Origin of the sequence: Rothia sp. HMSC069C10 (assembly GCF_001812205.1) — a bacterium.
Lineage (GTDB): Bacteria > Actinomycetota > Actinomycetes > Actinomycetales > Micrococcaceae > Rothia > Rothia mucilaginosa.
This window is the reverse complement of the sequence record NZ_KV808297.1, coordinates 275,487-333,157: the sequence shown is the minus strand read 5'-3', so window position 1 is coordinate 333,157 and position 57,671 is coordinate 275,487. Positions and strand designations below refer to the sequence as shown.

The following is a 57,671-nucleotide window of genomic DNA, read 5'->3' as shown; positions in this document are numbered from 1 at the left end:
AGCTGCGCGGAACTCATCAGCCTTGTTAGAAGCTGCCAGAGCCTTGGTGCCCCACTCCTGAGCGGCCTTGACGTCCTCAGCGTGGTCCTTTTCGAGCAGTCGCAGGTTGCCGATGGTCTGTGCTACTGCAGCCTCCGCCTCGCGGATGTTGTTGGTGTAGTCACGAACCATCTGGTCCAGCATCTTCTCCGGGTCCTCAGCTGCATCAATCAGAGCGTTGATGTTTGCCTTAGTGAGCTGTGCAATACGGCCGAAGATGGTCTGCTTAGCCATAATCTCCTACTTTCTGTTCACGGGCTGCGGGGGAGCACTACGCTCCTCGTGAGCCGTGCCCGTATAACTAATTATGTGGCAGATTTCTGGGTGCATGCTGTGAAAATGATGCACGCCTGATTTCTGCAACCTAAACTTTTGGTAAATTACCTCAGGTGTTTTCCGACTGGGGAAGAAAGCGGTGAGGTAAGCTATGCACCCCGCCGGTCAGACTGTAGAAAAACCTACAGAAACCGACCGGCAGGATTTGTAGCGTGGAGGCGGTTAGAAGCTGCCGCCGTCACCGCCGCCGCTACCCCAATCGCCGCCACCGCCGCTGAAGCCGCCGCCCCAGCTACCGCCGCTACTACCGCCACTGCTGTGGCCGCCGCTGCTACCCCAGCTACTGGTGCCGGAGTTAATAGCGGTCATCAGGGCGCCCAGCAGCAGGCCCTTCGCCAGGTCACCACCGAAGCCGCTACCGCCTCGGTCGTTCTGGTTGTTGTAGTAGTTGCCGACCTCGCTCTGCGCGCGGTTCTGTGCGTCAGTAGCCTTCTGGATAGCCATGTTGGCTTCCTTCATGGCGTTCAGCGGATCCGAAGGAGCCAGGCGCTGAGCCTGACCCAGGTGACGCTCCGCCTCAGAGACAGCGGTCAGGGTCATCGGACCCACCGCCGCACGGCGGTTATTGATGTAGCTACGCGCACCGTTCACCGCAGCGTAGGCAGAACGCATCGTACGATCCAGGTTCTGCTCCGCCGCGCGAGAACGCTCGCGGGTAGCACGCATATTGGTCATCGCCTTATCCAGTTCGGCGGAGAGCTGACGTAGCTGGTTCGCCAAAGTCAGCGGGTCATTCGGACGAGCCGAAGCGCTCTGGTTGACCTGGTTGAGCACCGCCTCCATACCGGCGGCGACCGCACCCAAATCATCGCGGCGCTGAGACGCCGCGAGGCTCTTAGCCTCCGCCACGTCACGCTGAATGCTCAGCAGGTCGGTGCTCAGACCCAGCTGAGCCTGCTCCAGCTCCTGCGCGCGGGTATTGACCGCAGCGCCCAGCGCCTGAATCTGCGAGGCGGCTTCCTCAGCGGTACGCAGGTGAGCAACCGCCTCCGAACGGGCGGTAGCAACGGTCGCCTGAGCCTTCTCAAGCTCCGCAGCGCACAGCACCATGTTCGAGTCCAACAGGGTGGGGGTCTTCGAAATGGGCTCCAGCGCGCTGGGCAGGTAACGTTCCTTCAACGCGCGGTACTGGGCGGCAATCTCCTCCACCGAGGCGCGCAGCTGCGGCAGACGCTGAGCCAGAGCCTCAATAGCCTGAGGCGCCTCCTGCTCCAGGTTGCGCAGCTGAGCCAGCTTAGCGTCCTGCTCCTGAGCAATACGGGTGACTTCCTGAGAGTTATCAATAATCTCAGTCAACCAGGCACGCTGCTCTGCTTCGGTATCGGGAATGCTGTCGGTCAGAAGCTGCTGACGCTGGAAGGACTTACGCATCAGATCCTCAGCACGCGCAATCTCCTGAGCAAACTCGGCGACCTGCTGGTCGCTGTACTGTGCACGCGCAAAATCCAGTTCCTGCTTCGCATGGCTCATCGTCGTATCAGCCTGCAACAGGGCGCTACCGGCGCGAGTGCGCAGCTCCTCCAGCGGAACCTCCGGGATGGGGGAGTAGTTACGAGGCGCACCGTAGGAACGCTGAGGCTGCTGCTGAGCGTTCTTCTTCTTGCGGCGACGGTACATCGCGTAACCACCAGCACCAACAGCTGCCGCCGCACCCACACCGAGCACACCGGTCACCACACCAGAAGAGCTACCGCCCTTCTGAGCCTCAATACCCTCAACCGCAGCAAGAGCTGCACCCGCATAGTCGCTGTTCTGCAGCTTCGGCTTAATGTAGTTCTGGTACACCTTCGTCTGCTGATCGCTCGAAAGAGTCTTGGTGCTACCTGCCAAGAAATACGCCTGGCGGGACTCGGTCGCAATTACCAGCACCACATCGGCAGAACCCCAATTGTTCTTCGTGGCAAGCGCCTTCGTCCAGCTCGAAGAAGTAGACGGGTTCTCGAACTTATCAATGGTCACCACGTGCAAATCCACGTTGTACTTCTTCGACAGATTCGAAATCTTAGATTTCAGGGTAGCGGTATCACCCAAAGAGTTCGTGGAATCGTACACGGTGGTGCCCGTAATCTGCATCGGGTCAGCAGCCTGTGCCGACGTGCTCAAAAATGCAGAACCAGCCGGCAGAACCGCCGGGGCACAAGAAAGACCTGCCGCCAGCACTGTGGCACCCAGAATAGTGCGCAGGCGAGGGCGTGCGGGACGAATCTGACGCGCAAAGGCGTGCTCGGTCATGGTCTTTCCTCCGTTGTCGTGAAGTATGAACGGACCTGTACTTCACGGCGTGCTTGAACATCGCACGCCTTAGTGCTGGTCACATTATTAGTGTAGCGGTGGCTCAGCCACGCAAACACACAGATACGAGAATGTTGCGCCGCTGTTTGCCACCCGTTTACCGACTTCCCAGGCTTTATACAGGAAAGCCGGAATATAGGAGAGCCGGGGTCTAGCCTCACGCCAGACCCCGGCCCACCGGCTATTCAGTTAGTTAGCGCCGACGGGCAATCTTCAGATTGCTCATCAGGTGCTCCACTACCTCCGCGGCATCAACATCGTGGATACTCTGCGCCACGCCGTTCACCACCTGAACCCGCGAAGACGAGGCGAACATCCAACCCAAGAACTGCACAGTATTCAGCAGCCTAGAACTGCGTTCTGCCTGCTTTCGCATCTGTGACCACAAAAAGGGCGTAGTCGGCACACCACGGCCCTTATACACCTGGGAATTAGAATGGGCATCCAGAAGCTCAGCGAGCGCCTCAATATTTTCGGTCAGCTCCTTCAAATCCTCATCCCCGGCAGAAGGGCCGACGTAATACCGATCAACCAGGCTCAAAGGCATGTAACCGCTACAGCTACTCACCCACGCCAGCTTCAACCGTAGATTCTGCAGACGAAGCACCTGCCGTAGAAGCCGCGAATGGGTGCGCAGCACTGACAACGGCATGGAAGATAACCTTTTCTCCTCCGAAAGCAGACCCTCGGCACTCTCCCCGGAAAACGCCTTATACGGATCCGAGACGCCCACCAGAAGCACCGGTCCCTCGTAGTGCACGAACGCTAGAACCTCGGGAACACTCGAGAGGGAACGGATGCGCTCGCCAATGGTCGGCAGATCCTCCCCATCCGGGGCGTACTGTTCGCGGCTGAACATCAACGTCTGGATAGGCTGCTCGGTAAGGTCGGGCGAGTCATGAGCAAGCGCCCGCAAATCGGTCACAACCTCCGCCAGAACGCCGTCCTGCTCGACCTGCAGAAGCTCCTGGAGAAGCTCAATGACAGAGCGCGCCTGCAGGGTCAAAACAGCGGCGCAGAACTCCGCATCCTGAAGCTCAAGACGCACCTTCTCCAGGCGCTCTTCCAGCGTGGACTGCACGCCCTTGAGCTCAAACTCGCTCAGCTGTTCCGGACGGAGCATACGGTGCGTACCATCCTCGCCGGGACGGTAGAAAAGCTCGCTAAACTCCAACGTAGACTGCACACCCTTCAACGCCCGCTCTCGCAACTCGGGCAGAACGTCAAAGGCAACTTCCGCCATCTCATTCCAGACCTTGACCTCATCGATCTTCGAATCCTTACGAACAGTCTTCTTCCAAGTCTCGGCAAGCTGCATAGCGCGATCAAATTCGCTCAGCTCTACAAAAGCCGCCAGTTTCTGGGCACTCTCACGCAGATAACGCACCGCGTACAGGCGGTCGCTCAAAGAATCCGGGAGGGTATCCTCCAACAGACGCCAACGGAAGGTACGCTCAAAGCACTCCTCGGTCAGGCTAATGACGGCGGCGCTCAAAGAGAGCGCGTGATCACGGGCAAAAGCGAAAGAGCCCGGGGTATCCGCCAGACGAGGCAGGGACGTATAAAACTCCAGCGCCCCGCTTAGCTTCAGCCGAGATACCCGGATGGTTTCTTCCAGCTCGGCGGCAAGTACCGTGCGGTCAGCCTGGGCAGTCTCCTTGAAACTGTGCAGCGGAGACACCTGTGCACGCTCGAGCGTCTGCAGGTTCATGACCGCACGCATGAGGTAGTTCTCAAGAATATTGATCTGCTGTAGGCGCGGACGTTGATTCAGCGGAACATGATTCTCCTGCGTGCCGACCAGCAGATGCTGCGGAACACCGCTAATCGACGGCAGCGCAAAGACCTCATCCTCTGATGTACTGACAGAAAGCACCATGGGGTAGCGGCTGCGCTGTGCGTTCTCTAGAGGGGGAATGAGCTTGAAGTTGGTGCTCAAAGAGAAATGGTCGGAGGGCGCCGGGTTACTCTGTGCCGGGTTACTCTTGGGAGCCTGCTGGGCGGCCTCCTGCTGCGGGCGCTCTTCAGGCTGCGCCGGGGTGTTCTGGGTCATGCTCTGCTGCACCTGGCTTTCTGCTGAATGGCTTTCTGCTGAATGGTTTTGCGTCGAATGGGTCTGTATCGAAGAACCGGAGATACCACCGGCCTGCATCGGCTCCAACGGCGAAGGTGCAGCCACCGGCTGAGGAGGCTGAGGTGAGGCAGTGTGAGGCGAAGGCGCCTGAGCCTGCTGACTCTGCTGAGTACTATGACCCGGCTGAGCACTATTACCCGGCTGCGCCTGTTGAGCACCATTACCCGGCTGTGCCGGCTTCGGCTGGTAGTGCATCGGGTAGCTCACCGCGCCCTGTACTTGCTGATTGGGTGCCTGGTGAGGGGGAACCTGCTGATTCATCGCCTGGTTCTGCTGTTGCTGCTGCTGTTGCAATACCTGCCGTCTAATCTCACGCGCACGACGGCGCGACGGGCTCAACGACGCAAACAACGCCACCACCGCGCAGATCAGTACAAACAAAAGTAGCGCGTACAGGCGGGTTGCGCCGTCCAGCGAAGATGCCACCGCCGGTAGGGTCGGCAGCGTGCCAAGAAGAGCGAAAACAGCAGAAATAATCCTCATGACTTCACCATAACCCAGCTAAATCCCGGGTGCTCGCAACGCCGTTGCCTTACCGCATACTAAAAGGGAAGTAGCCGGGGTGCCGGGTGCTCTCCGCCAGTGCTTCCCGCATCCGCCTCACAATTAAAGGACGATGCGGCGTGCGCCCTCATGTAGGGGCTCACGCCGCATCGATCATCACTCAACTCATTATCACACCCGGGCCGGTCCTCACACCGACCCTTCGGGACATACTGGGGATTCTCGCCCCTCCCGGTGCAGGGCTCTCATCTCCCGCCCCGGAAAACTATCAAACTCTATACGCTACCTACCGGCAGTCAGTGCGTGGGTAGCCATCTGCTGAGCCAGCTCGGAGGCCTTCTCCGCACGATGACGGCGGTACACCATTCCCGAGCAACACGCCACAATACCCGCACCGATACCGATGGAGCTTGCCAAGACCGCACAGAAAATCAGGGTTCCGATCATCATGGGTTTCTCCTTTACCTTTGTCCTTTGCCTTTGTTCTCGGCTCTATGTGCCTTCAACATTACGGACTGACCCTGTGTTCAAGCTGTGTACCAAGAAGCATCATGCTGTGTAAACCGTGGAGAAAAACTGGGCGCTTTAAAAGAGAAACATGAGAGCGAGTAGCGAACAAAGCCCCAAAACAAACTAGCCGTCGGGCAAATCTCCGGGTATCTCAGACCCGCGAATCAGCTGCCGATGAAAGGGTGTGAGGAAAATTCCCAGGGAACTCCCCGATAACCAACAGCAAAAAAATATAGAACGCCATAAAACACCCTCTACAGTAGAAAGATAGCGTGCGCCCAGGGTGAGGCACACGCGCGACTCTAGGAGAACTTATGACTCAGAACAACGGATGGTCTTACGGCGGCAATGACGGCGTCACGGATGCAACCCGTCCCCTGCAGAACGTGAACGGACAGGCAGGCTACCAGCCCGCAAACCAGCAGCAGGGTCAGAACGCATACCCGCAGGCATACGCCTCTCCCGGATACACCTACCCCCAGGCGGCGGCTGCTCAGGTCGCTTCGGCACAGTCTGCACCTCAGAACACCGATAACAACAAGCGTTACGGTGCCGGTGTTGTGCTCACCGCAGCTCTGCTCGCAGCCCTCGTTGGCGGCGGCGTTGGCGCGGGCGTCGGAGGCGGCATCGCAGCATCGAACAACAGCTCCTCCAGCGCTTCCTCGCGCGGCTCCGTCAGCTCCAATATCAGCAACTCCTCCACCGTGGCAGGCGTAGCAGAAACCGCGAAGAAGGTCCTGCCCTCTACCGTGACCATCGTTGCTTCGAACGGCTCCTCCTCCGGCGGCGGTAGTGGCGTTATCCTCGACAAGGAAGGCCACATCCTCACCAACCACCACGTGGTTACCCTCGAATCTTCCAGAGAAGCATCCACCATTGAGGTGCGCCTGAGCGACGGCACCGTACGCACCGCAACCGTGATGGGCCTGGACTCTGCCGCTGACCTGGCGGTCCTGAAGATTAACCCCTCCGGCCTGGACCTGCAGCCCATCACCTGGGGTGACTCCTCCAAGCTGGTCTCCGGCGAGGTAGTGGTTGCCCTCGGCGCGCCGTATCGTCGTAGCGAATCGGTAACCTCCGGCGTGGTCTCGAACGCAAACCGCGTGCAGCCTGCCGATGCGAAGGGCCAGAACTACATCCCCATGGTTCAGGTTGACGCTCCCATCAACCACGGTAACTCCGGTGGCCCGCTGGTGAACCTCAAGGGCGAACTGGTCGGCATTAACGCGCAGGGCCAGGCAAGCCAGGATGGCGGCACCGCCGACGGTATGGCGTTCTCCATTACCTCCAACTACGCCAAGCGCATCTCCTCCGAGATCATCGCCAAGGGTAAGGCAACCCACGGCTACCTGGGCGCGAGCGTGAAGAACAGCCCCGCGGACACCGGCTCGGGCTCGTCCAAGCTCATCCCCGGTGGCGTTGAAATTGCCTCGGTAGAATCTAACAGCCCCGCCGCGAAAGCAGGCCTGCGATCCGGCGACGTCGTGATTGAAGCCGACGGTCACGCCGTGACCAAGAGCGACGAGCTTAACGGTACCGTGCGTGCCGCGGCAGCAGGCTCTGATCTGAAGCTGAAGATTAAGCGCGGCTCCTCCACCCATGACATCACCGTGACCCTGGGCGACGCCGACAGCCAGAAGTAAAACGCACTCTGCCTCTGAACAGGTAGAAACGCGGTTGGGAAACACCCGCTCAGCCGGCTCTACCGTTCAGTAACTCTAACTTCAAAAGAGTGCCACATGGTGTAACGAAAGAAAGCTCCCACCCCATACGCGGGGTGGGAGCTTCTTTCGTTAGTACAGCAAACTGTATTGGTGTTGCAGATAGGGGCAGGTTAGAGGCCCTCGAGAACCTCGCCCACGCGCTTCTGCAAAGCCGGGACAACCTCCTGCTCGAACCACGGGTTCTTCGCCTGCCACCTAAAATTCAGCGGCGAAGGATGCACCAGCGGCAGAAACTTAGGAAGATAAGACTCCCACGCACGAACCGTCTCCGTCAGGTTCTTCTGCGCCTTTGGGGCGTGCACACCATCCAGGTAGTGCTTCTGAGAGTAAGCCCCCACCAGCAGAATCAGCTGAACGTTCGGCATGAGATCCAGAAGCTGCGGATGCCACTTCGGCGCGAAATCCTTACGCGGCGGGTTATCGCCGTGCGCGCCCTTACCGGGGTAATAGAAATCCATCGGCAACAGCGAAATCAGGTCGGGGTCGTAGAACTGCTCAGCCGTCACGCCCATCCACTCGCGCAGCTTCACGCCGCTCGGGTCATTCCACGGGATACGGCTCTCCTGCGCGGCACGCCCAGGTGCCTGACCAATCACCACAATACGAGCATGAGGGGAGGCTGAAAAGACCGGCGCCCAGCCCTGTTCCGTAAACTCCCTATTCTGCGGATCCAAACGAATCTGCTCAGCCAGGGGAGGGTCTGTCTCCAGAATCTGCTGAAGCAGATGCTCCGGCAGATTATGGTGTGTTGCAGCCATGCTAGATGGCGCCTCCCTCAAAACCGTTCTGACGCCACGCCTCAAAAATTGCAATGGACGCAGAATTAGCCAGGTTCAGCGAACGGCGACCCGGCTTCATCGGAATCTTCACCCGCTTAGTCACGTGCGGGTCCTGCTGAACCTCAGCGGGCAGACCCACCGACTCCGGACCGAACATGAACACATCACCGGGACGGTACTCAATATCCGCATACGAGGTCGAAGCAGTCGTCGTGAACGCAAAAACACGCTCCGGAGCCAGAGCCTCCCACGCATCCTCAAGGGTCTCATGCACCGTCACCACCGCCAGGTCGTGATAGTCCAGACCCGCGCGGCGCAGATGCGCATCATCAAAGTTAAAGCCCAGCGGTTTCACCAGGTGCAACTCAGCGCCAGTAATCGCCGCCAAACGGATAGCATTGCCGGTATTGCCCGGAATCTCAGGGGTATAGAAAAGAATCTTGAACACGTTCCTAAGTGTACCGCGCAGCCCCCGACCAGCCCGGAACAGCCCCCGACCAGCATTGAGCATCCCGGGGCAGCAGCGCTCGCCGACCCAGCCGCAGATGAACACACCTAGAAGAGTGCGGATAGAGCGCGATAAAATAAGTGAGGCGAAAAACTGCCGACAACCCAGCAGGAGGAACCATGAGCGCAGAAACCAACCGTCAGAACGGCCGCGTCTACCTCGACCATGCCGCCACCACCGACGTACTGCCCGCCGCCATCGACGCTATGGTCGAACAGATGCGCAACGGTGGCAACCCCTCCTCCCTGCACGCCGTAGGCCGCGACGCCCGCGCCACCGTCGAATACGCCCGCGAACGCATCGCCCGCGCCGTCGGAGCCGACCCCGCCGAAGTTATTTTCACCTCCGGCGGCACCGAGGCGGACAACCTCGCGGTCAAGGGCATCTACTGGAAGCGCCGCGAAGAAGACCCGCAGCGCACCCGAATTCTCGTCTCCTCCATCGAGCACCACGCCGTGGAAGAAACCTGCGAATGGCTCGAAAAGGCAGAGGGCGCGCAGCTCGAATGGATCCCCGTAGACAAGCACGGTAGCGTCAACCCGCAAACCGTCCGCGAACTCATCGAAAAGAACCCCGAAGACGTCGCGCTCGTGACCGTCATGTGGGCGAACAATGAGGTCGGTACCGTACAACCCATCCCCGAGATCGCCGCTATCGCCGCCGAATACGGTATTCCCGTGCACTCGGACGCGGTGCAGGCATTCGGCGCAATCCCCATTGACTTCCACGCCAGCGGGGTAGCGACCCTCGCAATCTCCGGCCACAAAATCGGTGGTCCCATGGGCATCGGCGCGCTGGTTGCAACCCGTGCCGTGCAGATGACCCCCATCCTACACGGAGGCGGCCAGGAACGCTCCGTACGATCCGGCACCATCGACGCACCCGCCATTGCAGGTTTTGCAGAGGCCGCCGTGCACTCGGTTCAGCACCTTGACAAAGAATCCGCCCGCATCGCCGCGCTACGCAACGAACTCGTTGCGGCAATTAGCGCGCTCATCCCGCAGGCGCACCTGAGCGGCGAAAACCCGCTCACCGAAGAGTACCCCGGCCAGAAGCGACTGCCCGGCAACGCCCACTTCACCTTCGAAAACGCAGAAGGCGACACCCTGCTCTTCCTGCTGGACATGCAAGGCATCAGTAGCTCCACCGGCTCCGCCTGCAACGCCGGGGTGACCCGCCCCTCCCACGTGCTCATGGCAATGGGAATGGACGAAGACACCGCCCGCAGCGCCCAGCGCTTCACCCTCGGTCACTCCACCACCGGAGCCGATATTGCGCGCCTCATCGCGGCACTACCCGCTGCCTACGAACAGGCAGCAAAGGCGGGGCTGTCCTCGCAGCTGCCGGACGCCTCCCGCTGGCACTAAAAGACAGAAAAAAGGTACCGAACCGCCCTCAGCTTGCAATATCAGCGTTCGCTGAGGGCGGGCTGAGGGTGCACTGCCCAATATCCCGCCGAGCCCCTGCGTACAATGGGTAGCTACAGTAACGAAAAGTCCGCCCACACAAATAAGGCGTACCTTTCTAAAGGCTCAACACAACAGAAGGATAGGCAGTGAAAATTCTTGCAGCTATGAGTGGCGGCGTTGACTCCGCAGTCGCCGCAGCCCGCGCCGTAGAAGCAGGACACGAAGTAGTCGGCGTTCACCTCGCACTATCCCGCATGCCCGGCACCCTGCGCACCGGCTCCCGCGGCTGCTGCACCCTCGAAGACTCCATGGACGCCCGCCGCGTCTGCTCCCAGCTGGGCATCCCCTTCTTCGTCTGGGACTTCTCCGAACGCTTCAAGGAAGACGTCGTCGACGACTTCATCTCCGAATACGAAGCCGGACGAACCCCCAACCCCTGCATGCGCTGCAACGAAAAGATCAAGTTCGCCGCGCTCCTCGAACGCGCCCTCGCACTCGGCTTCGACGCCGTGGTGACCGGCCACTACGCCCGCGTCATCACCACCGAAGACGGCAACCGCGAACTGCACCGCGCCGCCGACTGGGCCAAGGACCAGTCCTACGTGCTCGGTGTGCTCACCCACGAACAGCTCAAGCACGCCTGGTTCCCCCTGGCGGACACCCCCTCCAAGGCACAGGTACGCGCGGAGGCGGCAGAGCGCGGCTTCTCCGTGGCGAAGAAGCCGGACTCCTACGACATCTGCTTCATTCCCGAAGGCGATACCCGCGCCTGGCTGGGCGACCACATCACAATGCGCCCCGGCCTCATCAAGGACACCCACGGCGAGGTGCTCGGCGAGCACCCCGGCGCGCAGGCATACACCGTAGGCCAGCGCAAGGGCCTGGCACTGGGCCGCCCCGCCGCCGACGGCAAGCCCCGCTTCGTGCTGGAGGTGCGCCCCAAGGAAAACGAAGTTATCGTCGGCTCCCGCGAGCTGCTTGCCGTGCACGAAATCCGCGGTATCCGCGCCACCTGGGCGGGCGTACCCGTAGAACAGGCGGCACGCTTCCTGGAAGAGCCCGCACAGCTGGGCGCTCGTAGCGAAGAGTTCGAGGTGACCGCACAGGTGCGCGCGCACGCTGACCCGGTCCGCGCCAAGGCGTACATGACCTGGGCACCCGACCCCGAAGCTGAAGAAGAAGGCACGCTGCGCCTGGAAACCGTAGTGCGCCTACTGGACCCGCTCTCCGGCGTGGCACCGGGACAGACCATGGTGCTCTACCAAGGCACTCGCGTACTGGGCCAGTCCACCATCGCCCGCGCCTACTCGCTGGACCGCGAAGACATTCAAGAAACCCTGTCTGCTGGCGCCTCCACCAGCGCCGACTAGCCGCACAGAATAGCCGCGTACCCCGCTATTCGCAGCTGTTGCCGCAACAGCCTGCTCGAGCGCAACGCACAGAAGACCACAACCGGACTGAGGAGAGACCGATGACTGCCGAACACACTTCCTGCGAATTTGACCCCCACGCCACCTCCATGGGCGATGAAGTCGCACCGGAGGTCTACGAGGAGCTCTTCGCCATGCGCCGCTCCATCGACAACTTCGATGCAGCGCTGGTGCACATCCTCGCGGAGCGTTTTCAGGCGACCAAGCGCGTGGGCATCCTGAAGGCTAAGCACAACCTGCCCGCCGGCGACCCCGGCCGTGAAGAGGTGCAGATTGCTCGCCTGCGTGCCATGGCGAAGGAATCCAGCCTGGACCCGGAATTCGCGGAGAAGTTCCTGAACTTTATTATTTCCGAGGTGATTCGCCACCACGTGCGCATCGCAAACGAGCAGGCTGAGCAGGACGGCGAGGCAACTGAAGCCGAGAAGTCCGAGGGCTAGTACCGCGCAACTTTCGCATCATTGCGTTTGAACCTGTACGCCATCTGACCCCTCTGGACACACTCCTATGCCCGCTCAATCTTCCAGCCGCCAGAACGTCCGTACTGAACCGACGCCGGAGCGCCTGCTACTGCCCGGTGAGTACCGTGCCCCCGAAGGGGACGAACTGACCGAACAGGACCTCGCCGCGCTCGCTACGGAGCGTCCGCCGGTGCGCGCCAGCGGACTGGGCGATTTTCCCGGCGATGATTTGGGCGAAGCAATGTCTCGAGTGGAAGGGGAGCTGGGTGCCCCGCACCTGCCGTTCTTGCCGCATCTGCCGGCGCTGGGCTGGCGGAGTACTCCTCTGGCACGCACCCTGGCGGTGTGTGAGGGACTTGCTTTTGACGGTGCCTCGTTTGGCTGGCGCATGGTGCATAGCGGCGGCAGGGGAGCACGCGAGTCTGCCTTGGCGCAGGACCGTCTGCTTTCGGATATCAATCTTCTCGCTGACCGTGTGGGTGCGCAGAAGAAGAGGTTCACTTCCAGTGCTGAGGGTTCCGCCCCGGCGTATAAGATTCAGCTGGTCGGTCCGCTGACTCTTGCCGCCAGTATCTATCTGCCCGGCGGCGAGCGTGCCATTAGTGATGCAGGGGCGAGCCGTGACCTGCTGGAGTCGTTCCTGGAAGGCCTGGAACGCTGGATGGGTTCTCTGCGCGAGGCTCTGCAAGCTCCGCGGGCGCTGATTGCCGTGCAGCTGGATGAATCCGAATTTCAGCGTCTGATGGAGGGGGCCATCCCTACGGTGAGTGGCTTCCGCTCCCTGCCGGCTTTGCAACCTCACTACTATCAGCAGGTGTACCGCCGTATCTCGGAGCGTTTCGCCGAGTTGAATCTGCAACTCATCCTGGACGTGGATGGCACCGCGCTCAAGCCTGTGCAGGAGCTGAAGCTGCTGAGCCAGTCCCGCCCCACCCTTGACGCGTTGGCTCTTGTGAAGGCGATGCGTGTTGAGGGCGGCGCTCCTTGCGCTTTGCTGTTGCATCCTGATCGTGCCCGCCTCAAGGGGCCGGGCACGCTGCAGGTTCCGCCGCTGAGCGACCCTCGTTCCTGGGAACCTGTGGCGCAACTTTTGGAGGCTCAGGCTCAGCTGTGGCTGCCGGTGGTGACCTCTGCGCGGGTTCCTGATCAGGTGCGCCGCCTGTACAGCCTGTGGCGCGAGGTTGGTCTTGAGCCGACCCAGTTGAGCGCGGTGGGTTTGATGCCTGATGAGCGTATTCAGAGCGGTTCCGTGCCTGCTGGGATGACTTCAGCCGCGGTAAGTATGCTGGATGCCACGGCTTCGCTGGCTCGGGTGACAGAGTGTGCCCGTGCATTGGCTGAGTGCGCGGTATGATTAGAGAATCAGCTTTTTTATGTAAGTATTTACGACAATTCTTTAGGGAGGTACTGTGAGCGCAAGCGACGCACACACCATTTTGGTGGTTGATGACGATGATGCTCTGGCGGAAATGATTGGCCTCGTGCTCGCGCAAGAGGGCTTTAACGCTGTTTTCTGTGAAAATGGTGCACGCGCTTTTGAAACTTTTATGCGTTCCACTCCCGATTTGGTGCTTTTGGATTTGATGCTTCCTGGCATGAACGGTATTGAAGTGTGCCAGCAAATTCGCCGCTCTTCTAATGTGCCGATTATTATGTTGACCGCTAAAAGCGACACTGAAGATGTTGTTAAGGGTCTTGAGGCTGGTGCTGATGATTACATTGCGAAGCCTTTTAAGCACGCTGAATTGTTGGCGCGTATTCGTACTCGTTTGCGTCCGCGCGAGAGCCGCCAGCTGGTGGTGTCCATTGGCGATATTGTCATGGATATGGACGGTCGTACCGTCAAGTACCACAGCACTGAGGTTCCGATGACTCCTCTGGAGTTTGACCTGCTGGCTGCGCTGGTGCGCCACCCGGGTCAGGCGTTGAGCCGTCAGGAACTGCTGGATATGGTCTGGGGTTACACTGATGTGAGCGATTCGCTGGTAAACGTGCACGTCCAGCGTTTGCGCGCTAAGTTTGATGAGCTGGGTGCGGATCGTTTTATTCAGACGGTTCGTGGCGTTGGCTATAAGATTCCGACCGAGCTGGTGGGATCTTCCGGTAGCTAATCGGAACCTATTCATAGGCGAAGGGATAACCTGATTGTCTGTTGCGAAGTCGAGCCATGAGCACGGCGCTTTGACGGCGGAGGCGGTAGCCTCCGCCTCTTCGCGTACCCGCACTTCCAAGCCGCGTAAGGCGAAAAAGCAGAGTAGTAGGAGCCTGATGCAGCGCGCTCAGCGTCTGTGGAAGGAATCTCTGCAGTTCCGTGCTCTGGGAACCGCGGGCATCATGATGTTCCTGAGCTTCTTGATGGTGGGTTGGTCCTTGTCAAGCCAGATTGCGTCGAGTCTTTTTGAGAATCAGAAGTCTCAGGCGCTGGCGGAATCGGAGAGTGGTTTCCGCAACGTTCAGAGTGTGCTGGACTCCTCTGAGGCTCGTAGTGACAGCGAGATTCGCCGTAATGTGAGCCGTACCCTGACCGTCTTGGATGCGGGTAGTTCGGGTAAGCGCAATTGGATTCTTGTGCCTTTGGAAGGTCAAGGTAAGCAGGGCTTTATTCCCGAGCAGAGTAGTAATAATTCTTTGAATTCTTCGAGTATTCCGAATGATTTCAAAACAACTGTTCGCGATAAAGAGGGTATTTTCTGGCAGACGTCTACGGTGACTACTGTCGAAAATAATCGTGAGCGTACCTATCCGGTGCTTATTGTTGGTACACATATTTCTATTGCACAGAACCCTAATTACGGTTTGTTCCTTGTGTACGATATGACGGATTCTTCCGCCACGATTGCGCATATTAACTTTGTTCTTTTTGGTGGTTTCTGTGCACTGCTTACTGTGGTGCTTTCTGTGGTGTGGATTGTGACTCGTTTTGTGGTCCGCCCGATTACGCAGACCGCTATTACCGCTGAGAAGCTGGCTGCCGGTGACCTGGATCAGCGTGTGTCTGTACACGGTGAGCATCAGGCGGCGCGTCTGGGCTATTCCTTCAACCTGATGGCTGACTCGCTGCAGGAGAAAATTGTTCAGCTGGAGCGCCTGTCGACTCTGCAGCAGCGATTCGTTTCTGACGTTTCGCACGAGTTGCGTACCCCGTTGTCGACGGTGCGTTTGGGTACTGAGCTGCTGTACGATTCGCGTGAGAATATGAACCCGATGCAGGTCCGTAGCGTGGAGCTTCTGCATGAGCAGGTGGATCGTTTCCAGTCGATGCTTTCTGACCTGCTGGAGATTTCGCGCTTCGATGCTGGTAGCGCAATGCTGACCATCGACACTGAAGACTTCATGCGTGTGCTGTCGAATATTTTGCAGGAGGCTCTGCCTCATCTGGAACGTACGCATACGAAGCTGAACGTGCATACGAGCCATGAGAGCATCATGGTTGATATGGACCGCGTGCGTATTGAGCGTGTGCTGCGTAACCTGCTGTACAACGCGATTGAGCACGGCGAGTCCCGCCCGATTGACGTGTACGTCGGTGCGAATGCCACGAACCTGGGTGTTGCGGTGCGTGACCACGGTATCGGTCTGTCTGAGGATGAAGCGGTTCAGGTGTTCAACCGTTTCTGGCGTGCTGATACTTCGCGTAAGCGCACCCTGGGCGGTACGGGTCTGGGGCTGTCGATTGCTGCTGAGGATGTGCGTCTGCACGGCGGCACGATTGAGGCGTGGGGCGAGAAGGGCCGCGGTGCCTGCTTCACGATGAACCTGCCGCTGATTCACGGTGCGCCTTTGGGTGAGTCGCCGGTTCTTGTGACGGGTGAGCCTGAGGCAATCTCGCATCGTTCGGCGCCGGCTAAGGATACGCTGCCCAATATCGCTCCTCGTACGGCTGCTGGGGGCGACCTCTAGAAGAGGCGTGGGGCCCTGGTCCCTGTCATGAAACGGGGGGATTGGGGTCGGTGCGGTTGTATTCGCACTTATCCTTGCGTATTTGCACTGTTTACCCAGTACAATCAATGCAGATATATTTTCACGGTGTTGCTATTTCGCTGTGTTGATTCTTTCGCCGCGCTGCGATGGCCTGCAGTGGTAGCTGGTGATTGTTTGTCTTTGTTCGTAGAGGAAGGTTAAGACCTCCATGTCTCACAGGGCTATTGTTTCTCGACGCGCCGCGCTGTCTTGGTGCGCGGTGTCTTTGGCGACGCTGATGAGCTCTTGCGCGGGTCTTCCTTCGAACGACCGAGTGACTCAGCACAGCAGTGGTCTGGACGTGAAAAGCGTTAATACTTCTCCGGCGCGTGCGCCGGGACCGCTGGCGGGCGCTACCCCCGAGGCGATTATTGAAGGCTTCGTGCGTGCTGGCGTGGATAGTATCGAAAATTATGCTGTGGCGCGCCAGTATTTGAGCTCTTCTTTTGCGGGCCGTTGGAATCCCTACGGTACGACTCGTGTGTACCGTAATACGGTGCAGCCGCGTAGTGATGATAGCGGAAACGCTGAGGGTACGTACCATGTGCGTTTTCAGCAGACTGCTACGGTGAGCAGCCAGGGTATTACGAGTACCTTCCCTGAGGCTCAGACTGAGACTCAGGATTTCACCGTGGTCATGGAAGATAACCAGTGGCGTATTAGCTCCTGCCCGGATGGCTTGTGGCTGGATGGCACTGAGTTTGAGCGTGTGTTTAGCCCGTGTCGCCTGTATTTCTACGATCGTGCGTTCCGTTATGCTGTGCCGGATATCCGTTGGTTCCCGCATACGGATCGCTATTTTGAGTTGCTGGTGCGTACTCTGATGATTGGTCCGGCGTCCTATTTGAAGGATGTCGCGTTTTCGGCATTGAATGAGTCGATGAGCCTTGAGACCGCCAACATGAGCGATAACCAGGATGTTCTGGTTCGCCTTTCGGGCGAACAGCTGGACGACAACCGTTTGGCGCGCGTGCGTGAGCAGATTATGCACGGCTTGGAGAACTTCTCCGGTCTGGGTAAGACTGAGGTGTTCTATAACGGAACCTTGATTCCGGAGAGCTCACCGAACGGTTTCTCGGTTGTGAAGCTGAACCCGGGTGTTCCTGCCCGCACGGTTGCTATTAACTCGAATGGTCAGATGGTGGCGCGCGATGACTATATGAGTAATGCGGGCGAGCAGCTGCTTCTGCGCGGTGTGAGCCAGTTGAGCTCCCCGGCGATGGGTTATTCTGCGGATGTGTTCGCTTGTTTGGCGAATGATGCTGCGAGCCTGTACACGGTGTACCAGGGTACTGCCCGCCGTGTGTGGCAGAGTACCGCTCTGACTGCCCCTAGTTTTGATGCGTACGGCTGGGTGTGGGCTGCTGACGGTGAGGGCGTTGTGCGTGCGTTCAAGCCGGATTCTGAGGACGCGAACGAGCGTGAGCGCGGCGTGGATATTGGTTTGTCCTGGCAGCGTAATTTGATTTTTACGAGCGTGAACGTTTCGCACGATGGTGCGCGCATGGCGATTGTAGCGGCTACTGAGGGCGCGTCGGCGGTGATTATTTCCGGTATTGTGCGTGATGAGGCAGGTAAGCCTCTGCGCTTGACGGAGATGGTGCGTCTGAGCTCTTCTGTGACTCCGCGTAATGCCCGTTGGGCTGGCGACCAGAGCGTCGTGGTGGTGAACGTGAAGAACGGTGAGTCTGAGGTGATTTCCCTCAGTGGTGAAGAGACGAAGCTGGACCGTCTGGATGGTGTGATGAGCATTTCCACCGCAGATAATACGTCGAATATTATTGCCCACCGTTCTGATGGTTCGTGCTATCTGATGGAGGAGCGCGGCTGGATCCGTTTGGATACGACCCTGCACGAGATTAGTTACGCCGGTTAGCCTCGGGTACCGGGTATAGCGCGCGGAAAGGTTGCTTTCGGTGAGTTCAGAACAGCGTGGTTTGAACGGGTCTCTGACCGGGCTCGCTGGCGCTCTCAAGAGTGCCGGTGGGTCTTTGGGCGAGGTGCTGATGCCGCGTACTTGCCCGTGCTGTGCGGTGCCGGTCACTTATGGGGCAGGCTCGCCACTGTGTGAGGCTTGCTTGCCGCAGTTGCGTTCGGCGTTGGCTAAGGTGGAGCGAGTATATGCTCTGCAACCTCTTGATGGCGCGGCTGCTCCCGAGGTGCGTGCGGCATCCCGTTATGAGGGGATCATGCCGCGTGCCCTGTTGGCGTTGAAGAATGCGGGCCGTACCGGCCTGCTGCCCCTGTTGGGAGAGGGTTTGGCGCGTAGCGTGTATGAGCTTCTTCGGGCTCACCGGGAGGGGCTTCAGCCGGAGTCTGCTTCTTCAGTCCCGGTTGAGGTTCTGCTGATTCCGGCGCCGTCCTCTGCTCAGAGCGTGCGCCGCCGCGGCTATGCGCCGGCGAATCTTTTGGTGCAGGAGGCGGCGCATCAGCTTAATATGCGTCTGCCTGCCTCGGTGCGGGTGCGCGCTGTGGACGTTATCGGGTACGTTCCTCGCAACCGGCGGGGGAGCGGCGCCTCCCTATCTTCTCGTGTGGGTGCTTTTCTCCTCGGTGCCTCTGAGACAAAGAATGAGCAGAAGAGCCTGGGCGCTGTGGGGCGTGCCGAGCGGATGCACGGTGCTCTGCGTGTCATGGAGCCTGCCCTGTGCGCGGGTCGGGTGAGCGTTATTTGTGATGATGTGGTGACCACCGGTGCGACCGCCTCTGAGATGGTGCGTGTGCTGCAGGAATCCGGTTCGCGGGTGCTGGGCGTGTGTGCTGTGGCGGCGGTACCGAAAAAGGCTCAGATATAGCGTTTCTTGTAGTTAGTTGCAAGAGATACACGATTTTTGGCGAATAAAGTTCGCAGACGGACGAATAGCTATTATTTAGGCTAAATATTTGTCATATCTAGTGATATGAAACATGTTTCGTACTAGAATATAGACAAGGGAACGGCATTGGAGTCGAACCCCCGTACCGGGTCCAGCCGGACGCGGTATAAGCCCCCAACCTGGAGGGAATGATCGTGGAAGTCAACATCTACGGCCGCAATATCAAGGTCACCGAACGCCTGGAAGAGTACGTGAGCGAGAAGGTTCAGAAGTTCGCTCAGCTCGGCGATAACGTGAAGGACATCGACGTCAAGTTCAGCAAGGACGGTCACCTGGGTGGCGAGTCCATCCGCGTTGAGATTACCGTTGTTGGTACTGGCCCTGTCCTCCGTTCCGAAGCCCAGGGTCACGACAAGTTCGCGGTCTTCGATGAAACCTACGGCAAGCTCCTGGAGCGTCTGCGCCGTGCACGTGACCGCCGCAAGCTGCACAAGCGCGGTGGCAAGCACCCCGTCTCCGTGGCGGACGCTACCGGATCGATTCCTGTGGTTACCGAAGCAATTACCGAGATTCTGCTGCCGGATGTTCCGGTGGAAGAAGCAGCATTCGACAACAGCGAGGTCACCCTCGCCGACGAGGCCGCATCTCCCATCGAGATTCGCCACAAGAGCTTCAAGGGTGAGCGTCTGACTCCCGCAGAAGCTGTTGACCGTATGGAACTGGTCGGCCACGACTTCTACCTGTACATTGACAGCGAGACCGGCGCACCGGCTGCGGCATACCGTCGTAAGGGCTGGAGCTACGGCATCATTACTCTGGACAACGAGTAAAAACTAACGTACCTGCTGGATGCTGAGGCGTAAGGCTCTTTAGGGGTCGTACTCAGCGAGTAGGCTCAAGACCCGGGCGGTCTGGGAACACACACCGTGTTTCTCCAGGCCCCCGGGTTTTTCTTTGCCCTCCACACATCTGTTCCTTTAGACGGATGGGTCGGCTCTGCCTCGACCGGAGGGTGAAAGATTCGAGTGTCACCAAATGTCACCTCGTGGGCGCAGAGCGTAAAAAAGAGCTCGGACGGGCGAATTAGGCGGCTCTGCCATACAATATGTAGGAAGGCCTCACCGCGCGCACTTTCGCGCGCCCTTGGTGAGGGTACCGAAACAAGCAAGGAGTAGAAGCTCAGTGGCATCTTTCTTGGAGAAAATCCTCCGAACCGGCGATAAGAGGGTTCTGCGACAGCTCGAAGCGTACACTAAGGCGGTGAACTCGCTCGAGGACAGCTTCGCATCGATGACCGATGAGGAACTGCGAGCAGAGACCGACAAGTTCCGCGAGCGCGTCAAGGACGGCGAATCCCTCGACATTATGCTGCCGGAGGCCTTTGCGGTGGTCCGTGAAGCATCCAAGCGTACCCTGGGCAAGCGCCACTACGACGTGCAGCTCATGGGTGGTGCAGCGCTGCACCTGGGCAACATTGCCGAAATGAAGACCGGTGAGGGTAAGACCCTCGTTGCGACCCTGCCCGCGTACCTGAACGCGCTCAGCGGCAAGGGCGTGCACATTGTGACCGTGAACGACTACCTGGCTGAGTACCAGGCGAACCTCATGGGTCGCGTGTTCCGCTTCCTCGGTATGGAGTGCGGCGTGATTCTGTCCTCCATGGAGCCGGACGAGCGTCGTAAGCAGTACGCCGCGGACATCACCTACGGTACGAACAACGAGTTCGGCTTCGACTACCTGCGTGACAACATGGCGTGGACCGTGGAGGAGCAGGTTCAGCGCGGCCACAACTTCGCCATTATCGATGAGGTGGACTCCATCCTGATCGATGAGGCACGTACCCCTCTGATTATTTCCGGCCCCGCAGCGGGCGAAGCGAACCGCTGGTACGCAGAGTTCGCGCGCATTGCCGCAACCCTGCTCAAGCGCGGTGAAGACTACGAAGTAGACGAGAAGAAGCGCACCGTCGGCATCCTCGAATCCGGCATTGACAAGGTGGAAGACCACCTGGGTGTGAAGAACCTCTACGAATCCAAGAACACCCCGCTCATTGGCTTCCTGAACAACTCCATTAAGGCGAAGGAGCTGTTCACCAACAACAAGGACTACGTGGTCATTGACGGCGAGGTCCTGATTGTTGACGAGCACACCGGTCGTATTCTGCCGGGCCGCCGCTACAACGACGGCATCCACCAGGCGATTGAGGCGAAGGAAGGCGTCGAAATCAAGCCTGAGAACCAGACCATGGCGACCGTGACCCTGCAGAACTACTTCCGCATGTACGACAAGCTGTCCGGTATGACCGGTACCGCGGAAACCGAAGCGGCAGAGTTCATGAACACCTACGAGCTCGGCGTGGTGCCCATCCCCACCAACAAGGGTGTGCAGCGCATCGACAACCCCGATAAGGTGTACCGCGACGAAATCGCCAAGTTCAAGGCGGTCGTCAAGGACATTAAGGAACGCCACGAAAAGGGCCAGCCGATCCTGGTGGGTACCGCAAGCGTGGAGAACTCCGAATACCTTTCCCGCCAGCTGGCGAAGGCAGGCGTGCGCCACGAGGTGCTGAACGCAAAGAACAACGAGCGTGAGGCTGCTATTGTTGCGCAGGCGGGCCGTAAGGGCGCCGTCACCGTGGCAACCAACATGGCTGGTCGCGGTACCGACATTATGCTCGGCGGTAACCCCGAATTTGAGGCCGTCGAAAAGATGCGTGAGCTCGGCCTGGACCCGAACACCAACTCCGAGGCGTACGAGGCACGTTGGCCCGAGGTCCTGAAGGCCTGCGAAGACGCCGCTAAAGAAGAGCACGATGAAGTCACCAAGCTCGGTGGCCTGTACGTGCTCGGCACTGAGCGTCACGAGTCCCGCCGTATCGACAACCAGCTGCGCGGTCGTTCCGGCCGTCAGGGTGACCCGGGTGAGTCCCGCTTCTACCTGTCGCTGACCGACGAACTGATGCGCCTATTCAACACCGGCATGGCAACCCGCCTCATGGCGGCAGCCCCCGAGGACTCCGCATTGGACTCCAAGATCGTCAGCCGCGCTATCGCTACCGCCCAGTCAAACGTTGAAGGCCGTAACGCTGAACAGCGTAAGAACGTGCTCAAGTATGACGACGTGCTCAACCGCCAGCGCGAAGCAATCTACAAGGACCGCGGCCGCATCCTGCACGGTGACGACCTGAAGGAACAGATTTCCGGCTTCGTGGACGAGGTGCTGACCACCATCATCGACGCGCGCGTCGCTGAAGGCCACGCCGAGGACTGGGACTTCGACGAGCTCTGGAGCGCCCTCAAGCAGGTGTACCCCATCTCCATCACCGTGGACGACCTCGCTGAAGACGCTGGTGACCGCACCAAGATTACTCGCGACCAGATTGTGAAGGAAGTCCTGGCGGACGCACACCTCATCTACGATGAGCGTGAAAAGAGCGTCGGTGAAGAGAGCATGCGCGAAATCGAACGCCGTGTCATGCTGTCCGTCATCGGCGAGCGCTGGCCCGAGCACCTGTACGAGATGGAATACCTCAAGGAAGGTATCGGTCTGCGTGCGATGGCTCAGCGTGACCCGCTGGTCGAGTACCAGCGTGAAGGCTACGACATGTACCAGTCGATGCTCGGCGCGATCCGTGAAGAGACCGTGACCTACCTGTTCAACCTGGACCTGTCCAAGCAGCGCACTCAGGCTTCTGCCGTGCGCCTGGCTGAGCCTTCGCGTCCGAAGTTCCTGCAGTACTCCGCCCCGGATGAGGACGGCCACGAGCAGGTTCACGTGGAACGCTCGAAGGACAAGTAGCCTCAGCGTAAAAGCTGAAAACGCTATAGACGCAACAGAGAGGGTGCGAATCCAATACCGGATTCGCACCCTCTCTGTTTGTCTGTGTGTTTTGTAGGGGAAGCCGGGGAAGCCTTAGTCTTCGTCCAAGCGGCTCTGCGGCTGCTCAATCGCGGTAATCAGCCACATGCCGTGAATCAGGCGCATCTGCATGGTCACCACACGCACCTTATCCGCACAACGCAGCAGCGCCACCACCTCGTAGAGCTCATCGTGCACCTTCTGCGCTCGCACCCGCAGCAGAACCGGAGGAAGAGTCAACAGCATCTCTTGGCGCACCTGACGCGGGTTCTTCGGGAAGAAGGGCAACAGACGGTGGAAACAATCCGCTGACACCCACTGCGCCAGCTGCTGACGCGAACGACGAGCCGACATGATCTCCAGGTAAGCAATCGCCACACCCGCGCAACGACCCTCCAACTGGCGAGCTAGTGCATCCGCAGGACGCAGCGGGCGGCCCCTCTTCACTACCTTCGGGCGCTGCGCCGAATGCTGCTCATAACGCGGCAGCGGCAACAGCGAATAGACCGACGCGCTGTTCCGCCTCTGCACCAGAGCCATCGTGCCCTGCCCCTGCTCCGGTAGCGGAGCGACCTGCTCGGCACTCGCGGGCTGGGGCACCGACTGAGCCACCGGCTGGGAGGTGCGAGCCGCCTGACGCTTTGAATACGGGCTGGCAGGCTGGTTGTCGCGGGAGGCAGGCTGATGCGGCGGGGTCCACGGGGAACGGGGGAGAAGGTTGGAGAAGCTCATGACGGCTCCTTTCGGTGCAGGGTATGTGAGGTGAGTTGAGCGAACGAAAGACTGTTAGGATGAGGTGGAATGGGGTGGAAGACGCGGGTGAGGTTAGTGAACGGGCTGTTCGGGAATCTGCAGAACCTGCCCCTCGTAGAGCAGTTCGGCGTTCTGACCCAGAGCGTCCTTATTCGCCTCGTAAATATCGAGAGTGTAGTCGTAAATGGTGGAGGCGTCGGTGCCTTCACCCAGTTGCTCGGCGGCAATAGACCAGAGCGTATCGCCCGCCTGGACCGTGTAGGAGTAGGTGCCCGCCTCAGCGCGGGGTGGGGAGAAGAACGGGCTGCGATCCTGCAACGAGCCTGACGCCTCCGTGGGCTGAGGAGCCAGCGGAATATCGGGAATCTCTGCAGAGAGGGTCAGGGGAGCGGAGGCGGCTTCCGGGGTGATGCTGTCCGTGGTGGTACTGGCGGGCTCCGCATCTGAGACGGTGGCTGGGCTGGCCTCTGCAGTCGCGGTACCCATTGAATCTGTGGTTATGACCGCCGAAATGGTCGTTTGCGGCATGCCCTCCGTGCCGTTTACCCCGGCGTTGCTGGGCGTAACCACCGTAGCCTGCGCGGGAGCCAAGACCGCGCCCACTCCAAGAGCCGTGCCGCCAAGCGTCAGAACGATGCGGCGCATAAAACGCGGACGGAAAAACGCCGGAACCTTCAGCACCGCACGGTCAGTGTTGTGGCTCGAAACGCGCAAAGACCAAGCGTAGAAGAGCGCGTAGATAAAACTGATGAACCACCAGGCGGTAATGAGGGCTGCTACCGCGCCAGCGCAGAGCAGCGAAGCATCAGCCAGCGGGTGTGCCGAGGGGATGCGATGCAGGTTCACGCTCAACGCGCCCAAGACCGCCGCGGAAAGCAGGGGAGGGGCGATGAAGAGCAGCGCGTCCTGGTAGCTTGCCTTAGTGCCGGGCCCGATTGCAGAGCCGCCGCCAGCGGCTACCTCTGCACTGACAGTACGAGGCGCGGCTGCGGAGTGTGAGACTGCGGAGTGTGAGGCGAAGGTGGCAGGGCGTGAAGCGAAGGCAGCGGGGGCTGATCCCGGAGTGGAAAATTGATCCACGATGACCTCCAAATGGTGTGTTTGATAGCTTTTGGTGTTTCTTCATTTATACAGGAAGTCGTGTCAAAAATGAAGCAAAACGCATCAAAATGCATAAAAAACATATAATTTGGTGAAATTTGCTTCAAAAACCAGGCTCAAGAATCATCATTCGACCAGAAAGCACCCCGGTTCGTATCTGCACCCGCTACTCGGGTAGGGTCATAGCATGAGCATGGAAAAGTTCCTACGAGACATTGAGGCGCGCCTCGCCTCCGAACGCGCCTGGGATATGGAACAGGATGCCCGCCAAGTCGCCCGCGTCCACTATTCAACCATCACCCTCGACGACCGCCTCCTCGCACAAGTTGGCGGCCCCATCCGTATCTGCGCCACCGACATGCAAACCTACGAAGGTAAGCTCGAAATGGTCGGCGAAGAATGGGTCAGCATCGAAGCGCGCGGCGAAAACCTCATCATCCCCCTGCGTGGAATGCTCTGGTGGGAAGGCGGCATAGCTCCCGGACGCGCTGATGTTCGCCCCGAACGCTACCGCATGAAAATCCAGCTCGCCCTGCGCTCCCTCGCCATGGCACGCGAGCCCGTCCGCCTCTCCCTCGAAGGCGGCACCGTCAGTTACGATGGCGTGATTGAGCGAGTTGGCGCCGACTTCCTCGAATTGCGCCTGCTCAACGGTGGACAGTACCCGCGCATCCACGAACGCGACCAGTACGCGCGTGCAGCCTACGGTGCGCAGGGAGGTTACGGGCAGGCTGGTTATGGTCAGGGCGCCTCCGGCTACTCCCGTGCACCTCGCGGCGCTGGCGTGCGCACCATTCCGCTGGCTCGTATTAGCGCAGTTATCGCCCGTATCTCACGCTAAAAGCACGGGGTAAATAGTGGGCAGCTCAATTTGTGGGAACGCCCATAAAAACGCCTCGACAAGTATAAATTCCCTTATAAAAGCAACAATAAACACAAAAAGGTCCGCCCCTCTCCATTGAAATCTCAACGAGAGGAGCGGACCTTTCTAATACCACTCGAGCGTTGCGCCCGCGAGGTGCATGTCGAATGCTACTCAGCCTTAGCCTTTGCAGTGAGCTTGCCGGAAGCAATTGCCTCCAGAGTCTGCTCGTGGCGCTCGGTAATGTACTCTTCAAAACGAGAGCGTTCAATACGCCACTGGTTACGTCCACCAATCTGAATGGCGGGAAGCTCGCCGCTACGCACCAGAGCACGTACCTGCGAAAGCGAAACCTGCAGCTCCTCGGCGACGTCGCTCAGAGTGAGGAAACGAGGTGCAGTCATCGAATTGGATCCTTTCCGTGAGTGAAATCCTGGGCCCCTAGCTACCGTTAGTAGCCTTTCAGATAGAGTTCGTAGTGAACATCTATTGAGTACTTTCAGTATATGCCATCACCGTGAAATTTGCCTGCAAAAAGCCTTATATGAGCTGAAAAGTTATCTAATCGCCCCTTCAAAAGGGACGAAACCCAAAAATATTTCATAAACACGACTCTTGTTGAGAGCGAGTACTAAATGAAATATGCTGTTAGGGTTAGCGCCAGAATCCAGTCAAAGCACTAACGAACACACACCACTCGCTCATCGGTCAGTTGAACAACACCCGGAATCACCGCCGGCTTCCGCACCGAAAGGCACAACCACATCATGCGCATACGACAGAACGCGACGAAGCGTTCCACCCTCACCGAGCCCCACGCCAGGCGCCTCAAAAGGCCCACCGTCAAGGACTGGCGATTCATCCTCGGTGTACTTCTCGTGCTCGTCTCCATCACCGGCGTGCAGCTCTACGTGCAAGCCAACAACAGCAAAACCGAGTACTACACCGCCAAAAGCGAGATTCGCCTCGGCGAGAAGATCACCGAAGACAAACTAGCCCGAGTCGAAGCGAACATCGACTCCGCCAACGATAAGTACTTCACCCGCGCCGATGCCGCCCAGATGAACGGTAAAATCGCGATTCAGCGCATCCCCGCCGGCAACCTCATCAGCAAAGAATCCGTAGGCACCGAAACCTCCCCGGGCCGCCGCCTCGCAACCGTCAGCATTGACCGTGCGGCAGCCTCCGCACTGAAGGCGGGCGAGCGCGTGGACGTGTGGACCTCCGGCCCGCGCAACCCCGACACCAAGAGCGATAACCGCACCGAAAACGGCGCCCGCGCCATCGTCACCAACGCAGAAATCGTCGCCATCACGGTCGACGAGGGCGTGCTCGGCGCCAACGGCAAGGCAACCGTGCAGCTGTGGGTCAAGGAAGAAGCCCTCACCGACCTGGTGAAGGAAAGCAATAGCGACTCCAAGATCAGCCTCATCCCCGGCACCTACGGGGAGGGCCAGTGAACATCCCCGTCATCCTCTACGGCGATGACGGCTCGCTCTTGACCCGCATCGAATCCCAGCGCGGCCGCGTCTCCGTGGCGCGCACCGTGCAGGACTTCAGCGAAGCCGTCGGTATGGCGCACACCGGCATCGCCCGCGTGCTGCTCTGCGCGCACGTGCCCGCCGAAATGAGCGCCTCCACCGTGGATGCGCTCGCCGCCTCCGAAGTGCTCCTGGCGGTTATCGCCCCGGACAACCTGCCCCTGCCCACGCAGGCACACCGCATCCGCCCCGAAGCTGCCCTCGACGAGATTCTGGGCTCGCTTGAGCAGGCGGTGGATGCGGCGCTCGCCCGACCCGCCGTAGGCTACGGTATGCCCGCCCCGACCCCGAATCATGCGCCCGCGCAGGCGGTGCACCACCCGGAGGCCGCCTACGGTCAGGACGCCGGCTACGGATACGACGCAGGGTACGGCTACGACAGCGCCTACGGTGGCTACGGTTACGATAACGGCGGACACAGCCCGGCTGGGTACGAGTCGGCTGGGTACGGATACGACCCCGCCGCGGGTGCTGCTACAAATGCTGGTGCACACTACGGCGCCGACTACGGAAGCTACGGAATCGACCCCGCGGTGCCCGCCGGAAACGCGCCCGGTGCACCCGGCACACCCAGCGCGCATGACCCGGCGGAAGCCTCCTCCGTCGTGCCCAGCAACGAGGAATCCGTGCTCAGCCAGGCCGCCGCCATCGTCGACTCTTTCGCACCCGGCAACGACTACGCCCTGCATGTGCAGAACGAGAACAACGACGGCACTCTGCCGCAACACCCCGACATTAACCAGGACCCCGCCGCGCCCTCCCGCTATCAGCCCGGCCACCGCCTCGGCAAGATCGTGACTGTCTGGGGCACTCACGGCGCGCCCGGCCGAAGCACCATCGCATTCAACCTTGCCGCCCTCGCGGCGCAGCAGGGTCAGCAGGTCTGCCTCATCGACGCAGACACCTACGCACCCAGCCTGGACGCGCTCATGGCGCTCGAGGATACCGGCTCCGGCCTGGCAATTCTCTGCTCGGACGCCGACCGTGCCCAGCTCGACGAGAAGAAAGCCGGCGCCATCATGGAGCGCGTGCCCCTCAAAAACGGCACCTTCGACTTCTTGAGCGGCATCACCTCCTCCTCACGTTGGCCCGAGGTGCGCGCCCGCGCTTTCGCCGAGGTGCTCGAATGGCTCAAGCACCGCTACGACCTGGTCATCTGCGATGTCGCCGCACCCATCGAGGTGGACGAGGAACTGACCTTTGATGGTCCGGCACCGCGCCGTAACGCCGCGACCCTCACCGCGCTCGCCTGCTCCGACCGCGTGATTGCGCTCGGCGAAGCGGACGTCATCGGCCTGCCGCGCCTGATCAACCTCGCCCGCGAGGTGCAGGCACGCCCGGATCTGTTCGCACCCGAAACGGATGTGCAGTACTGGCTTAACCGCAGCCGCCGCGAAGCCGCCGGGTTCAATCCCGAGGCGAAGATGCGCGATAACTGGGCACGCTACTTGTCCATCCCGCTCGCCGGCGTGATTCCGTACGAACGGAAGGTCATGGACCGTTTGCGCCGCAACGGTGAGGCACTGCTGGAGGTGGCGCCCCGCCACGCGGTCGTACAGTCCTTCGAAGCGATGCTTGCGGGCATGTACGCGGTACGCCCCGGCGCGTAGGCCCGTCAGCTATAACTAGCGTTTGCTAAAAAGCCCGGCTTATCGGTATTCCTCCCAGAACATGGGAGCGCCGATACGCCGGGTTTTTGCGCCTTCACACGGGGGTCGAAACGGGGGAGTAGTGCGAATGCCTCACTGTACAACTGAGGGGTGCATCTCATTGCGCTGCGTCATATATGCGATTAAGAAGCGCGCTCCAAGAAATGCTCTGTAAACTATTCCACGTATTGTCGTTTGAATGGGATTTGCGGCGAACAAACCGTAAAATGGTTGAACACACCCGAACTTAGGGAAGCACACAAACATATGTCTTTTGCAGAAGGAATTATGAGCGCCTGCGACTTCGGTCCCGGCGACACTGAACGCGTTCACCTCATCATGGGCGAATGGCAGGTCATCTCTGACATCGCCCAGAGTGACCTGGTTCTATGGTTCCCCACCGACTACGTTGTTGCCGACGGCAGCTCCCCGGACGCCGTATCCGGTCCCAGCGAAACCAGTACTTTCCGTGCCTTCGCGCACGTGCGCCCCTCCAATGTCCGAACCCTCTTCCACCACGACATCATCGATCACGACATGGAAGACGGAATCCGCGACGAAGCATACCGCGTCTGGATTGACCAGAACATCAGCACCTACACCGACGAAGGAAGCGGTGAGGGTGTTGGTGCCCGCCCGCGCGTACACGTAACCTTCGTGCCTATCGTGCGCAACAACCGCACCATTGCGTTGCTGACCAGCCACAAGATTGCCACACCCAGTGGCTACCCCTCCATCAGCGACGAGGTCTACGAATATACTGCCGACACCATGCTCTCCATGGTGCACTCCGGCTTGTGGCCCGACCCCCTCGCCCAGGGAAATAACACCCAGGGCAACCCCCGCGTGATCGACGGCATTATTGTGCTTGACCCCTCCGGTCGTGTGGTCGTCGCTTCCCCGAACGCGAACTCCATGTACAACCGCATGGGCATGACCGGCTACCTCGAAAAGCAAAACCTTGCCGACGTCACCCGTGCGATGCTTCCTGCCGGTGAACAGGCAGACGAAACCCTGCAGCTGGTCCTTGCCGGTCGTAGCGACCTGCGCACCGAATTGGTTATTGCCCGTGCTCGCGTGACCATGCGATCCATCCCGCTGCTGGTGCAGAGGCGCGCCCGCATCGAGTGTGAGGGCGCCGTGATTCTCTGCCGTGACGTGACCGAGTTGCGCCGCCGCGAACTGGAACTTATGACCAAGGACGCGACTATCCGCGAAATCCACCACCGCGTGAAGAACAACCTGCAGACCGTGTCCGCTCTGCTACGCCTGCAGTCGCGCCGTATGACCACTGATGAGGCACGTCAGGGCCTGGAGCAGGCGATGCGCCGCGTGGCAACGATTGCTACCGTGCACGAGGCGCTTTCGCAGGGCCTGACTCAGAACGTCGACTTTGATGAGCTGATTGAGCGTCAGTTCCACCTTGCCGCTGAGCTTGCTTCCCCCGGTCAGCACGTGTCTACCAAGCTGATTGGTTCCTTTGGATCTTTGCCGAGCCAGTTCGCCACCCCTCTGGCACTGGTTATCAACGAGGTTGTCGCGAACGCTGTGGAGCACGGCCTGGACGGCGAGACCGGCACCGTGACCCTTGAGGGTATTCGCGGCATCAACGATGAGGGTGAGAACATCCTCACCGTCGTGATTACTGATGACGGTAAGGGCATGGGCGATAAGAAGATTGAAGAGTCCGGCCCGAACGCCTACCGCCCGGTGACCGGTAAGGAAGGCCTGGGCATGCAGATTGTGCGTACCCTGGTGGCGAGCGAGCTGAACGGCTCGATTCGCTGGGAGGCTAATGAACCGAAGGGCACCCGCGTGGTGATTACCGCGGTGCTCGTCTAAGCCCTTCTCGTATGACATGTAGAACTGCCGCCGCCCCGAGTACGGGGTGGCGGCAGTTTGCTGTCTAGATAGGTTCTGTATATGGCAAAAGCGTGGTGCAGCGACATAAAGTCACTGCACCACGCTTTTGATGCCCTATTGAATACTCCGGAAGTTAGGATGCACGGCGGGCACGAGCTGCGCGACGCTTCATCGCACGACGCTCGTCTTCACTGGTGCCACCCCATACGCCGGAGTCCTGGCCGGTCTCGATGGCCCACTTCAGGCAGACGTCTACAACCTCGCAAGAGCGGCAGACAGTCTTAGCCTCTTCAATTTGCAACAGGGCAGGTCCGGTGTTTCCTACGGGGAAGAACAGCTCCGGATCCTTGTCCAAACAAGCTGCACGACTACGCCAATCCACGGTGGACCTCCTTCATGATTTACGGTCTCACGCGGTGGCAAGACACATCTATTTTCCTGTGCGCGTGTCAAATACATCCGCTGACGGGATGCTCACCCAGCGTTAGGGTGAAAATTGACTTATCAACTTTCGCATGTTGGAGCGGATGTGACAAGTACTTTTCTCTAAAAACTTCAGTATTACACTGAGGCATCTATCACTTAGGCAAACCTTTGTCTAATTGAGAGGGTGGGGAATCGCATGCTGACACACATAGTCTGCACCCCGTCTCATGGGCGAGACGTGGGCGGTTGGGTGAGCGGCACCTCAGGCATAATATAAAGCGGTACCTACCCCTGAAATACCGCACCGACGACGAGGCGGTGAACCCAAAACAGGGGAGCGCCCACCCGCTAACGCACCAGCGCATCAGGCCGAATACACCCCGGTCTGCCGCCGACACTACCCATGAGGAGCCCACCGTGACGTCACGCCCGTTCAACGTCATCTACGCATTCGTTCTGACCGAAACCTTCGCGGCATACATTCTGATTCGCGGTATCCTTTACCCCTTTATCGTCAGCGGAATGTCCACCGCTCAGGCGATTGTGGGCGGTGTGCTCCAGGTGCTCATTGCCGCGGGCATGACCTACTTTGGCCTGCGTTTCTACCGCGGCCGCTTCGGTTCGCGCCTGCCCATGACCCTGATTACTCTCTGCACCCTGTGGGTCACCGCAAGCACCCTCATTATGAACGTGAGTGCTTACGGCCTGAATATCGGCCAGCTCATCACGATTGCGGGTGTTATTGGCGCGGCGGCTGCCTTCATCTTCGTGCTCATGCCCAGTAGCCGCCGCTATATTGAGGCGGTCACTGAGGAGTCGGGCGAAGAAGCGGAGAAGTACAGCCGCCGACGCCGCTAAACCCCTAGAGCGTAAACCCCTAACGCCGCTAAACCCTAGATAGCTCGGCGCTAGAGTGCTCAGCTTTAGACCGCTACCGGCACCTTCTGCGTAGCTGTTACAGCCTGTGCAGCCGTGGTCAGTGCCAGGGGAACCTGCGCCGCACACACGGAAGCACCATCCACCACCACAAGACGACCGGCGGGCTGCTCGCCCTGCGTGAATCGATCCAGCGGCAGCGCGGTCACCGTGCACATGTCAGCATCCGCCAAGGATGCGGGTGCGAGCAGAAGCGCACGCGAGCATCCCATGAGCGCAGCCAGCAGCGGTGAGGAGGCGCGCCTCGGCCACGGCGTGTAGGCGACCAGCATCGCGCGGAACTCACCGCGACGCTCCAGAAGTAGCTGCTGAACGGCGGGTTGCAGGTACTGCAGGTCGTCAATGAGCACGAGCGTCTGCGCGGGGTTCTTCACCGAGTCCAGGAGCGCACGGGTACGCTCCACGCTCGGCGGCTCACCCGACGCTCCGCCATCACCCGAGGTGCCGCCAGAACCCTCAAGGATGAGGGTTTCGAGCTGCGGGTTGAGCTGAGCAATACTCTCCAGCAGGGTGCTTTTACCCGCGGACCGGGAACCCTGCACCGGAACTACCGCGCCAGCCGGGGCGCTCAACCACACCGGCATCTGCCGGCGATCAAACGCGACCAAGAGCTTAGCGCCCTGCGGATTGCACGCGGCGTGGGCGGCGGTCACGTACTCGGTCGAGGGCATGCGATAGTACTCGGGGAACTGCCGCAGAAGAGTGCCGGGGTGAGTGCCTGACCCGTTAGAAGCGCTCGTGGCGTTACCCTGCAGAACCTGAACCAGCTCCTGGAAACCCGCAACGCAGGGCGAAAGAATCGACGCGCTCAGCGGCTGATCCCCAATCAACTCCTCGTTAATGGCACCCTCCACGCAGTAGTGGCTCTGTGCCGGGGTCGGGTAGTCCTTGCTCGTTGAACGCATCAGGTCAGCGTCCAGGAAGCGGCGGCTCAACAGAGTGGAATGCGCCGCAGCGGCGAAACGACCGCGCGAGTTCAACGCGGAGGTGAACACCACCGAATAGCCGCGACGGCACCCCTGCGAGAGCAGATCGTAGAGCAGGTTCTCCGTATCGGGTTGGCGAACCAGTGCCTCCAGCCAACTGTCCAGACCGTCCACGACAATGAGCGGGCGGGTGGAAGCCTCGGTACCCCACAGGTTCGGGGTGCGCAGCTCCTCCAAGCAGAACCGCAGATGCGAAAGCTCCTGTGCACCCACGAGCGACTCAAAGGCACCGGCGTAGGGTTCCAGATCGCGGTAGAGCGCACCGTCAGAGGTCAGCAGAACAACCGGCGTGCGGGCGGCGAATGCCTGAGCTAAAAGCCCGTAAAGCATCGGGGCTCGTTCGGCGCTCTGCGCCAGCAATGCCAGCGTCTGCTGACCCGACCAGCTGATCGGGCGGCGCACACCGTAGCGGGCAATCTCCAGCTCACCCAATAGATACCCTTCGGAGGCAACGCCAGAGTCTGCAGGCTCCTGCGGGGTAGCCGCCGGGTCAGTGCCGTACGCTACCGGTTTGCTAACCGGCGCCTCCACCACGGGCAGCGGGGTGTTCTCGGGAAGCTCCGGTGGAATCGGGCAGTACTCATCCTGAACCGCTGCATTCTTCTGAAGACTCCTCGGCGCGTACTCGCGTTCATAGAGCGCACGAATCTGCTGCGCCGAACGAATCAGCAGCTCATCCTCATTACCGCCGCCCTTCTGAACGGCAGAAGCGGCAGACAGCTCACGCCAGCCGCCCTCCTCAAGACCCAACACCTGCACCGGACGGGCATCGCTGCTCGAGGGGACCGCATCCACCAGCGGGGCGCGGAACGGCAGGGAACGACCATCCGGCAGGCGCACATACCCGGCACCCGGATGCGCCGCCGAAATATACGCCGCAGACTCATGCTCCAGCAGGTTATAGGAATCCTGAGCGCTCGCCACGCGCAGGCAAATGCTCGTGGCAATATTGGCGCGAATATCCTGCGAAATAGCACCCTGCGGACGCTGAGTCGCCAACACCAGATGCAGACCCAGCGAGCGACCAATCGTGGCGATGCGCATCAGCTCAGCCATAGCATCCGGCATGGAATCGATGAGCATGCGGAACTCATCCACCACAATCAGCAGCTCGGGGTAGCGCGGAGTCGTGCCCGCCGCCTGGCAGGAAGCCAGGTAGTCGCGGTAGGAGTTCACGCCGATTGCCTGCAGATCCACCTCGCGGCGGTGAATATCGGCGCGCAAAAATTCGAGCGCACGCTCCACCGCCGACACATCAAAATTACTCAACACGCTGAGTGCATGCGGCAGCTGAGCCAGAGGACCCAAACCAGCAGAGCCCTTGAAATCCACCAGAATCAGGCCCAGACGCTCGGGCGGGTAACGTAGCGCAGCGCTGAGTACCAGCGAACGCAGCAGCTGCGATTTGCCAGCACCGGTCGTGCCACCGAGCAACCAGTGCGGACCGTGCTCAGATAAACCAATATTCAGCGAACCGCCCGAAGAAACACCCAGGTAGCAGCGAATATCGGAGGCGTAACGCTGAGCAGACCAGCGCTGCAGAACAGACTCCACCGCCATGTCATCGGCGCGGTTCTGCTGCTGAAGAGATGAGAACAGATGCGCCGACTGGTGCACCTGCCCCTCACTGAGCGCGCCCTGCTCCTGCTCGCACCCGGCGCGGTACAGGTTCTCAAGAGCGGCACAGAACGCCTCGAGGCTGAGCCCATCGGCGTGCTGGCACAGACCCTCACACGCCAGAGGATGCACCTGGTAGACACCCTCGGTGGGCTGCACCGGAGGCATCGCATAGCCCTGCGCGCGGTAACGGATGCTTTGACGGTGGCTACCCTCACTCGCGCACTCAACCCAGGCGGCACCAAAAAGCGCACCGGGTGCATGTGCGGAATTATCACCCTCAGCACTGCCCAGCACGCAGAGCGCAGGGGCGTTCATCTTCTGCTCACGCGGGGAGGAGAGCGCGCGGGATTGCGAACCCTCAGCGATAGCACCGGAGGTTAGTGCGGTCAGCAGGGGAGCGTAAACCGCGCTCGCATGCTGCGGCATGAGAATCAGCGGCGGAACCGAGGAAGAAAGCTCCGACTGCAAGCTGCTCTGCAGAGCCTGCAGATATTTCTCCTGCTGCGTACCCGGCAGACAATGCACACTCACGCCCGGCACCACAGCCAGAGTTTGTAGCAGGGCGTTCATACGTTTCTGCGCACTATTGTGAGCTTCGGCCAGCAGAACGTGCACCGAACCCGGATAGCCCGCCACCAGCTGCACCAGGTAGGCGCGCAGATGCGCCTCCTCCAGCTTCAGGTAGTGACCGAGAGACGGGGTGGGGAGCGGTAGATAGTGGGGTGCATCCTGCTTCTCCAGAGCGCCCAGCGGGAGGTTGCGGCCGCGCAGGTAGGGCTGGCGGGGACCGCACCCGAGCACGATAGCCGGGTAGTCATGCAGGGCAGAGGGACCCGAAATCGCCAGGTCGCCCGCAGTCGGCAGGGTGAGGGCACGTTCCTTTTCCTGCTCAGCCGCCTGATGAGTTTGCTGCGATGCGGCACGGTTCTCCGCCCGACCGCCAAAGAAATGCAGAAGCATCAGCAACGAAGACGCCGCAGACATCAGCAGAAGGAACCACATGCCGGTCACCAGCGCAATAATCAGGCCCACCACAATCGGAAGGCACACGCTCAACAGAATCTGCTTGAGCTTACGCGGCGCGGGAGGGTTCACCACCACCGGCTCAAAGGGGTTGCCGGCGTCGCCCAGGGGAGCAAGCGTCTGCGCGGGTTCGCCAGGGGAAGAACCGGGGGGAGCGGTGGCGCTCGCCTTCTTAGTGGTGTGTTCGCGGTCGGCGCTGGGTGAGGTGAGCATGCAGAGTGAGGAGCCGAGGCGGAAAGGCTCGTCCCAGCGCAGGATGCGCGGCTCGGCGCCCTGCGCCTTCATACTGCCATGTGCCTTCTCGCTGCCCTCGCTTGCGGCGGGGCGTTTCTCGATCCAGCGGATGCCGGAGCTATCGGCGTAGAAGCTGCCGTGCACCGGCTTGAGGAAGGGGTCCTGCAGGTGAATGTGGTGCGGCTGTTCTCCTCCACGGGCAGGTAGTGCCGCCCTGCCGAGGCTGGTGCGGCCGCGGCTGATGGGGAAGGTTGCGCCCGCTTCGGGTCCGCGCAGAATGTGCAGGAGGCTGACGGCGGGCGCGCCCGGAGTTTGAGATTCGTTCGGAATGTGGCTGTTTGGCGCAATCGAGGCGCCGGCGGGATCCTTATCGTGTGCGGGGCGTAGCTGGAACGTCGTTTCCTGTGCCTGAGCGTGCGCGCCGGGTGCAGGGTGCTGTAGAGCTTGGTTGAGTGCCTGATCTAGAGCCTGCTGGTGTACGCTACCGGGGCGCAGCTGTATTCCGGTGGGTGCCGCCTCGCCGTCGAGTCGGAGTACTCGGGGGTAGGGGAGCGCGTTGGTTGTGTTGTGGTGGTCGAGAAAGAAGAGAGTCATACCCTCAGAAAACATTAAAAAGTATTAAAGCTCAATAAATTATCTGTGCATAAACTAACATGTTCGTATTTTTTGAATTTTTCGCCCTATTTTTCAAAAAATTGTGGATAAACCACCTCAATCACCTCTCGCATACACCGGTGCGCATCCCCAAAAGTGCTGATGGGGGTACCTCTTTGTAGCGTGTGAGAGCCATGAAACGCCCCCTCGAACCACCCCTTGCGCCTACAGTTCTAGGTGGCGGCGAATTACCGCCGCAACTAGGGCAGGGTGAATATTTACCCGTAAATAAAATTCCTTCACCATGGGTAGACCGTAAAAATACGCAGAAGAAAGAGCTGTCTCAGACCGGCGTGACCTCGGGGTTCGCGAAGAATATTCACTCGGGGAAAGAGCGTGCGAACAATAGTCCAAAAGCCCCTAAAAACACGTCATAAGTATGCGTAGTGCTTGATAAACAGGTATCTTAGATTATGACTATATCCATCACGGGAGGGGCTTTTTGTACCCACCCGTGCGGATTGCGGCGCGACTGAGAACCCTCGGATGTGTCCAATCTGGTAGGTGAATACCGCCCTCGCAGAAGCGGCGGTGCGCCGTGATAATACAGGAGAAAACATTGACCGCTGACCTCGTAGTAGTCGGTTCGGGCCTCTTTGGTCTGACCATCGCAGAACAGGCTGCCACTGAGCTGGGCCTGAAGGTTGCCCTGCTGGACCGCCGTTCCCACATCGGTGGTAACGCATACAGCGAGAAGGAGAAGCAGACCGGTATTGAGGTGCACCGCTACGGTGCGCACCTGTTCCACACCTCCAACGAGCGTGTCTGGGAGTACGTGAACCGTTTCACCGAGTTCACCAACTACGTACACCGCGTGTACACCCGCCACAACGGCATCGTGTACCCCATGCCGATTAACCTGGGTACCATCAACCAGTTCTTCAACGCAGCTTACTCTCCCGCAGAGGCAAAGGCGCTCATCGCTGAGCAGGCTGGCGAGCTGGCTGGTACCGACCCGCAGAACCTGAACGATAAGGGTATCTCCCTGATTGGTCGCCCCCTGTACGAGGCGTTCATCAAGCACTACACCGCTAAGCAGTGGCAGACCCCGCCGGAAGAGCTGCCCGCATCCATCATTTCCCGCCTGCCGGTTCGCTACAACTACGACAACCGCTACTTCAACGACAAGTACGAGGGTCTGCCCGTTGACGGCTACGCAGCATGGCTGGAGCGTATGGCGGCGCACCCGAACATTGAGGTGCACCTGAATACTGACTTCTTCGAGCCCGGTCACCAGTACTCTCGCGAGAACGTCCTGGGTCAGATTCCCGTGGTCTACACCGGCCCGGTTGACCGCTACTTCGACTACGCTGAGGGCGACCTGTCCTGGCGTACCATCGACCTGGAAGAAGAAGTCCTGCCGATTGAGGACTTCCAGGGTTGCTCCGTGATGAACTACCCCGATGCTGATGTTCCCTTCACCCGCATCCACGAGTTCCGTCACTTCCACCCCGAGCGTGACTACACCAAGGACGCAACCGTCATCATGCGCGAGTACTCTCGCTTCGCGAACAAGGGCGACGAGCCGTACTACCCGGTCAACACCTCCGTGGATCGTGAGAAGCTGCTGGCGTACCGCGACCTGGCTAAGGGTGAGAACAACGTGCTGTTCGGTGGCCGCCTGGGTACCTACAAGTACCTGGATATGCACATGGCTATCGGCGCTGCACTGTCCATGTTCGACAACAAGATCCGCCCGCACTTCGCTAACGGTGTGAAGATCGAGTCCGGTGGTGTTGACGCATAACCATGGCTGATAAGACTTTGAAGAACCTGCAGCGGGTTATTTTCCCGAGCGCGGTTGAGACTGACGTCGTGCCCCTGTACGTGGATGCGAGCGTCGCAACCGGCGTTCAGCTGCCGACCCGTATTGACGGCGACGCTTCGACCTCCATTGCGGAGGCGATGAACACCTCCGGTCAGTCTGTGTCGAACGCTAGCGCGAACCGTGATGCCGCGAACAGCCTGAACAGCCGCCGCTCCATCACCGTAAACGCGGGCCAGAGCCTGTCTTTCGGCACGTACTTCAACGCGTTCCCCGCTTCATACTGGCGCCGCTGGACTGACCTGAAGAAGGTCGTGCTGAGCGTTCAGACTCGCGGCGAGGGCATGGTCATTGTGTACAAGTCCAATGGCCGTGGCGTGATTCAGCGCGTGGATGCGAAGCTGCTCTCCGGCGAGGAAACCAACACCTTCACCCTGCCCCTGGCACCGTTCGGTGACGGCGGCTGGTACTGGTTCGACCTGGCTGGCACCACCGACCTTGAGCTGGTTGAGGCGAACTGGTTGGGCGACATTGAGCCCCGCGCAGACGTGAAGGCTGGTCAGGCAACCGTGCAGATTACCACCATGAACAAGGTGGAGTACTGCATTAACAACATTCGTGCTCTGGGTGAGAGCCCCGAGATTTTCGATGCTGTGCACGAGTTCCTGATTGTGGATCAGGGCACCCAGAAGGTGCAGGATCACGAGGATTTTGAAGAGGTCGTCAAGCCTCTTTCCGGTAAGTTCCGCATCATTAACCAGGGCAACCTGGGTGGTTCCGGTGGCTTCTCGCGCGGCATGTTTGAGGCTGTCAACAACGGCTCCGATTACGTGCTGCTGCTCGATGACGACGTTATCGTTGAGCCCGAGTCGATCCTGCGTATGGTGACCTTCGCGAACTACTGCAAGGAACCCACCATCGTGGGTGCGCACATGTTCGACATGTTCGACCGTTCGGTCCTGCACGCGTTCGGTGAGGTTGTTGACCCGTGGCGTAACTTCTACGCTAAGCCGCACGATGACATGGCTATGGGTCACAACCTGGGCCACCACAATCTGCGTAACACCCCGTGGCTGCACCGCCGCGTGGACGTGGACTACAACGGCTGGTGGATGTGCCTCATCCCGACCACCGTTATCAAGGAAATCGGTCTGTCCTTGCCTCTGTTCCTGAAGTGGGATGACGCTGAGTACGGTCTGCGCGCTAAGGCCGCGGGCTTCGCTACCGTGTCCTTCCCCGGTGCGGGCGTGTGGCACGTGTCCTGGACCGATAAGGATGACTCCGTTGGCTGGCAGGCGTACTACCACGAGCGCAACCGCCTCATTACGGCGCTGCTGCACTCGCCCTTCGATAAGGGTGGCCGCGTGCTGCTGGAGTCCCTGTTCTTGGACGTCAAGCACACCCTGTCCATGCAGTACTACACCGAGGCTGGCCGCCTGATGGCGCTGGAGGATCTGCTCTCCGGTCCCGAGCACCTGCACCCCTCGCTCTCGCAGCGTCTGCCGGTGATTCGTGCGATGGCTAAGGAGTACCCGGAGTCTCAGGTGAAGCCGAACGTGGATGACTTCCCGGCTATCCAGACGAAGAAGCCTCCGTTCCGTGGCCGCCGTTCCTTCGCGTCCCCCGGTTACAAGAAGCTTGCTTCGTGGACCGCTAAGACTGTTGCTCGTCAGCTGTTCAAGCCGGTGAGCGAAGAGGCGAAGGCTCACCCGCAGATTCAGCTGAACTACGGTGAGACCAACTGGTGGACCCTGTCGAAGTTCGATTCGGCTCTGGCGACTAACGCTGAGGGTACCGGCCTGTTCTGGTACCGCCGCGACCCCGAGCAGTTGAAGTCGAAGCTGGCTCAGGCAGCTAAGCTGCACGTCCAGCTGGTGACCGGCTGGGAGCAGCTGCGTGAGCAGTACCGTTCGAAGGCTGCAGAGGTTGCATCCTACGATGCGTGGGCTAAGACCTTTGCTGAGCATACGGATTCTGAGCTGACCCGATGAGCGATTTGAAGTCTGTTCCCCTGAAGGCGCCCGGTCGCGGCCGCGGCATTCTGGATGCGATGAAGAATCGCTACCTGCTTCGACTTCTGGTCGATAAGGAAATCCAGGTCCGCTACCGCGGCTCGGTGCTGGGTATTCTGTGGTCCTACATTAAGCCGGGTGTGCAGTTCCTGGTGTTCTACATTGCCATGGGTCTTTTCCTTGGCCTGGAACGCGGTATGCACAACTACGCTGTGTATCTTTTCTCGGGCATGATTGCTATTAACTTCTTCTCGGAGGGGTTCGGCAATGGTGCTCGCGCCATGGTGGTTAACAGTGCTCTGATTCGCAAGATTTACCTGCCGCGTGAGCTGTTCTCGCTGTCTACGGTGTGGGTGGCTCTGGTGCATTTTGTGCCGCAGATTGTGGTCATGCTCCTGGCGTGCTTTGCGGTGGGCTGGCATCCGTCCTTGTTGGCTTTTGAGTCGATTCTGGCGGGCATGCTCATCGTGATGCTGCTGTCCTATGGTCTGGGTCTGATTTTCGGTGTGGCTAACGTGTTCTTCCGAGATTCGGAGAACATCGTGGACATGCTGCTGATGGTGGCTACCTGGTTCTCGCCGGTGCTGTACTCCTGGACCATGGTGCGTGACACCCTGTACCCGTGGGTGTTCAACGTGTTCATGATTAACCCGCTGACCGTTGCGGTGGAGCTGTTCCACTATGGCTTCTGGCATCCGACGCTCCGTCCTGAGGATTTGGCGCTTCCTGCTTCGCAGGTGGTTCCGCATCTCTTCAGCTTCTGGACTCCGATCGCCATTGGTATTTCTCTGCTGACCGTTTTGATTGGTGATTTGCTCTTCCGTAAGTTTGAGGGCAACTTCGCCCAGGAGCTCTGATTCTGTGGATATTAAGAAGCTTGAGTTCCCGCCGGTGAGCCCGGACGCTCCCGTGGTGATTCACGTGGAGAATTTGGTGAAGCGCTTCGTTCTGCGCCACACCCGTTCGATGAAGGAAGCTTTTGTGTGGCTGATTAAGGGCCGCAAGGGTGATCTTTCGGAGAAGTTCAATGCGCTCAACGGCGTGAGCCTGGATATTCGTCAGGGCGAGCGTGTGGCTCTTCTGGGTCTGAATGGCTCGGGTAAGTCCACGCTGCTGAAGATGATTTCTGGTGTGATGCGCGCCGATGAGGGTGAGGTTCTCACTCGCGGCAATATTGCGGGTCTGATTGAGGTGGGCGCTGGTTTCCACCCGGATCTGACCGGTCGCGATAACGTGTACCTCAACGGCGCGATCTTGGGTATGACCAAGGAAGAGATTGAGGCTTCCTTCGATTCGATTGTGGATTTCGCTGAGATTCACGACTTTATCGATACTGAGGTGAAGTTCTACTCTTCGGGTATGTACCTGCGCCTGGCATTCTCGGTTGCGGTTCACACGAACCCGGATATCTTCCTGGTGGATGAGATTCTTGCGGTGGGCGATGAGCCGTTCCAGAAGAAGTGTATTGCGAAGATTCAGGAGCTGTGCTCTGCCGGTAAGACTCTTGCCGTGGTGAGCCATGACCTGGATTTGGTGTCTAAGATTTGTGACCGCGGCGTGGTGCTGGAGCACGGTAACCTGCGTTTTGACGGTCCGATTAAGGAAGCTGTGAAGGTGATTCGTGGCGGCGACTAACCGCTAGGTGATTGCTTGTGATGGGGCGTGTATTCCCGTTGGGGGAGTGCATGCCCCTTTCCTATGCCCGAAAGTTGCGCACGGGAAGGCGCTGCTGCTGCTGGGTAGGGTTCTTGCGTTTTAGCAGGGGAGGCTGCGGCTTTTAAGACGAAATGTTACGTGTGCACCGAGTGCAATATGGCAGTGATTAGCGGTGAGCGGTTCGAGGTGCGTACCTGCAACTGTTCTGTGAGTCACAGCTGACTAGGTGTTTTGGATTTTAGTGCACGTTGGGTAACGATATGTGCAATTCTATGCATCAAAAATACTCAAATACTATACTCGTAAATATTAAGGGGCATTTTATTACATTTTGATAAATTTGATGCGCTGAGGGTAGGGTGATGGTGGCATTGATGTATCAATGCTTCACCGTATTCCACACAACCACACCACACACAGCATCGGATCATTTCAATGGAGAACACCGTACTGGATACCCGGGCGGAGCATCTAACTCTGCTCGAGGAAAATATCCGTGAGGCAATGCGCCACCGCAGCCTGGACCCGCACGAGGACCAGCGCGCCGTTCGCGGGCTCATTGACGAGCACCTGAACGATTACGAACAGCGCCGCACCCGCATCTCCCTGCCCGATTTGGGCGACCGCGAATCCGTGATTCAGCGCCTGCACGATGAAATCTGCGGCTTCGGCGTGATCCAGCCGTTCCTCGATGATGAGAGCGTTGAAGAAATCTGGATCAACTCGCCCGACGAAATCTTTATCGCCCGCAACGGCGAAAGCGAATTGACCGGCCTGCACCTGAGCGCCGAGGCGATCAATAGCCTGCTGGAGCGCATGCTCAAGCCTTCGGGTCGCCGTGTGGATCTTTCCTCCCCGTTTGTTGATGCATCCCTGCCGGATGGATCCCGCTTGCACGCGGTGATTCCGGATATTACCCGCAGGCACACGAGCATCAACATCCGTAAGTTCGTGGTGCGTGCCCGCCGCCTGCCCGATCTGGTGCGCATGAACTCGCTGAGTGCTGGCGCGGCGTCCCTGCTGCATGCGGCAGTGGAGAGCGGCATGAACATCCTCGTTTCGGGTGCGACTCAGGCGGGTAAGACTACGATGCTGAACTGTCTGTCGGCATCTATTCCGCCGCGTGAGCGCGTGATTACGTGCGAAGAAATCTTTGAGCTCGCGGTTCCGCTCCGCGATGTGGTGGGTCTGCAGTGTCGCCAGCCGAACCTTGAGGGCACCGGCGCGATTGAGTTGCGCCGCCTGGTCAAGGAGGCTCTGCGTATGCGCCCGGACCGCATCCTCATTGGTGAGGTGCGCGAGGCGGAATCCCTGGACATGCTCATTGCGCTCAACGCGGGTCTGCCTGGCATGTGCACGATTCACGCGAACTCGGCACGTGACGCGGTGACCAAGATTTGTACCCTGCCGCTGCTGGCAGGCGAGAATATCTCCTCGGCGTTCGTGGTGCCGACCGTGGCGTCCTGCTTTGACATTGTGGTGCATTGCGGCCGCGATTCGCGCGGTCAGCGCCAGGTCGAAGAGATCAGCATGCTGGGCGGCCGCGTTGAGGACGGCGTGATTGAGATGTCCCCGCTGTTTGTGCGCCGTGACGGTCAGATGGTGTGCGTGGCGTTGGAGCTGCCGAACCCGGACCGTTGGATTCGTGCCGGTCACCGCCCCGAGCAGGTGCTGGCTGCGGCGAAGGCGGGTCAGTAATGCCCCTGTTTCTGAGCCTGATTTTGGGGTTGGGCGTCTGTCTGATTTACCTTTCCTGCTTTCCTGATAACGGCAAGCCGCCGAAGCCGAGTAATGACCCGGCGCTGGTTGTGGCGTTGCGTAAGGCGGGTATGCATTCGCTGACTCCTCGCACGTTCATGTGGGTGAGCGTTGCCAGCGGCGTGACTGCCTCGGTGTTGTTGCTGATGGTCACTCAGCTGCTACCGTTGGGTCTGCTGGGCCTGATTGGTGGTTTTGTGGCGCCTCGTGTGGTCGTGAATCATCGTGCTCGCGCGGCGGATGCCCGTATTTGGCAGTTGTGGCCGGATGCGGTGGACCACCTGCGTTCGGCGATTCGTGCGGGCCTGTCCCTGCCGGAGGCGCTGATTCAGCTTTCATACCGCGGCCCGGAAGAGTTGCGTGATGCCTTTGCCCATTTTTCGCGTGATTACCGTGCGTCGGGTGAGTTTGTGCCGTCGCTGAACCGTTTGAAGGAGTACCTTTCTGACCCTGTGGCGGACACCATCATTGAGGCTTTGAAGATTGCCCGCGAGGTGGGCGGTTCGGACCTGGGCAAGCTGCTGGGCACGCTCAGCGATTTTCTGCGCGATAATGCCCGCACCCGCTCGGAGCTTCTGGCCCGCCAATCCTGGACAGTGAATGCGGCTCGCCTCTCCTGCGTGGCGCCCTGGTTTGTGCTGTGTCTGATGGCGACTCAGCCTGCCGCGCGCATGGTTTATAACTCCTTTGCCGGTGCGATGCTGATGATTGCCGGTGCCGCTATTTCTTTGGCGGCGTACCGTCTGATGCTGCGTATTGGTGAGTTGCCGCGTGAACGGAGGGTTTTCGGGTGAACCTGCCTCTGATTTTTGGTCTGCTGTTGGCGGTCGGCGTGGGTCTGATTCTTTCGTCGGTGCTGAATACTCGCAGTATTTCGTTTTCTGATCGTGTGGCGTCGCAGCTGCGCGGTGAGACTCTGCGTGAGTCGCTGTTGAAGGAGCAGGAGCGTCGCGAACCCAGCCTGCTGGAGGCGATTTCGGCGTTCTGCGCGCCGCTTCTGCGTTCGCTGTCTTCGTCTCTGAGCGGCTCGTCGCTGAGCGATAGTTCGGTGCAAGAGCGTCTGCGTCGTGCTGGTTCTTCGCAGAGTGTGAGTGCGTTTCGTGCTGAGCAGCTGCTGTGGGCTCTTGCCGGTGTGACCGTTATGAGTGCCTTGACCGTTATCGGTGTGGTGCAGGAGCGTTTCTCCATCCTGGTGGCTCTTGTGCTGGTGCTGGTGAGCGGTTTGAGCGGCTTTCTGGCGCGTGACTGGTGGCTGGGTGAGGCGGTGACTAAGCGTGAGAAGCAGTTGGTTGCTGAGTTCCCGGCGCTGGCGGAGATGATGGCTCTGTCGGTGACGGCGGGCGAGTCGGCTCTGGCGGCTTTGGAGCGTATCTGTTTGACCTCTCGCGGCGAGTTGGCTCGTGAGTTTTCTGAGATTTTGGCGCAGACCCGCACCGGCGTTTCGCTGCTGAGCGCGTTGCAGGAGTTTGCGGAGCGTACTCGCGTTCCGGCGTTGAGCCGCTTCGTTGAGGGTATTGCTGTTGCGATTGAGCGCGGCACCCCTCTGGCTGATGTGTTGCGTGCGCAGGCTCAGGATGTGCGCGATAACGCTAAGCGTGAGCTGATGGAAACAGCCGGTAAGAAGGAGATTGCGATGCTCGCCCCGGTGGTGTTTTTTATCCTGCCGCTGACGGTGATTTTTGCGGTCTTCCCGGGCCTGTCGCTCATGCGTTTGAACTTTTAGATTTTGCGGCGGGTACACACCGTACCGGCCGCACCGCGGTGGGCTGGGCTGATTGCCCGGTGCGCCGCACCAACCACACACTACACCCTTTGATTGAAGGAGAAAATCATGTTCCGTCGTTTCCGCACCACCCTCACCGTGCTGATTGCCCTGGCTATCGCATCCGTGCTGGCTCTGCGCCTGAAGAACAAGCAGGATGACCCCGAGCGCGGTGACGTGCCCGGCTGGGTCATGATCACCATGATGAGCGCCGTGCTGGTTGCCGCTATCCTGGCGATTGCTCAGCCCGCTCTGACCAAGATGTTCAACGATGCGATTGCTCTGGTTCACCAGTAATGCGTAAGCCCCGCATCGCTTCTGAGCTGACTGCCGCTGAGCTATCCTCCGCGGAATATTCTGTGGAGGAGAGCGAGCGCGGTGATGCCAGCACGGAATTCGTCATGGTCGGTGCGCTGTTGGTGTTGCTGACTATGGCGATTCTGCAGGTTTCTTTCGCCCTGTATGCACGAACCATGTTGGTGGATGCTGCGGCGGCTGGGGCACGTTACGGTACGATGCGTGACCGCACTCCGCAGGAGGGCATGGAGCGTACCCGTCAGATGATTGAGGGGGTTCTTCCGTCTTCGTATGCTGAGAATATTTCGTACCGTCAGAGTAGTGATTCTACGGGTGTGCGCACTTTGGAGGTGACGGTGAAGTCTCCGTTACCGGTGCTGGGCCCGTGGGGTTTTCCGGATTCTATTGAGGTGAAGGGGCATGCGATTTATGCGGAGCATCGTTCCGGTGATTAGTGACTTTTCGCTTCGGCAGCGGGTGAAGGAACGCCTGAAGAGCCGCTCTGATCGGCACAATCCTGAAGAGGGCAGCACCATTGTGGAGTTCCTGGGTTTGGGTATTACTCTGCTCATCCCGGTACTCTACGGCATTCTGACGATTTTTAGCTTGCAGTCTTCGGTAATGGCGGCTCATGCGGCGAGCGCCCAGGTGGTGCTGTATGTGCAGGAGCAGCCGCAGGACTCGTCGGTTGGCCCGGATTTGGCTCAGCGTCTGGCGGTGCATGCTGCCGCCGATTACGGGGTTGAGCCCTCCGATGTGAGCGTGTCGTTGAGCTGTGCGTCGGGGGAGTGCGTCTCGGGTACGAAGGCGTACGCCACGGTGACGGTTCAGGCGCGTTTGCCGCTGCTGCCTTCGTTTATGGGTGGCGGCGTGATTCCGGTGAGTTCTCATGCGACGAGTTGGGGGTCTGGTCATGCTGATTCCTAATGGTTTGCTGGCTCGTGCCAACATGAAGATTCGTGCCCGTGCGCAGAGCCGGGCGCTCGCCTCAGGCCGCCTCGCCGCTGACCCGGTCGCCTCAGACCCGGAAGAGGGCAGTATTGCCCCGCTGATTGTGGGCATGCTGGCGTTGCTTCTGCTCATCGGTTCGGTGACGGTGGCGATTACGGGCGCGTATCTGCAGACTCAGCATCTGCAGGATATGGCGGACGCTCAGGCGAACTCGATTACCCGCACGATCCGCACTCCGGAGGAGGCGAACGGTTCGGCGGCGTGGGAGTATGCGAGCGCGTATCTGGCTGAGGTTCAGCCGGGGCAGGATTTTCATGCGTTGCGTCTGGAGAATGTGTCCGTGGATTCTGATCACAGTGTGCACGTGTACCTGTCGGCTCGTATTCGTCCGCCGCTGCTGTCGATTCTGGTGCCTGATGGTATTGAGGTGACCGCTCATGGTTCGTCGCGTTTGAAGACGAGTCAGGGCCCGTCCAGCGACTAGGGGCGTTGTGAGCCCCCATAGACTGCGAGGGCGCATCCGCAAGGTAGTGTAACGGCTAGCGGATGCGCCCTCGTTTTATGCCCTTTTTATGTCTTCGTTGCGCGGCTTCTGCCCTCTGTATGCCCCATCCTTCTGCGCTGTGGGCTGTTGCGGGCTGTAACGGCGGGACTTTCTGGCAGTTTCGCGATAGTGTTAAAAGCTATGGCATCCTTCGACTTTTCTGCTGAGATTAAAGAGCTTCGCGCGATCTTCGACTCTATTGCTGCTGTGAGCGATATTGAGGGGATTGAGCGCGCCATTGAGGACCTGTCTGCGCAGGCTGCCGCACCCGATTTGTGGGATGACGTGGAGAACGCGCAGAAGGTCACGAGCGCACTGTCGTATAAGCAGTCAGAGCTGAACCGTTTGCGTTCGCTGTCTTCTCGCATTGATGATGTTGAGGTGATGGTGGAGCTTGCCGAAGCGGAGGATGAGGAGACTGCCGCCGAGCTGCTCGCTGATGCTGAGCGTGAGTGCGGTGAGATCCGCGCCAAGCTGGAAGAGCTAGAGGTGCTGGTGCTGCTGTCGGGTGAGTACGATCAGCGTGAGGCTGTGGTGACGATCCGTTCGGGCGCCGGTGGCGTGGATGCTGCTGATTTTGCGGAGATGCTGCTGCGCATGTACCTGCGTTGGGCGGAGAAGAACGGCTACCCGACGAAGGTTCTGGACACCTCCTACGCTGAGGAGGCGGGCCTGAAGTCGGTGACCTTTGAGGTGAACGCGCCGTACGCTTTTGGCCGCCTGTCGGTGGAGGCGGGTACTCACCGCCTGGTGCGTATTTCGCCGTTCGATAATCAGGGCCGCCGCCAGACCTCGTTCGCGGCGGTTGAGGTAATTCCTCTGATTGAGCAGACGGATGCTATTGAGATTCCCGAGTCTGAGATTAAGGTGGATGTGTTCCGCTCCTCGGGCCCGGGTGGTCAGTCGGTGAATACGACGGATTCGGCGGTGCGTATGACTCACTTGCCGACCGGTATTGTGGTGTCGATGCAGAATGAGAAGTCGCAGTTGCAGAACCGTGCGGCGGCTTTGCGTGTGCTGCAGTCTCGCCTGTTGCTGTTGCGTAAGGAGCAGGAGGACGCGAAGAAGAAGGAGCTTGCCGGTGATATTAAGGCAAGCTGGGGCGATCAGATGCGCTCCTATGTTCTGCATCCGTACCAGATGGTGAAGGATCTGCGTACCGGCTATGAGGAGGGTAATACCTCTAATGTTTTGGATGGCGGTTTGAACGCCTTTATTGATGCTGGTATTCGCTGGCGTGCTTCGGGGCGCGCGGCTGAAGAGAGCTAAGACGTATAAGGATTGAGTGATGGCTCAGAAAAAGAAGAAAGACGCGAAGAAGGACCCGAATAACGCGATTATTGCCCAGAATAAGAAGGCTCGCCACAACTACAACATTGTGGATACCTATGAGGCGGGTATTGTTCTGCTGGGTACTGAGGTGAAGTCTCTGCGTGATGGTGGGGCGTCCATTGTGGATGGTTTCTGCCAGGTGACCGATAACGAGTTGTGGCTCGAGGGTATTCATATTGCGGAGTATGGTTACGGTACGTGGACGAACCATGCGGCTCGTCGTCGCCGTAAGCTACTGCTGCATCGTTCTGAGATTAATAAGTTGGCGCAGAAGCTGAAGGAGACCGGTTACACGGTGGTTCCGTTGAAGCTGTACTTCTCGAATGGTCGTGCGAAGGTTGAGATTGCTTTGGCGACCGGTAAGCGTGAGTACGATAAGCGTCAGGCTTTGCGTGAGCGTCAGGATGACCTGGAGGCGCGCCGCGCGATGCGTTACCGCAACCTCGGCTAGGGCTGAGGCAACAGCGGGATGCACGGCTGATTCGGTGACTGCTGGTAGGGGCAGGGCGCGGTTCCTCGCGTATAATGGTTGAAAATTCGCGGTGTACCGCGAGCACCATACGTTTTTGAGGAGACACATGTCTGAGAACCCGAACTACCAGCAGAACCCGGGCGAGTTCATCCCCGCACCGCAGCAGGCACCGGCATACAACATGCAGGGTGGCTACCCCGGCTACCAGCCGACTCCGAGCTCGGCTCTGGCGATTGCTTCGCTGATTCTGGGTATTATTGGTCTGCTCACTGGCTTGATGTTTTTTGGTGCTGTTCTGGGCCTGGTCGGCGTGATCCTGGGTATTGTTGCTCTGGTGAAGGTGAAGAACGGTACCGCATCCGGTAAGGGCATGGCGATTGGTGGTATTGTCACCGGCGCGCTGGGCATGATTGCTGCTGCTGCTATGATGGTGCTCGGCATTGTTCTTGCGAGCCAGTGCGTTGAGAACGCGGTGCAGGATTCGAACGGTAACTACGTGTGCACCATGGCCGGTCAGACCATGACTCTGACTCCCGAGGACTACGACGCTGCCCGCCGTTAAATCACGTTGAGTCTTTGAACCGTTGAGGGACCGAATAGTGTTGAACTATTCGGTCCCTTGCTCTTTTTCTGCGCTGAATCTGCCCGATTGGTGGATTCTGGGGGATGATTCTGGAATCTTGGACTTCATAGATGACCCCAATGACGGCTTATTTATATAATGGAACCGAACTCAGCGCGCAATGGTGCGTTGGGCGAGTATAAATTGTTCGCTGCAACTGTGAAGGAAAGAACGACGGATGTCTGAGAATAACTACGGAAACAACCAGGGGAACGCGCAGAACCCCTACGCTGCTCAGCAGCCTAATTCTTCCGCCCAGAGCTCGTACGGTCAGGATTACGGCCAGGCTCCTTCGGCACAGAACACCTACGGCCAGGATTACGGTCAGAGCGCATCCGCTCAGAACACCTACGGTCAGGCTCAGCAGCAGAACGCTACTCCGCAGAACTCGACCCAGCAGAACCAGTACGGTCAGTTCGGTGCGCAGCCTTCTTCGCAGAATGCTTACGGCCAGAACGCTGCTCAGGGTACCTCTGCCCAGGGTGCTTCGGCTCAGGGCGCTTCGGCTCAGAACACCTACGGCCAGCAGCAGTACGGCTACGGTCAGGACGCTTCCTACCAGGCGCAGCCCGCTCAGCAGAACCAGTACGGTTACGGCCAGGACGCCTCCTACCAGGCGCAGCCCGCTGACTACAACTACCAGCAGAACTCTTACCAGCAGCAGCCTCAGCAGGATGCTTATGGTTACGGTCAGCCCGCAGGTTACCCGTATGCGGCTCCCGTGACGAAGAAGGCTCCCGGCATGGCGCTGGCGGCGATGATTCTCGGTATTGCGGCTGTGCTGACCGGTTTCTTCGTGTTTGGCGCTCTGCTGGGTATTGCCGCAATCATTCTGGGTGTGCTGTCCCTGAAGAAGACTAAGGAAGTTGGCGCGGGTAAGGCATTCGCGCTGACCGGTATTATCACCGGTGCGGTGTCTGTCCTGATTTCGATTTGCATGCTTTTCGTATTCATTTCTTTCTTCCAGACCGCTGAGAAATGCCTTGAGGTTGGTACCGAGGACGGTCACGGTAACGTGGTCTGCCAGATTGGTGACAACCCGAACAACCGCATGACTGTTTCTGCGCGCCACTAAGGTTTGACCGCCTAATTTTGACCGCCTAATTTTGGCTACCCAGTGCGGTACGCGAACGGGGTGGGGCTCCTAGATATTCTGGGGCGCCTCACCCCGTTTACTGTGCCCGTGATTTTCTGCACCGATTTTCTGCGCCCACCGTTGATCCGGGTGTGTGCTGGAGGCGCGCTCGCTGTACCCTCTGCGTCTGTTCTTAGCTGGTGTTCTCTATCCTGGTGGTCTCTGTCAGTGAGCGTGCCGCGTGTGTGGGGTAGGGGGGGACTTGCACGCCGTTAAACATCTTAGATATACTGAATCTCTACCGTGTTTGAATGGCACCGCGGCATCAAGGTATGTCGAGGAAAACTTTCAGAAGACGGTGGGCTTTTTGATAAAAGCATAGGGGGATGATCGGTTTCGACGATGTGAGTTGAGATGGGTGAAGCGTGCCGAGGATGCAGGGTTATCTCGTTAACGCCCTCTGCAAAAAATTAAGTGCAGAATCTAAGCGCACTGACTTCGCACTCGCTGCCTAAGCGCGAGTTGCCGTCTGTCGGCCTGAGCATGCCTTTGGCTCAGTTACCGGCATCGACTTAAAAGGCCACTGCTGCTAGCCCTTGTTGCGGGGGTTAGTGGGACTTTTACGTAACTAGGTTCGTCGGTATATGTGTTTATGCAAGTACCGGAGCCGAAAAGTAGCGTTCGCATAAACTGCGCACGGAGAAGCCCCGTTGACGCCACATCGGACCGGGGTTCGATTCCCCGCATCTCCACGATCTCCCAACCGTCCGCTATCCCCGCATGGGGTGCGGCGGTGATTATCGGTTCCAATCCAGAGGAAGAACCGCGGTAGGTTTCTACCACCCGGCAGGACGCCCCACGGCGTCACCTGCCGGGTATTTTTATGCCCAATTGTCGGTCTGTATTGTCGGTCTGTTCTGGGGTGTACCGGCGTGCTCGTGGGTTGGGCGTCAAAAAGTTTGGGCTAACGTCAAAAAGTATGGGCTGGCGTCGAAAGGTTTAGACGGACAACATCTTCATCCGCACCGACCCTGCCGGGACCATCAAACCCGACAAAGAAAAATCCACCGAGAAGATCGACGGCGTGGTGGCCACCATCATGGGCCTCGACCGCGCGATTAAATGCGGCAGCGGACCCGACACTGAGAGCGTGCATGACAGAAGAAGCATATTTTTCATGTAATGTAAATTTACGTGTTACATCTGGCGAGACTCTCTGATAGACTGCTGAGTAGTGATGTAAGATACATCACTATGTGACGTGGGAATGCAATCACAACCGCAATTTCTGCTTGGAATTGGGGGCTAGCTGCTTCCACGATTGCAAGAGCTTTAGGACCAGCATTTGTTGGTGGTTTTGGAAAAGCCCTTGGAGGTCCGGCAGCAATTGCCGCTGCGCTAGCTGTTGCAGCAGTGTCCTGCACTCTCACTCTTTAACCTGGGAGAGGTCCAATGCGTACGAAGAATATATTTACACTAGGATTTTTTCTCACTATTGTTCCGGTGTTCTGGGTGATTATCTCATTTGCCAGAGACTGGGAGTTCTTCGATCCAGTATCAATTCTAAGTGCAATTTTAGGAGGTCTTTTGGTCACTTTTGCAGCCAGAAGGACGCTTGAGAGTGATTCAAAGTTCCCTAAGGGACCCCCTAAAGGACCTAGTGTGTAAAACATCGCTTAGAAGTTTCTAAGAGGAAGAACCGCGGTAGGTTTCTACCACCCGGCAGGACGCCCCACGGCGTCACCTGCCGGGTATTTTTATGCCCAATTGTCGGTCTGTATTGTCGGTCTGTTCTGGGGTGTACCGGCGTGCCCGAGGGTGCTCAGGTGACCGCATTGTAACGAGAACGTCATCAGAGAAGACGAAAACGCACCCTATGCCGTAGTATCGAAGGGTAGATATCGTTGTTCGGTGTCGGCTGTTCATTCAACCTCACCGGCAATGTACGAGAGCAACCCAAAAGTCGCTCATAGTGGCGCCACCGCTACGATGCGGTAGCCGCTATGACGACTGTTCAAGGACACACCATGGAAAACCAGATTCCTGCCCCCTCCTTCCCGGAGCAGAGCAACGCAAACTCCCAGCAGCCTGTGGGCGCCCCCGTTGGCGTAGCACCCGGCGCTCCCCTCGGCGCAGCACCCGCACCCGCCCTGGGCGTGGCACCCGCTAACGTGCGCGACCGCGACGACAGCTACCAGCGCATCCCGGACATCTACCGGGTGCCGGCTGAGCACCGCCGCCCCTACGGCGAGACCACCGGCGACTTCCGCGGCCCCGGCTACTTCTACTCCATCGGCGCGTTCGGTGCCTCCCTGGGTGCCCTGGCGCTGACCCTCTACGCGTGGGTTCAGGTCGCGGCACTCCACTCTGAAGCAACGCTCAACTCCCGCGGTTACAGCTCCTCTGCGTATAGCTCCGGTCTGAGCCCCAACATCATGGTGATTGCTCTGCTGCTCGTGGGCCTAATCCCGGTAGGCGTGTCTATCTGGCTTGCCATCTACTCGGCAAAGGTGAACGCCGGTCACACCACCAAGTACACCTCGAAGATGACGACCTTCAACATTCTGGCGTACATCATCTCGGGTCTGAGCCTGCTGGGTCTGCTCGGCACCCTCACGATGCTGTCCTAAAACAGGCAACGCTTGCTCTCATAGCGATACATAGCGAGGCGGCGGCTTTCCACTCACCGGAAAGCCGCCGCCTCGCTATATTGTCACCGTCACCGGGGGAGCAGGCTAGGGTTGGGGTGCGAGCGCCTCCAGCACCTGCTGCTGGACCGCCGCAGTATTACTTGCCACCAGGGACACCGGGCGCACACCGGCGGCCGAAACGCCCGCGTGCTCGGGCAAATCACCCTCCAGGGTGGAGGCGACGCCGCCAGCCTCGCGAATCAGCGGCAGTAGCGCCGCCACCTCATAGAAAGACAGGGATGCGTCCATGACGGTGTCCACGGCACCCTCAGCGAGCATACACGCCGCCCAGAACGAACCGTACGCGCGGGAACGACCCACACAACCCAGAAGCTGTACAAGCTCGCCAGAGCGGTCCACAGCGCCTTCAGAGGCCGCCTTCCAGGAGGAGAGATCGGTGTACGCGGCAGACAGCTGATCCAGCTGAGTCAGCGAAGACACCTCAAGACGAGTCGCCTGCGCCAAGGACTTACCCGTGTACGCGCCCGAACCGCGAGCAGCCCACCAGCGGCGACCCAGCGCGGGTGCAGACACCACACCCACCACCGGCTCACCCTGATCCAGCAAAGCAATCAGAGTCGCCCACACCGGCACGCCGCGGCGAAAATTATCCAGCTCAGCAATCGGTGCAATCACCCACTGGCGCGCCGCCTGACCGTTATAGCCGGCATGCGCACCGGCAATACCGTCACGAGTACGCACACGCGACAGCTGCGCGCGTAGAAGCTCCTCAATCTCCTGAGCCACACCCGAGGCGTAATCGGCAGGCTCCTGCACCGGTACCTGCGGTTCTACGGGCTGCTGAGTAGCCTGCTGCCATGGCGCCAACGGCGCCGCGGCGGGTGCCGCCTCCGCGGGCTCTACCACCTCGGATGCGGGGGAGAAGACCGGGCGGTCACGAAAACGCATAGCGCTCACACGATCGACGCTATCGGCAAGAATATGCGCAAGACGCAAATCGTCGGTGTACTGCTGGGGACGGCTCATAGTAATGCTCTTCTTCAGTATCGGTGATGTAGTCAGCAAAAATGTGTGTGCGGGAGAGGACAGAGAACCCTAGACAAGCGCGCCCAGTTCCTTCTCCGAATCGCCCTCTTCAGGAGTCAACAGCAGCAGCTTACGCAAGGACTCCAGGCGGGCGGGACCGCTCTCACCGGCACGACCGGCAGCAACGTACGCCTCCAGACCGCACTCGGGAGCCTGCGCCGCGTGCGTACACGCCTTCGGACAATCCGCCGCACCCGGCGCCAGGTCCACGAACGCCTCCACAACGGTCTCCGGCGGCACATGCGCCAGACCGAAAGAACGAATACCCGGAGTATCAATAATCCAGGTGCCCGGCTCCATCGGGTCGCCATTCGCATTCACCGGACGCAACGCCAACGCCGACGAGGAAGTGTGACGGCCACGGCCCGTCACCGCGTTCACATGACCGGTCGCACGCTCGGAGCCGGTCAGCGCATTCACCAGGGTCGACTTACCCACACCCGAATGACCCAGAAGCACCGACACCTGACCCAGCAGCTCCTGCAGAAGCTCCTGAACCGGTGCCGACTCCAAACCGGCAGCGCCCTCCTGGCTCGGCGCCAAACCATCCGAAGACGAGGACAGCACAATCTTCAAACCGCTCGCCGCATAGTAATCCAGCAGGTTCTGCGGGTACCGCACATCGGTCTTCGTAATGCACAGGATCGGCTCAATCCCGGCGTCAAATGCCGCCACCACGGCACGGTCAATGAAACCGGTGCGCGGCTCCGGGTTTGCCGCAGCAACCACAATCACCAGCTGCTGAGCATTCGCCACGACCACGCGCTCCGACGGGTCGGTGTCATCGGCGCTACGGCGCAGAATCGAGGTGCGCTCGCCCAGACGCACAATGCGCGCCAGGGTATCCTTCGCGCCGGAGGTGTCACCCACCAGGTCCACAAAGTCGCCGGTTACAATCGCGGTGCGGCGTAGCTCCTTAGCGCGCGCCGCAATGAGGGTACGCTCCTTCTCGGTACCCTCATCCACGACGACCGACCAGCGGCCGCGGTCCACCGTAATGACCCTGCCACGAATCGCTTCTTTGAAGGTCGGGCGGTCCTTCGTGCGGGGGCGGGAGCCCTTCTTGTTGGGGCGCACGCGCACATCCGACTCATCCCATTCGGAGAAATCGCGCACGTTCATGCGGGAAGAACCCATTTAGAAGACCTCCTGGTCAGCGGTAGCATCAGCGGTGGAGGCGCCGGTCTGCCATTGCGCCAGCATGTCCTCCCACATTGCGGTAAATTCGGGCATGGTCTTAGCTACGGTGGCTACGTTCTGCACCACCACATTGGGGCGGCGCAGACCAATAATCGCCGCGAAGGTCGCCATACGGTGATCGTCGTAGGTGCGCGCCAGAACCTGCGCAACCTCCGCGGCAGCGGGGATGGGCGCCTCAATCACCAGCGAATCGGCGGTGTCGTGGGCGGTACCTCCCAGGCGGTTAATCTCAGCGGCGAGCGCTGCGAGGCGGTCCGTCTCATGACCGCGCAGATGCGCAATGCCGGTCAGCTCAACGCGGCCATTCACGAAAGCGCAGGCAGCCGCCATGGTCGGCGCCAGCTCGCCACCGGCAGACAGGTCAAAGGAGAAATCACCCTCGGGAAGCTCACGGGGGCCGGTCACGGTCAGACGGCCCTCAGCGTAGCTCACCCGGGCGCCCAGCGCGGGCAGAAGCTCACGCCACATATCGCCCACCTGGGTCGTACCCGCCGAAGAATCAGCCGCGGGGGCGGGCCAGTGAGGAATAGTCACCGACTCGCCGGTGACCACGGCGGCGGCAAGGAACGGGCCGGCATTCGACAGGTCCGGCTCAATGGTCATCTCAAAGCCGGGGAAGGAACCGGGGTGAACCGTCCAGCGGTACTCGCCGCCCTCTGCTTTGTCGCCTTGGTTCGGGTAGTGCTCCTGCACCCGGATACCCATCTGGCGCAGCGCCTCCACGGTCATCTGAATGTGCGGGATGGACGGCACCGAAGAGCCCTCGTGCACCAGCACCATGCCCTGCGGCAGGCGAGGCGCCATCAGCAACAGCGCCGAAACGAACTGGGACGATGTCGAAGCATCAATACGAACCACGGGCGCCTCAGAAACACCCTCTGCGCTCGCCAGGCCGGGGGAGCGCAGCACGAAGGGCAGAGCGTTCTCGCCCTGCTCACAATCCACCTGCACACCCAGCTGACGCAGACCCTCCAGAACCGGACCCATCGGACGTTGACGGGCGTGCGGGTCACCGTCAAAAGCGAACTCACCCGGCAGCAGCGCCGCCAGGGCGGGCACAAAACGCATCACGGTACCGGCAAGACCGCACTCAATCGACACGGTGCGCGACTGAGCGGAATCGGACTGCGCCTGTGCGGAATGCGCTTCCACAAAGCTCAGGGGAGTGACCTTAACATCCGGACCGAACGGCGAATCGGTCGGCACCAGCTCAATACCCGCACCCAGCTGACGCAGCGCCTCAATCATCAGCGCCGAATCGCGCGAATGCAGCGGCGCACGCAAATACGAGGGGGAATCAGCCAGAGCAGCAAGCAACAGATAACGGTTCGTGAGCGACTTAGAACCCGGAATATGCACCAGCGCGTTCTTGCCAGCGGCTTCGCTGGAGGCGGGTGCCAGGGGAGCGGGCCAATCACCGGGGGAAAGCTGCACTGCTGCGTCGCTCATATGTCCTCTTCTGGGTCGAATCACGGGGAGGCGCAGGCTGTGGTGCGCTGCGCCGGTTGACGTCTACCCCTATTCTACCGGTTGAGGGTTTGCGAGCCGCCGAGGACTCCAGAGGTGAGATAGGCAATGCACACCAGGTAGTGCGAACCAACCAACACGCGTAAAGGCGGTGCACCGTTATTGGTGCACCGCCTTCACTCATCATCAGATGTCTATACCCCCAGCGGGGCAACAGCTTGAGGCAGCTTAGAGGTTAGCCTCGGCGCAGAACTTCTGCACATCCTGCAGTAGACGCGCCTTCAGCTGCTCGGGCGCCTGCTGAGCGCACGAAGAACGCATCTTCTCACGAATCATCAGCTCAAAGTCCTTCACATCCGCGCAGTCGGGGCAGGCATCCAGATGCGCCTGAACTGTGCGCAGCTGCTCGGGGCTCAGCTCCCTATCGAGGAATTCATAGAGGCGCTTGAGAGACGACGAGCAGGGCTGGCCGCCGCAATCCTCCAGCGGCTCAGAAGCCGCGGAGGCTTCGGGGACAGAAGAATTCTTGTCTGTGGTTGACATCGGGGTTCCTTTCACACGGAAGGTATAAAGCGTTAGGGGAGTCTAGCCCCAACCTCATGGGGGGGGGGGG

General features: G+C 59.6%; 47 protein-coding genes and 1 other RNA gene (1 of these 48 only partly in view). 33 read left to right on the top strand and 15 right to left on the bottom strand.

The features are described from left to right. The 4 genes from HMPREF2842_RS03580 to HMPREF2842_RS09250 form a co-directional block, all read right to left on the bottom strand. On the bottom strand, positions 1-273 hold the 5' end (the start) of the coding sequence (locus HMPREF2842_RS03580) for a PspA/IM30 family protein (protein ID WP_049352656.1). 501 nt of this gene lie to the left of the window's left edge; only the first 273 of its 774 coding nucleotides appear in the window; it begins with the start codon at positions 271-273; the stop codon falls past the left edge of the window. 264 nt (positions 274-537) lie between these two features. Next, a complete protein-coding gene (locus HMPREF2842_RS03575) occupies positions 538-2,607 on the bottom strand; it encodes a TPM domain-containing protein (RefSeq protein ID WP_049349453.1) in 2,070 nt (689 codons plus the stop codon). Between the two features lie 253 nt (positions 2,608-2,860). After that, entirely contained in the window at positions 2,861-5,284 is a 2,424-nt protein-coding gene (locus HMPREF2842_RS03570; protein ID WP_049349456.1) for a hypothetical protein, read from the bottom strand. Between the two features lie 303 nt (positions 5,285-5,587). Then, entirely contained in the window at positions 5,588-5,755 is a 168-nt protein-coding gene (locus tag HMPREF2842_RS09250) for a hypothetical protein (RefSeq protein WP_162837313.1), read from the bottom strand. 374 nt (positions 5,756-6,129) lie between these two features. On the opposite strand from HMPREF2842_RS09250, the gene HMPREF2842_RS03565 reads away from it, so the two are divergent. Next, positions 6,130-7,458: a S1C family serine protease gene (locus HMPREF2842_RS03565; RefSeq protein ID WP_049352654.1), complete on the top strand. Its 1,329-nt coding sequence runs from the start codon at positions 6,130-6,132 to the stop codon at positions 7,456-7,458. Positions 7,459-7,649: 191 nt separating this feature from the next. On the opposite strand, the gene HMPREF2842_RS03560 is transcribed toward HMPREF2842_RS03565, so the two are convergent. Both HMPREF2842_RS03560 and HMPREF2842_RS03555 read right to left on the bottom strand, forming a co-directional pair. Beyond that, positions 7,650-8,297 (bottom strand): uracil-DNA glycosylase family protein, encoded by a 648-nt coding sequence (locus HMPREF2842_RS03560; RefSeq protein WP_049352652.1) that lies wholly within the window; start codon positions 8,295-8,297, stop codon positions 7,650-7,652. Between the two features lies 1 nt (position 8,298). Continuing rightward, positions 8,299-8,766 (bottom strand): tRNA (cytidine(34)-2'-O)-methyltransferase, encoded by a 468-nt coding sequence (locus HMPREF2842_RS03555; protein ID WP_049352650.1) that lies wholly within the window; start codon positions 8,764-8,766, stop codon positions 8,299-8,301. Between the two features lie 179 nt (positions 8,767-8,945). On the opposite strand from HMPREF2842_RS03555, the gene HMPREF2842_RS03550 reads away from it, so the two are divergent. The 10 genes from HMPREF2842_RS03550 to secA all read left to right on the top strand — a co-directional run bounded on the left by HMPREF2842_RS03550 (position 8,946) and on the right by secA (position 22,700). Then, positions 8,946-10,193 (top strand): cysteine desulfurase family protein, encoded by a 1,248-nt coding sequence (locus HMPREF2842_RS03550; protein ID WP_049352649.1) that lies wholly within the window; start codon positions 8,946-8,948, stop codon positions 10,191-10,193. A gap of 188 nt (positions 10,194-10,381) precedes the next feature. Then, complete coding sequence (gene mnmA / locus HMPREF2842_RS03545) at positions 10,382-11,605, top strand: tRNA 2-thiouridine(34) synthase MnmA (RefSeq protein WP_012903202.1); 1,224 nt, start codon at positions 10,382-10,384, stop codon at positions 11,603-11,605. Positions 11,606-11,706: 101 nt separating this feature from the next. Then, complete coding sequence (locus tag HMPREF2842_RS03540; RefSeq protein ID WP_049352646.1) at positions 11,707-12,105, top strand: chorismate mutase; 399 nt, start codon at positions 11,707-11,709, stop codon at positions 12,103-12,105. A gap of 67 nt (positions 12,106-12,172) precedes the next feature. Beyond that, positions 12,173-13,480 carry a uroporphyrinogen decarboxylase/cobalamine-independent methonine synthase family protein gene (locus HMPREF2842_RS03535; RefSeq protein WP_070642761.1) on the top strand — a complete coding sequence of 436 codons (1,308 nt, stop codon included), beginning with the start codon at positions 12,173-12,175 and terminating at the stop codon, positions 13,478-13,480. A 55-nt stretch (positions 13,481-13,535) separates the two neighbouring features. Beyond that, positions 13,536-14,237 carry an MtrAB system response regulator MtrA gene (mtrA, locus tag HMPREF2842_RS03530; protein WP_012903206.1) on the top strand — a complete coding sequence of 234 codons (702 nt, stop codon included), beginning with the start codon at positions 13,536-13,538 and terminating at the stop codon, positions 14,235-14,237. 34 nt (positions 14,238-14,271) lie between these two features. Then, positions 14,272-16,026, top strand: coding sequence for an MtrAB system histidine kinase MtrB (gene mtrB / locus HMPREF2842_RS03525; protein WP_070642758.1), 1,755 nt, complete (start codon positions 14,272-14,274; stop codon positions 16,024-16,026). 229 nt (positions 16,027-16,255) lie between these two features. Beyond that, positions 16,256-17,962 carry an LpqB family beta-propeller domain-containing protein gene (locus HMPREF2842_RS03520; protein WP_070615037.1) on the top strand — a complete coding sequence of 569 codons (1,707 nt, stop codon included), beginning with the start codon at positions 16,256-16,258 and terminating at the stop codon, positions 17,960-17,962. Between the two features lie 40 nt (positions 17,963-18,002). After that, the gene (locus tag HMPREF2842_RS03515; protein WP_246823171.1) at positions 18,003-18,881 is read left to right on the top strand and encodes a ComF family protein; all 879 of its coding nucleotides are present in this window, start codon (positions 18,003-18,005) and stop codon (positions 18,879-18,881) included. Positions 18,882-19,090: 209 nt separating this feature from the next. Continuing rightward, positions 19,091-19,732, top strand: a complete 642-nt coding sequence (gene hpf, locus HMPREF2842_RS03510) for a ribosome hibernation-promoting factor, HPF/YfiA family (protein WP_239665130.1) — start codon at positions 19,091-19,093, stop codon at positions 19,730-19,732. Positions 19,733-20,084: 352 nt separating this feature from the next. Next, on the top strand, positions 20,085-22,700 hold the full coding sequence (secA, locus tag HMPREF2842_RS03505; RefSeq protein ID WP_070642753.1) for a preprotein translocase subunit SecA: 2,616 nt from the start codon (positions 20,085-20,087) through the stop codon (positions 22,698-22,700). 114 nt (positions 22,701-22,814) lie between these two features. On the opposite strand, the gene HMPREF2842_RS03500 is transcribed toward secA, so the two are convergent. Together HMPREF2842_RS03500 and HMPREF2842_RS03495 are read right to left on the bottom strand one after the other, a co-directional pair. Then, the gene (locus tag HMPREF2842_RS03500) at positions 22,815-23,492 is read right to left on the bottom strand and encodes an Rv3235 family protein (protein WP_070642751.1); all 678 of its coding nucleotides are present in this window, start codon (positions 23,490-23,492) and stop codon (positions 22,815-22,817) included. A gap of 93 nt (positions 23,493-23,585) precedes the next feature. Further along, positions 23,586-24,593: a LysM peptidoglycan-binding domain-containing protein gene (locus tag HMPREF2842_RS03495; protein WP_070642976.1), complete on the bottom strand. Its 1,008-nt coding sequence runs from the start codon at positions 24,591-24,593 to the stop codon at positions 23,586-23,588. 208 nt (positions 24,594-24,801) lie between these two features. On the opposite strand from HMPREF2842_RS03495, the gene HMPREF2842_RS03490 reads away from it, so the two are divergent. Further along, positions 24,802-25,455, top strand: a complete 654-nt coding sequence (locus tag HMPREF2842_RS03490) for a histidine kinase (protein WP_070642748.1) — start codon at positions 24,802-24,804, stop codon at positions 25,453-25,455. 191 nt (positions 25,456-25,646) lie between these two features. Here HMPREF2842_RS03490 and HMPREF2842_RS03485 read toward each other — a convergent pair whose 3' ends face one another. Beyond that, positions 25,647-25,880 (bottom strand): helix-turn-helix domain-containing protein, encoded by a 234-nt coding sequence (locus HMPREF2842_RS03485; RefSeq protein ID WP_044150292.1) that lies wholly within the window; start codon positions 25,878-25,880, stop codon positions 25,647-25,649. Positions 25,881-26,243: 363 nt separating this feature from the next. Between HMPREF2842_RS03485 and HMPREF2842_RS03480 the strand changes: the two genes are divergently transcribed. The 3 genes from HMPREF2842_RS03480 (at position 26,244) to HMPREF2842_RS03470 (ending at position 30,508) form a co-directional block, all read left to right on the top strand. Then, a complete protein-coding gene (locus HMPREF2842_RS03480; RefSeq protein ID WP_070642744.1) occupies positions 26,244-26,936 on the top strand; it encodes an SAF domain-containing protein in 693 nt (230 codons plus the stop codon). Next, a complete protein-coding gene (locus HMPREF2842_RS03475) occupies positions 26,933-28,627 on the top strand; it encodes a CpaE/TadZ family protein (protein WP_070642742.1) in 1,695 nt (564 codons plus the stop codon). Before HMPREF2842_RS03480 ends, HMPREF2842_RS03475 begins: the two co-directional genes overlap by 4 nt. 306 nt (positions 28,628-28,933) lie before the next feature. Beyond that, a complete protein-coding gene (locus HMPREF2842_RS03470; RefSeq protein WP_070642740.1) occupies positions 28,934-30,508 on the top strand; it encodes a sensor histidine kinase in 1,575 nt (524 codons plus the stop codon). A 154-nt stretch (positions 30,509-30,662) separates the two neighbouring features. Here HMPREF2842_RS03470 and HMPREF2842_RS03465 read toward each other — a convergent pair whose 3' ends face one another. Further along, positions 30,663-30,911 (bottom strand): WhiB family transcriptional regulator, encoded by a 249-nt coding sequence (locus HMPREF2842_RS03465; RefSeq protein WP_005505386.1) that lies wholly within the window; start codon positions 30,909-30,911, stop codon positions 30,663-30,665. 461 nt (positions 30,912-31,372) lie between these two features. Here HMPREF2842_RS03465 and HMPREF2842_RS03460 point away from each other — a divergent pair, with 461 nt between their 5' ends. Next, positions 31,373-31,813: an alpha-N-acetylglucosamine transferase gene (locus HMPREF2842_RS03460; protein ID WP_070642737.1), complete on the top strand. Its 441-nt coding sequence runs from the start codon at positions 31,373-31,375 to the stop codon at positions 31,811-31,813. Positions 31,814-31,878: 65 nt separating this feature from the next. On the opposite strand, the gene HMPREF2842_RS03455 is transcribed toward HMPREF2842_RS03460, so the two are convergent. Further along, positions 31,879-36,348: an FtsK/SpoIIIE domain-containing protein gene (locus HMPREF2842_RS03455; RefSeq protein ID WP_246823168.1), complete on the bottom strand. Its 4,470-nt coding sequence runs from the start codon at positions 36,346-36,348 to the stop codon at positions 31,879-31,881. A gap of 619 nt (positions 36,349-36,967) precedes the next feature. Here HMPREF2842_RS03455 and glf point away from each other — a divergent pair. The 17 genes from glf to HMPREF2842_RS03370 all read left to right on the top strand — a co-directional run bounded on the left by glf (position 36,968) and on the right by HMPREF2842_RS03370 (position 53,284). Continuing rightward, entirely contained in the window at positions 36,968-38,155 is a 1,188-nt protein-coding gene (gene glf, locus HMPREF2842_RS03450; protein WP_005505395.1) for a UDP-galactopyranose mutase, read from the top strand. 2 nt (positions 38,156-38,157) lie between these two features. After that, entirely contained in the window at positions 38,158-40,164 is a 2,007-nt protein-coding gene (locus HMPREF2842_RS03445; RefSeq protein WP_070629381.1) for a glycosyltransferase, read from the top strand. Continuing rightward, positions 40,161-41,042: an ABC transporter permease gene (locus HMPREF2842_RS03440; RefSeq protein WP_005505397.1), complete on the top strand. Its 882-nt coding sequence runs from the start codon at positions 40,161-40,163 to the stop codon at positions 41,040-41,042. The genes HMPREF2842_RS03445 and HMPREF2842_RS03440 overlap by 4 nt, the downstream gene beginning before the upstream one ends. 4 nt (positions 41,043-41,046) lie before the next feature. Further along, positions 41,047-41,820 (top strand): ABC transporter ATP-binding protein, encoded by a 774-nt coding sequence (locus HMPREF2842_RS03435; RefSeq protein WP_049337844.1) that lies wholly within the window; start codon positions 41,047-41,049, stop codon positions 41,818-41,820. 456 nt (positions 41,821-42,276) lie between these two features. Next, the gene (locus tag HMPREF2842_RS03430; protein WP_070642731.1) at positions 42,277-43,539 is read left to right on the top strand and encodes a TadA family conjugal transfer-associated ATPase; all 1,263 of its coding nucleotides are present in this window, start codon (positions 42,277-42,279) and stop codon (positions 43,537-43,539) included. Then, positions 43,539-44,393 carry a type II secretion system F family protein gene (locus tag HMPREF2842_RS03425; protein WP_044150297.1) on the top strand — a complete coding sequence of 285 codons (855 nt, stop codon included), beginning with the start codon at positions 43,539-43,541 and terminating at the stop codon, positions 44,391-44,393. Before HMPREF2842_RS03430 ends, HMPREF2842_RS03425 begins: the two co-directional genes overlap by 1 nt. Further along, complete coding sequence (locus tag HMPREF2842_RS03420) at positions 44,390-45,322, top strand: type II secretion system F family protein (protein ID WP_070642729.1); 933 nt, start codon at positions 44,390-44,392, stop codon at positions 45,320-45,322. Before HMPREF2842_RS03425 ends, HMPREF2842_RS03420 begins: the two co-directional genes overlap by 4 nt. Before the next feature lie 108 nt (positions 45,323-45,430). Beyond that, entirely contained in the window at positions 45,431-45,658 is a 228-nt protein-coding gene (locus HMPREF2842_RS03415) for a hypothetical protein (RefSeq protein ID WP_005505403.1), read from the top strand. After that, the gene (locus HMPREF2842_RS03410; protein WP_049344011.1) at positions 45,658-46,113 is read left to right on the top strand and encodes a TadE family protein; all 456 of its coding nucleotides are present in this window, start codon (positions 45,658-45,660) and stop codon (positions 46,111-46,113) included. Before HMPREF2842_RS03415 ends, HMPREF2842_RS03410 begins: the two co-directional genes overlap by 1 nt. Continuing rightward, positions 46,079-46,585, top strand: coding sequence for a pilus assembly protein TadE (locus HMPREF2842_RS03405; RefSeq protein WP_083309201.1), 507 nt, complete (start codon positions 46,079-46,081; stop codon positions 46,583-46,585). The genes HMPREF2842_RS03410 and HMPREF2842_RS03405 overlap by 35 nt, the downstream gene beginning before the upstream one ends. Beyond that, the gene (locus tag HMPREF2842_RS03400; RefSeq protein ID WP_083294476.1) at positions 46,548-47,093 is read left to right on the top strand and encodes a pilus assembly protein TadG-related protein; all 546 of its coding nucleotides are present in this window, start codon (positions 46,548-46,550) and stop codon (positions 47,091-47,093) included. The genes HMPREF2842_RS03405 and HMPREF2842_RS03400 overlap by 38 nt, the downstream gene beginning before the upstream one ends. Before the next feature lie 201 nt (positions 47,094-47,294). After that, complete coding sequence (prfB, locus tag HMPREF2842_RS03395) at positions 47,295-48,422, top strand: peptide chain release factor 2 (protein WP_049362115.1); 1,128 nt, start codon at positions 47,295-47,297, stop codon at positions 48,420-48,422. Between the two features lie 19 nt (positions 48,423-48,441). Then, positions 48,442-48,936 carry an SsrA-binding protein SmpB gene (gene smpB, locus HMPREF2842_RS03390; RefSeq protein WP_005508591.1) on the top strand — a complete coding sequence of 165 codons (495 nt, stop codon included), beginning with the start codon at positions 48,442-48,444 and terminating at the stop codon, positions 48,934-48,936. Positions 48,937-49,063: 127 nt separating this feature from the next. Next, complete coding sequence (locus tag HMPREF2842_RS03385; RefSeq protein WP_049345767.1) at positions 49,064-49,519, top strand: DUF4190 domain-containing protein; 456 nt, start codon at positions 49,064-49,066, stop codon at positions 49,517-49,519. 238 nt (positions 49,520-49,757) lie between these two features. Then, positions 49,758-50,654 (top strand): DUF4190 domain-containing protein, encoded by an 897-nt coding sequence (locus HMPREF2842_RS03380; RefSeq protein WP_070642722.1) that lies wholly within the window; start codon positions 49,758-49,760, stop codon positions 50,652-50,654. Between the two features lie 382 nt (positions 50,655-51,036). Further along, positions 51,037-51,409, top strand: a transfer-messenger RNA (tmRNA) gene (gene ssrA, locus HMPREF2842_RS03375). Positions 51,410-52,681: 1,272 nt separating this feature from the next. Beyond that, positions 52,682-53,284: a hypothetical protein gene (locus tag HMPREF2842_RS03370; RefSeq protein ID WP_070642720.1), complete on the top strand. Its 603-nt coding sequence runs from the start codon at positions 52,682-52,684 to the stop codon at positions 53,282-53,284. Positions 53,285-53,389: 105 nt separating this feature from the next. Here the strand turns inward: HMPREF2842_RS03370 and HMPREF2842_RS03365 are convergent, their stop codons facing one another. From HMPREF2842_RS03365 to rsrA, 4 genes are all read right to left on the bottom strand, one after another. Further along, complete coding sequence (locus HMPREF2842_RS03365) at positions 53,390-54,331, bottom strand: inositol monophosphatase family protein (RefSeq protein WP_070642717.1); 942 nt, start codon at positions 54,329-54,331, stop codon at positions 53,390-53,392. A gap of 69 nt (positions 54,332-54,400) precedes the next feature. Beyond that, entirely contained in the window at positions 54,401-55,528 is a 1,128-nt protein-coding gene (gene rsgA / locus HMPREF2842_RS03360) for a ribosome small subunit-dependent GTPase A (protein ID WP_049342178.1), read from the bottom strand. Next, the gene (gene aroA, locus HMPREF2842_RS03355; RefSeq protein WP_070642714.1) at positions 55,529-57,040 is read right to left on the bottom strand and encodes a 3-phosphoshikimate 1-carboxyvinyltransferase; all 1,512 of its coding nucleotides are present in this window, start codon (positions 57,038-57,040) and stop codon (positions 55,529-55,531) included. A gap of 246 nt (positions 57,041-57,286) precedes the next feature. Next, a complete protein-coding gene (rsrA, locus tag HMPREF2842_RS03350; RefSeq protein WP_005508601.1) occupies positions 57,287-57,601 on the bottom strand; it encodes a mycothiol system anti-sigma-R factor in 315 nt (104 codons plus the stop codon). Between the last annotated feature and the right edge of the window lie 70 nt (positions 57,602-57,671).

Coding starts and splice junctions, on each gene's coding strand:
- rsrA (WP_005508601.1), bottom strand. CDS start 57,601: ATGTCAACCACAGACAAGAATTCTTCTGTCCCCGAAGCCTCCGCGGCT.
- HMPREF2842_RS03410 (WP_049344011.1), top strand. CDS start 45,658: ATGCGTAAGCCCCGCATCGCTTCTGAGCTGACTGCCGCTGAGCTATCC.
- HMPREF2842_RS03485 (WP_044150292.1), bottom strand. CDS start 25,880: ATGACTGCACCTCGTTTCCTCACTCTGAGCGACGTCGCCGAGGAGCTG.
- HMPREF2842_RS03415 (WP_005505403.1), top strand. CDS start 45,431: ATGTTCCGTCGTTTCCGCACCACCCTCACCGTGCTGATTGCCCTGGCT.
- HMPREF2842_RS03570 (WP_049349456.1), bottom strand. CDS start 5,284: ATGAGGATTATTTCTGCTGTTTTCGCTCTTCTTGGCACGCTGCCGACC.
- HMPREF2842_RS03365 (WP_070642717.1), bottom strand. CDS start 54,331: ATGAGCCGTCCCCAGCAGTACACCGACGATTTGCGTCTTGCGCATATT.
- HMPREF2842_RS03540 (WP_049352646.1), top strand. CDS start 11,707: ATGACTGCCGAACACACTTCCTGCGAATTTGACCCCCACGCCACCTCC.
- HMPREF2842_RS03405 (WP_083309201.1), top strand. CDS start 46,079: ATGCGATTTATGCGGAGCATCGTTCCGGTGATTAGTGACTTTTCGCTT.
- HMPREF2842_RS03550 (WP_049352649.1), top strand. CDS start 8,946: ATGAGCGCAGAAACCAACCGTCAGAACGGCCGCGTCTACCTCGACCAT.
- HMPREF2842_RS03380 (WP_070642722.1), top strand. CDS start 49,758: ATGTCTGAGAATAACTACGGAAACAACCAGGGGAACGCGCAGAACCCC.
- HMPREF2842_RS03565 (WP_049352654.1), top strand. CDS start 6,130: ATGACTCAGAACAACGGATGGTCTTACGGCGGCAATGACGGCGTCACG.
- smpB (WP_005508591.1), top strand. CDS start 48,442: ATGGCTCAGAAAAAGAAGAAAGACGCGAAGAAGGACCCGAATAACGCG.
- HMPREF2842_RS09250 (WP_162837313.1), bottom strand. CDS start 5,755: ATGATGATCGGAACCCTGATTTTCTGTGCGGTCTTGGCAAGCTCCATC.
- HMPREF2842_RS03440 (WP_005505397.1), top strand. CDS start 40,161: ATGAGCGATTTGAAGTCTGTTCCCCTGAAGGCGCCCGGTCGCGGCCGC.
- hpf (WP_239665130.1), top strand. CDS start 19,091: ATGATCGTGGAAGTCAACATCTACGGCCGCAATATCAAGGTCACCGAA.
- HMPREF2842_RS03385 (WP_049345767.1), top strand. CDS start 49,064: ATGTCTGAGAACCCGAACTACCAGCAGAACCCGGGCGAGTTCATCCCC.
- aroA (WP_070642714.1), bottom strand. CDS start 57,040: ATGAGCGACGCAGCAGTGCAGCTTTCCCCCGGTGATTGGCCCGCTCCC.
- HMPREF2842_RS03425 (WP_044150297.1), top strand. CDS start 43,539: ATGCCCCTGTTTCTGAGCCTGATTTTGGGGTTGGGCGTCTGTCTGATT.
- HMPREF2842_RS03575 (WP_049349453.1), bottom strand. CDS start 2,607: ATGACCGAGCACGCCTTTGCGCGTCAGATTCGTCCCGCACGCCCTCGC.
- HMPREF2842_RS03480 (WP_070642744.1), top strand. CDS start 26,244: ATGCGCATACGACAGAACGCGACGAAGCGTTCCACCCTCACCGAGCCC.
- HMPREF2842_RS03400 (WP_083294476.1), top strand. CDS start 46,548: ATGCGACGAGTTGGGGGTCTGGTCATGCTGATTCCTAATGGTTTGCTG.
- HMPREF2842_RS03520 (WP_070615037.1), top strand. CDS start 16,256: ATGTCTCACAGGGCTATTGTTTCTCGACGCGCCGCGCTGTCTTGGTGC.
- rsgA (WP_049342178.1), bottom strand. CDS start 55,528: ATGGGTTCTTCCCGCATGAACGTGCGCGATTTCTCCGAATGGGATGAG.
- HMPREF2842_RS03455 (WP_246823168.1), bottom strand. CDS start 36,348: ATGACTCTCTTCTTTCTCGACCACCACAACACAACCAACGCGCTCCCC.
- HMPREF2842_RS03370 (WP_070642720.1), top strand. CDS start 52,682: ATGGAAAACCAGATTCCTGCCCCCTCCTTCCCGGAGCAGAGCAACGCA.
- HMPREF2842_RS03560 (WP_049352652.1), bottom strand. CDS start 8,297: ATGGCTGCAACACACCATAATCTGCCGGAGCATCTGCTTCAGCAGATT.
- HMPREF2842_RS03430 (WP_070642731.1), top strand. CDS start 42,277: ATGGAGAACACCGTACTGGATACCCGGGCGGAGCATCTAACTCTGCTC.
- HMPREF2842_RS03535 (WP_070642761.1), top strand. CDS start 12,173: ATGCCCGCTCAATCTTCCAGCCGCCAGAACGTCCGTACTGAACCGACG.
- HMPREF2842_RS03445 (WP_070629381.1), top strand. CDS start 38,158: ATGGCTGATAAGACTTTGAAGAACCTGCAGCGGGTTATTTTCCCGAGC.
- HMPREF2842_RS03500 (WP_070642751.1), bottom strand. CDS start 23,492: ATGAGCTTCTCCAACCTTCTCCCCCGTTCCCCGTGGACCCCGCCGCAT.
- HMPREF2842_RS03490 (WP_070642748.1), top strand. CDS start 24,802: ATGAGCATGGAAAAGTTCCTACGAGACATTGAGGCGCGCCTCGCCTCC.
- HMPREF2842_RS03470 (WP_070642740.1), top strand. CDS start 28,934: ATGTCTTTTGCAGAAGGAATTATGAGCGCCTGCGACTTCGGTCCCGGC.
- prfB (WP_049362115.1), top strand. CDS start 47,295: ATGGCATCCTTCGACTTTTCTGCTGAGATTAAAGAGCTTCGCGCGATC.